The 54941-nt window shown below is 70.2% G+C and carries 54 protein-coding genes and 4 pseudogenes; 29 read left to right on the plus strand and 29 right to left on the minus strand.

The genetic code is table 11. The features are described from left to right. From ASD25_RS31195 to ASD25_RS30200, 3 genes are all read left to right on the plus strand, one after another. On the plus strand, nucleotides 1-98 hold a 98-nt coding region (locus ASD25_RS31195), incomplete at its 5' end, for a hypothetical protein (RefSeq protein WP_369816553.1). Nucleotides 99-277: 179 nt separating this feature from the next. After that, nucleotides 278-919 (plus strand): peptide-methionine (S)-S-oxide reductase MsrA, encoded by a 642-nt coding sequence (gene msrA / locus ASD25_RS06020; protein ID WP_055829839.1) that lies wholly within the window; start codon nucleotides 278-280, stop codon nucleotides 917-919. A gap of 74 nt (nucleotides 920-993) precedes the next feature. Further along, nucleotides 994-1293 (plus strand): hypothetical protein, encoded by a 300-nt coding sequence (locus ASD25_RS30200; protein WP_055829842.1) that lies wholly within the window; start codon nucleotides 994-996, stop codon nucleotides 1291-1293. A gap of 23 nt (nucleotides 1294-1316) precedes the next feature. Here the strand turns inward: ASD25_RS30200 and ASD25_RS06030 are convergent, their stop codons facing one another. Further along, a complete protein-coding gene (locus ASD25_RS06030) occupies nucleotides 1317-1949 on the minus strand; it encodes a TlpA disulfide reductase family protein (protein WP_055829844.1) in 633 nt (210 codons plus the stop codon). Nucleotides 1950-2007: 58 nt separating this feature from the next. Between ASD25_RS06030 and argH the strand changes: the two genes are divergently transcribed. Genes argH through lysA form a run of 3 tightly spaced genes read left to right on the plus strand, consistent with a single transcriptional unit; the run spans nucleotide 2008 to nucleotide 4899 of the window. After that, entirely contained in the window at nucleotides 2008-3375 is a 1368-nt protein-coding gene (argH, locus tag ASD25_RS06035; RefSeq protein ID WP_055829846.1) for an argininosuccinate lyase, read from the plus strand. Between the two features lie 9 nt (nucleotides 3376-3384). Next, the gene (locus ASD25_RS06040) at nucleotides 3385-3621 is read left to right on the plus strand and encodes a hypothetical protein (protein ID WP_055829847.1); all 237 of its coding nucleotides are present in this window, start codon (nucleotides 3385-3387) and stop codon (nucleotides 3619-3621) included. A 3-nt stretch (nucleotides 3622-3624) separates the two neighbouring features. Further along, nucleotides 3625-4899 (plus strand): diaminopimelate decarboxylase, encoded by a 1275-nt coding sequence (lysA, locus tag ASD25_RS06045; RefSeq protein ID WP_055829849.1) that lies wholly within the window; start codon nucleotides 3625-3627, stop codon nucleotides 4897-4899. On the opposite strand, the gene ASD25_RS06050 is transcribed toward lysA, so the two are convergent. Both ASD25_RS06050 and ASD25_RS06055 read right to left on the minus strand, forming a co-directional pair. Continuing rightward, nucleotides 4896-5426 carry a phosphoribosyltransferase gene (locus tag ASD25_RS06050; RefSeq protein WP_055829851.1) on the minus strand — a complete coding sequence of 177 codons (531 nt, stop codon included), beginning with the start codon at nucleotides 5424-5426 and terminating at the stop codon, nucleotides 4896-4898. The genes lysA and ASD25_RS06050 overlap by 4 nt on opposite strands. Next, a complete protein-coding gene (locus ASD25_RS06055) occupies nucleotides 5419-6354 on the minus strand; it encodes an MJ0042-type zinc finger domain-containing protein (protein WP_055829853.1) in 936 nt (311 codons plus the stop codon). The genes ASD25_RS06050 and ASD25_RS06055 overlap by 8 nt, the downstream gene beginning before the upstream one ends. A gap of 68 nt (nucleotides 6355-6422) precedes the next feature. Here ASD25_RS06055 and ASD25_RS06060 point away from each other — a divergent pair, with 68 nt between their 5' ends. From ASD25_RS06060 to ASD25_RS06075, 4 genes are read left to right on the plus strand one after another with little or no spacing between them, the layout of a single operon-like run. After that, nucleotides 6423-7133 (plus strand): cell division ATP-binding protein FtsE, encoded by a 711-nt coding sequence (locus ASD25_RS06060; protein ID WP_055829855.1) that lies wholly within the window; start codon nucleotides 6423-6425, stop codon nucleotides 7131-7133. Then, the gene (locus ASD25_RS06065) at nucleotides 7130-8011 is read left to right on the plus strand and encodes an ABC transporter permease (RefSeq protein WP_055829856.1); all 882 of its coding nucleotides are present in this window, start codon (nucleotides 7130-7132) and stop codon (nucleotides 8009-8011) included. The genes ASD25_RS06060 and ASD25_RS06065 overlap by 4 nt, the downstream gene beginning before the upstream one ends. 9 nt (nucleotides 8012-8020) lie before the next feature. Further along, nucleotides 8021-8638, plus strand: a complete 618-nt coding sequence (locus ASD25_RS06070; protein ID WP_055829858.1) for a YdcF family protein — start codon at nucleotides 8021-8023, stop codon at nucleotides 8636-8638. A gap of 1 nt (nucleotide 8639) precedes the next feature. Beyond that, nucleotides 8640-9410: a 1-acyl-sn-glycerol-3-phosphate acyltransferase gene (locus ASD25_RS06075; RefSeq protein WP_055829860.1), complete on the plus strand. Its 771-nt coding sequence runs from the start codon at nucleotides 8640-8642 to the stop codon at nucleotides 9408-9410. On the opposite strand, the gene pdeM is transcribed toward ASD25_RS06075, so the two are convergent. The 3 genes and pseudogenes from pdeM to ASD25_RS06085 form a co-directional block, all read right to left on the minus strand. Continuing rightward, a complete protein-coding gene (gene pdeM / locus ASD25_RS06080) occupies nucleotides 9349-10080 on the minus strand; it encodes a ligase-associated DNA damage response endonuclease PdeM (RefSeq protein WP_055829862.1) in 732 nt (243 codons plus the stop codon). The genes ASD25_RS06075 and pdeM overlap by 62 nt on opposite strands. Further along, nucleotides 10077-10487 (minus strand): annotated as a pseudogene (locus tag ASD25_RS31685) (DNA ligase-associated DEXH box helicase); the annotation flags it as partial. The pseudogene ASD25_RS31685 and the gene pdeM, both read right to left, overlap by 4 nt. Nucleotide 10488: 1 nt before the next feature. Beyond that, nucleotides 10489-12836 (minus strand): annotated as a pseudogene (locus ASD25_RS06085) (DEAD/DEAH box helicase); the annotation flags it as partial. A gap of 91 nt (nucleotides 12837-12927) precedes the next feature. Here ASD25_RS06085 and ASD25_RS06090 point away from each other — a divergent pair. Genes ASD25_RS06090 through hisC form a run of 4 tightly spaced genes read left to right on the plus strand, consistent with a single transcriptional unit; the run spans nucleotide 12928 to nucleotide 18603 of the window. Further along, nucleotides 12928-15759: an ATP-dependent DNA helicase gene (locus ASD25_RS06090; protein WP_200943559.1), complete on the plus strand. Its 2832-nt coding sequence runs from the start codon at nucleotides 12928-12930 to the stop codon at nucleotides 15757-15759. Between the two features lie 11 nt (nucleotides 15760-15770). Then, on the plus strand, nucleotides 15771-16820 hold the full coding sequence (locus ASD25_RS06095; RefSeq protein WP_055829869.1) for a DUF2125 domain-containing protein: 1050 nt from the start codon (nucleotides 15771-15773) through the stop codon (nucleotides 16818-16820). After that, entirely contained in the window at nucleotides 16820-17503 is a 684-nt protein-coding gene (locus tag ASD25_RS06100) for a hypothetical protein (RefSeq protein WP_055829870.1), read from the plus strand. Before ASD25_RS06095 ends, ASD25_RS06100 begins: the two co-directional genes overlap by 1 nt. Before the next feature lie 8 nt (nucleotides 17504-17511). Further along, entirely contained in the window at nucleotides 17512-18603 is a 1092-nt protein-coding gene (gene hisC / locus ASD25_RS06105; RefSeq protein WP_055829872.1) for a histidinol-phosphate transaminase, read from the plus strand. Here the strand turns inward: hisC and ASD25_RS06110 are convergent, their stop codons facing one another. From ASD25_RS06110 to ASD25_RS06120, 3 genes are all read right to left on the minus strand, one after another. Then, a complete protein-coding gene (locus ASD25_RS06110) occupies nucleotides 18604-19413 on the minus strand; it encodes a TIGR02186 family protein (protein WP_055829874.1) in 810 nt (269 codons plus the stop codon). Next, entirely contained in the window at nucleotides 19410-20333 is a 924-nt protein-coding gene (locus tag ASD25_RS06115; protein WP_055829876.1) for a sulfite exporter TauE/SafE family protein, read from the minus strand. Before ASD25_RS06115 ends, ASD25_RS06110 begins: the two co-directional genes overlap by 4 nt. A gap of 124 nt (nucleotides 20334-20457) precedes the next feature. Then, nucleotides 20458-23220 (minus strand): SEL1-like repeat protein, encoded by a 2763-nt coding sequence (locus tag ASD25_RS06120; protein WP_055829878.1) that lies wholly within the window; start codon nucleotides 23218-23220, stop codon nucleotides 20458-20460. 217 nt (nucleotides 23221-23437) lie between these two features. On the opposite strand from ASD25_RS06120, the gene ASD25_RS06125 reads away from it, so the two are divergent. Both ASD25_RS06125 and ASD25_RS06130 read left to right on the plus strand, forming a co-directional pair. Further along, nucleotides 23438-23644 (plus strand): hypothetical protein, encoded by a 207-nt coding sequence (locus tag ASD25_RS06125; protein WP_055829880.1) that lies wholly within the window; start codon nucleotides 23438-23440, stop codon nucleotides 23642-23644. 61 nt (nucleotides 23645-23705) lie between these two features. After that, on the plus strand, nucleotides 23706-24212 hold the full coding sequence (locus tag ASD25_RS06130) for a pyridoxamine 5'-phosphate oxidase family protein (RefSeq protein WP_055829882.1): 507 nt from the start codon (nucleotides 23706-23708) through the stop codon (nucleotides 24210-24212). Nucleotides 24213-24215: 3 nt separating this feature from the next. Here the strand turns inward: ASD25_RS06130 and argF are convergent. From argF to ASD25_RS06150, 4 genes and pseudogenes are all read right to left on the minus strand, one after another. Beyond that, a partial coding sequence (gene argF / locus ASD25_RS06135; RefSeq protein ID WP_235562634.1) for an ornithine carbamoyltransferase occupies nucleotides 24216-24950 on the minus strand: 735 nt, incomplete at its 5' end. A 1-nt stretch (nucleotide 24951) separates the two neighbouring features. Further along, nucleotides 24952-25225 (minus strand): annotated as a pseudogene (locus ASD25_RS31690) (ornithine carbamoyltransferase); the annotation flags it as partial. Nucleotides 25226-25227: 2 nt separating this feature from the next. Continuing rightward, on the minus strand, nucleotides 25228-26421 hold the full coding sequence (locus ASD25_RS06140; RefSeq protein WP_255356144.1) for an aspartate aminotransferase family protein: 1194 nt from the start codon (nucleotides 26419-26421) through the stop codon (nucleotides 25228-25230). 907 nt (nucleotides 26422-27328) lie between these two features. After that, the gene (locus tag ASD25_RS06150; RefSeq protein ID WP_055831768.1) at nucleotides 27329-28141 is read right to left on the minus strand and encodes an ABC transporter permease; all 813 of its coding nucleotides are present in this window, start codon (nucleotides 28139-28141) and stop codon (nucleotides 27329-27331) included. Nucleotides 28142-28487: 346 nt separating this feature from the next. On the opposite strand from ASD25_RS06150, the pseudogene ASD25_RS06155 reads away from it, so the two are divergent. Next, nucleotides 28488-28960, plus strand: a pseudogene (locus ASD25_RS06155) (GcrA family cell cycle regulator); the annotation flags it as partial. Between the two features lie 306 nt (nucleotides 28961-29266). Here the strand turns inward: ASD25_RS06155 and apaG are convergent. Beyond that, nucleotides 29267-29674: a Co2+/Mg2+ efflux protein ApaG gene (apaG, locus tag ASD25_RS06160; protein ID WP_055831766.1), complete on the minus strand. Its 408-nt coding sequence runs from the start codon at nucleotides 29672-29674 to the stop codon at nucleotides 29267-29269. A 93-nt stretch (nucleotides 29675-29767) separates the two neighbouring features. On the opposite strand from apaG, the gene ASD25_RS06165 reads away from it, so the two are divergent. Next, the gene (locus ASD25_RS06165) at nucleotides 29768-30796 is read left to right on the plus strand and encodes a 2'-deoxycytidine 5'-triphosphate deaminase (RefSeq protein WP_055831765.1); all 1029 of its coding nucleotides are present in this window, start codon (nucleotides 29768-29770) and stop codon (nucleotides 30794-30796) included. An 85-nt stretch (nucleotides 30797-30881) separates the two neighbouring features. Here ASD25_RS06165 and ASD25_RS06170 read toward each other — a convergent pair whose 3' ends face one another. Both ASD25_RS06170 and ASD25_RS06175 read right to left on the minus strand, forming a co-directional pair. After that, nucleotides 30882-32165, minus strand: a complete 1284-nt coding sequence (locus ASD25_RS06170; RefSeq protein ID WP_082560172.1) for an MFS transporter — start codon at nucleotides 32163-32165, stop codon at nucleotides 30882-30884. Then, on the minus strand, nucleotides 32162-32632 hold the full coding sequence (locus ASD25_RS06175; protein WP_055831764.1) for a cupin domain-containing protein: 471 nt from the start codon (nucleotides 32630-32632) through the stop codon (nucleotides 32162-32164). Before ASD25_RS06175 ends, ASD25_RS06170 begins: the two co-directional genes overlap by 4 nt. Before the next feature lie 48 nt (nucleotides 32633-32680). On the opposite strand from ASD25_RS06175, the gene dapE reads away from it, so the two are divergent. Beyond that, nucleotides 32681-33841: a succinyl-diaminopimelate desuccinylase gene (gene dapE / locus ASD25_RS06180; protein ID WP_055831763.1), complete on the plus strand. Its 1161-nt coding sequence runs from the start codon at nucleotides 32681-32683 to the stop codon at nucleotides 33839-33841. 39 nt (nucleotides 33842-33880) lie between these two features. Here dapE and ASD25_RS06185 read toward each other — a convergent pair whose 3' ends face one another. Beyond that, nucleotides 33881-35197 (minus strand): amidohydrolase, encoded by a 1317-nt coding sequence (locus ASD25_RS06185; protein ID WP_055831762.1) that lies wholly within the window; start codon nucleotides 35195-35197, stop codon nucleotides 33881-33883. Between the two features lie 47 nt (nucleotides 35198-35244). On the opposite strand from ASD25_RS06185, the gene ASD25_RS06190 reads away from it, so the two are divergent. From ASD25_RS06190 to ASD25_RS06200, 3 genes are read left to right on the plus strand one after another with little or no spacing between them, the layout of a single operon-like run. Then, the gene (locus ASD25_RS06190) at nucleotides 35245-35631 is read left to right on the plus strand and encodes a hypothetical protein (RefSeq protein ID WP_235561809.1); all 387 of its coding nucleotides are present in this window, start codon (nucleotides 35245-35247) and stop codon (nucleotides 35629-35631) included. A 31-nt stretch (nucleotides 35632-35662) separates the two neighbouring features. Then, nucleotides 35663-36964: an MFS transporter gene (locus ASD25_RS06195; RefSeq protein WP_162246634.1), complete on the plus strand. Its 1302-nt coding sequence runs from the start codon at nucleotides 35663-35665 to the stop codon at nucleotides 36962-36964. A 51-nt stretch (nucleotides 36965-37015) separates the two neighbouring features. Further along, nucleotides 37016-37450, plus strand: coding sequence for a polyketide cyclase (locus tag ASD25_RS06200; protein WP_055831761.1), 435 nt, complete (start codon nucleotides 37016-37018; stop codon nucleotides 37448-37450). A 7-nt stretch (nucleotides 37451-37457) separates the two neighbouring features. Here ASD25_RS06200 and ASD25_RS06205 read toward each other — a convergent pair whose 3' ends face one another. From ASD25_RS06205 to ASD25_RS06220, 4 genes are read right to left on the minus strand one after another with little or no spacing between them, the layout of a single operon-like run. Then, nucleotides 37458-38912, minus strand: coding sequence for an NAD-dependent succinate-semialdehyde dehydrogenase (locus tag ASD25_RS06205; protein WP_055831760.1), 1455 nt, complete (start codon nucleotides 38910-38912; stop codon nucleotides 37458-37460). A gap of 10 nt (nucleotides 38913-38922) precedes the next feature. Next, on the minus strand, nucleotides 38923-40083 hold the full coding sequence (locus ASD25_RS06210) for a glutathionylspermidine synthase family protein (protein ID WP_055831759.1): 1161 nt from the start codon (nucleotides 40081-40083) through the stop codon (nucleotides 38923-38925). Between the two features lie 28 nt (nucleotides 40084-40111). Continuing rightward, nucleotides 40112-40855 (minus strand): PspA/IM30 family protein, encoded by a 744-nt coding sequence (locus tag ASD25_RS06215; protein ID WP_055831758.1) that lies wholly within the window; start codon nucleotides 40853-40855, stop codon nucleotides 40112-40114. A gap of 21 nt (nucleotides 40856-40876) precedes the next feature. Continuing rightward, nucleotides 40877-41560, minus strand: coding sequence for a DUF2170 family protein (locus ASD25_RS06220; protein ID WP_055831757.1), 684 nt, complete (start codon nucleotides 41558-41560; stop codon nucleotides 40877-40879). Between the two features lie 140 nt (nucleotides 41561-41700). Between ASD25_RS06220 and ASD25_RS06225 the strand changes: the two genes are divergently transcribed. Genes ASD25_RS06225 through ASD25_RS06235 form a run of 3 tightly spaced genes read left to right on the plus strand, consistent with a single transcriptional unit; the run spans nucleotide 41701 to nucleotide 43407 of the window. After that, nucleotides 41701-42348 carry a YjfK family protein gene (locus tag ASD25_RS06225; protein WP_055831756.1) on the plus strand — a complete coding sequence of 216 codons (648 nt, stop codon included), beginning with the start codon at nucleotides 41701-41703 and terminating at the stop codon, nucleotides 42346-42348. 19 nt (nucleotides 42349-42367) lie between these two features. Beyond that, nucleotides 42368-42781, plus strand: coding sequence for a DUF350 domain-containing protein (locus tag ASD25_RS06230; protein ID WP_055831755.1), 414 nt, complete (start codon nucleotides 42368-42370; stop codon nucleotides 42779-42781). Between the two features lie 8 nt (nucleotides 42782-42789). Then, a complete protein-coding gene (locus ASD25_RS06235; RefSeq protein ID WP_055831754.1) occupies nucleotides 42790-43407 on the plus strand; it encodes a DUF1190 domain-containing protein in 618 nt (205 codons plus the stop codon). 7 nt (nucleotides 43408-43414) lie between these two features. On the opposite strand, the gene ASD25_RS06240 is transcribed toward ASD25_RS06235, so the two are convergent. From ASD25_RS06240 to ASD25_RS06260, 5 genes are all read right to left on the minus strand, one after another. Then, nucleotides 43415-45073, minus strand: a complete 1659-nt coding sequence (locus ASD25_RS06240) for an MFS transporter (RefSeq protein ID WP_055831753.1) — start codon at nucleotides 45071-45073, stop codon at nucleotides 43415-43417. A 221-nt stretch (nucleotides 45074-45294) separates the two neighbouring features. Next, nucleotides 45295-45432 (minus strand): hypothetical protein, encoded by a 138-nt coding sequence (locus ASD25_RS06245; RefSeq protein ID WP_055831752.1) that lies wholly within the window; start codon nucleotides 45430-45432, stop codon nucleotides 45295-45297. Between the two features lie 38 nt (nucleotides 45433-45470). Further along, the gene (locus ASD25_RS06250) at nucleotides 45471-47210 is read right to left on the minus strand and encodes a sensor histidine kinase (RefSeq protein ID WP_055831751.1); all 1740 of its coding nucleotides are present in this window, start codon (nucleotides 47208-47210) and stop codon (nucleotides 45471-45473) included. Nucleotides 47211-47259: 49 nt separating this feature from the next. Continuing rightward, nucleotides 47260-47871 (minus strand): sigma-70 family RNA polymerase sigma factor, encoded by a 612-nt coding sequence (locus ASD25_RS06255; RefSeq protein ID WP_055831750.1) that lies wholly within the window; start codon nucleotides 47869-47871, stop codon nucleotides 47260-47262. Continuing rightward, nucleotides 47868-48068: a NepR family anti-sigma factor gene (locus ASD25_RS06260; RefSeq protein ID WP_055831790.1), complete on the minus strand. Its 201-nt coding sequence runs from the start codon at nucleotides 48066-48068 to the stop codon at nucleotides 47868-47870. Before ASD25_RS06260 ends, ASD25_RS06255 begins: the two co-directional genes overlap by 4 nt. 194 nt (nucleotides 48069-48262) lie before the next feature. Between ASD25_RS06260 and ASD25_RS06265 the strand changes: the two genes are divergently transcribed. After that, nucleotides 48263-49060: a response regulator gene (locus ASD25_RS06265; RefSeq protein WP_055831749.1), complete on the plus strand. Its 798-nt coding sequence runs from the start codon at nucleotides 48263-48265 to the stop codon at nucleotides 49058-49060. A gap of 66 nt (nucleotides 49061-49126) precedes the next feature. Here ASD25_RS06265 and ASD25_RS06270 read toward each other — a convergent pair whose 3' ends face one another. Further along, entirely contained in the window at nucleotides 49127-49486 is a 360-nt protein-coding gene (locus tag ASD25_RS06270; protein ID WP_055831748.1) for a hypothetical protein, read from the minus strand. Nucleotides 49487-49804: 318 nt separating this feature from the next. Here ASD25_RS06270 and ASD25_RS06275 point away from each other — a divergent pair, with 318 nt between their 5' ends. Next, nucleotides 49805-50827, plus strand: a complete 1023-nt coding sequence (locus tag ASD25_RS06275; protein WP_055831747.1) for an NADP-dependent oxidoreductase — start codon at nucleotides 49805-49807, stop codon at nucleotides 50825-50827. Nucleotides 50828-50839: 12 nt separating this feature from the next. Continuing rightward, entirely contained in the window at nucleotides 50840-51247 is a 408-nt protein-coding gene (locus ASD25_RS06280) for a hypothetical protein (RefSeq protein WP_055831746.1), read from the plus strand. A 137-nt stretch (nucleotides 51248-51384) separates the two neighbouring features. Here ASD25_RS06280 and ASD25_RS06285 read toward each other — a convergent pair whose 3' ends face one another. Beyond that, complete coding sequence (locus tag ASD25_RS06285) at nucleotides 51385-52176, minus strand: SapC family protein (protein WP_055831745.1); 792 nt, start codon at nucleotides 52174-52176, stop codon at nucleotides 51385-51387. A 106-nt stretch (nucleotides 52177-52282) separates the two neighbouring features. Further along, nucleotides 52283-54316, minus strand: coding sequence for a TonB-dependent receptor (locus tag ASD25_RS06290; protein WP_055831744.1), 2034 nt, complete (start codon nucleotides 54314-54316; stop codon nucleotides 52283-52285). A 104-nt stretch (nucleotides 54317-54420) separates the two neighbouring features. Between ASD25_RS06290 and ASD25_RS06295 the strand changes: the two genes are divergently transcribed. Next, on the plus strand, nucleotides 54421-54903 hold the full coding sequence (locus ASD25_RS06295; protein ID WP_055831743.1) for a Fur family transcriptional regulator: 483 nt from the start codon (nucleotides 54421-54423) through the stop codon (nucleotides 54901-54903). Nucleotides 54904-54941 lie beyond the last annotated feature (38 nt).

The following is a 54941-nucleotide window of genomic DNA, read 5'->3' on the forward strand; positions in this document are numbered from 1 at the left end:
TGGACGGCAAGGGTGAAACCGCCCTGGCCCGCCCGACCGCCGACGGCGTGCGCGAGCCTCTCAACCGTCGCGCCACCATCGGCATCAACTTCCGCTAAACACGGAAGGCGATGTCAGCCTTCGGCCTCAACCAGGCCGAAGGCCGGTAGGCCCAACAACAAGACCGCCGGTCCCGAAAGGGGCCGGCGGTTTTTGCTTTGCGGGGCCTTGAAACCCTGGGTCGCGAGGGATCGTATATTCGGCGGATGCCCGACGCGTCCGCCGGAGACGCCCCCCTATGTCGCGCCGCGCCATCGCCAGCCTGATCCTGTTCGCCATCGCCGCCTGTTCGCCGGGGGACAGCGCCGAGAGCGCACCGGCCGGATCACCCTCCGCCGCCCAGGCCCGTGACAGCGGCCGGCGCGAGGTCGCTGTCTTCGCCGGCGGCTGTTTCTGGTCGACCGAGGCGAATTTCGAGCACATGCCCGGCGTCGTCTCGGCCGTATCGGGTTTCGCCGGCGGCCGCGTCGCGGCCCCCACCTATGAGCAGGTGGTGCGCGGCGGAACCGGACATCTCGAGGCGGTGCAGGTCACCTTTGATCCGGCGCGCGTCACCTATCGGCAATTGGTCGACCGCTTCTGGGTGACCATCGATCCCACGGATCCCGACGGCCAGTTCTGCGATCAGGGACCGTCCTACGCCACCGCCGTCTTCGCCACAGCCGCCCAGAAACCGACCGCCGAGGCGTCCCGCCGCCTGGCGGCGGCGCGGATCGGCGCCGCACGGTTCGTGACTCCGGTCCGGGACGCGGCGCGCTTCTGGCCGGCCGAGGCCTCGCATCAGGATTTCGCCCGGCTGAACCCGGTCCGCTATGCGGGCTACAGCCGGTTCTGCGGGCGCGCGGCGCGCCTGCGGGCGGTCTGGGGCGACGCCGCCTAGACGGACGGCGAAGGCGCAACCCCCTCCGGCTCCCCGCGTTTACCGCCAAGGTTCACCGCTGAAGGGGATTTTCCGTGCGCATCCAGACCGTCACCCTCGCCGCCGCCGTCGCCGCCCTGTCGCTGGGGGGCGCCGCCTGCAATCAGACCGAACAGGACAGGGCCCAGGCCGACGCCAACGAAGCGGCGGCCGAGACAGGCGAGGCCGCCGAGGAAGCCGGTTCCGCCCTGAAGGAGGAGGCGGCCCAGGTCGGCTCGGCCATCGCGGCCGGCGCCAGCGAGGCGGCGCAGGAGATCGACGAGGCGACCGACACCCTGGCGGAAAAGGCCGACGACCAGAAGGCCGAGACCGCCACCGACACCCGGGGCAACTGACGGCGCGGCGTCGCGCGCCGGCATCATGCGGCGGCGGGCCGGCCCTCCGCCAGCAAGGCGTCGATCAGGGCGCGCGCTTCCGGGCTCGCCCAGTCCGCCTCGCCCGAGAAATGGGCGCGTATCCGCCCCTGCCGGTCCAGCAGGACCGTCTGGGGCATCTTGCCCTTGCCGGGCAGTTCGAACGGCAGCTGGAATTTCGGGTCGCTGTACAGCGGCAGGGGCTCGTGGACGTCGATGAAGCTCTTCGCATCGGCGATCCTGTCGACGTCATTGTCGACATTGACGGGCAGGACGACCAGATCCTGGTCCGCATAGGCCTCGGCCAGACGGGCCAGGGTCGGCATCTCGGTGCGGCAGGGCAGACACCACATGGCCCAGACGTTCACCACCACCACCTTGCCGCGGAAGTCCGACAGCCGGGCGTCGGCGCCGTCGCGGGTCCTGAAGACGTAGCCGGGGGCCGGCTCCAGCGCCGCAGGCGTTTCCAGGGCGGCGATCGAGCCGCGAGCGAACCGGGCCAGTTCGCTTTTCGCCGCCGCGGGCGGAGGCGCTTTGTCGATCCCGTCCGGTTTGGCGTATAGCAGCGCGGCGCCGCCGATCACGCCGATCAGCAGCACGCCCGCCACCGCGCCCAAAACCGCTTTCGAGACCTTCATGTCCGATCCAACGCCGCCCGCCCCGACCAAAGCCGATCCGAAGGCGGGAGGTCAAGACATGTGGGGCGGCCGCTTCTCGGCGCGGCCGGCCGACATCATGCAGGCGATCAACGTCTCCATCGGCGTCGACCGACGCCTGTGGGCCCAGGATCTCGCCGGGTCGCGCGCCCACTGCCGCATGCTGGCGGCGCGCGGCATCGTCGCCCGCGCCGACGCCGACGCCATCCTCGGCGGCCTGGACGCCATCGAGGGCGAGATCCGGGACGGCTCCTTCCCGTTCCGCGACCAGTTCGAGGACATCCACATGAACGTCGAGGCGCGGCTGGCCGAGCTGATCGGCGAGCCGTCGGGCCGGCTGCACACGGCCCGAAGCCGCAACGACCAGGTGGCGACCGACTTTCGCCTGTGGGTCCGCGACGCCTGCGACCGGGCCATCGAACAGCTGAAGGGGCTGCAAGCCGTCCTGCTGGCCCGCGCCGAACAGCACGCCGGCGATCTGATGCCCGGCTTCACCCATCTGCAGCCGGCCCAGCCGGTGACGTTCGGCCACCATCTGATGGCCTATGTCGAGATGTTCGGCCGTGATGCGGGCCGGTTCGCCGACGCCCGCAAACGGATGAACGAGAATCCGCTGGGGGCCGCGGCCCTGGCCGGATCGCCCTTCCCCATCGACCGGCACATGACGGCGTCGGAGCTGGGTTTCGACCGGCCCATGGGCAATTCCCTGGACGCCGTGTCCGACCGCGACTTCGCCCTCGAGAGCCTGGCCGCCGCCTCGATCGCCGCCGGCCATCTGTCGCGGCTGGCGGAAGAGATCGTCGTCTGGATGACGCCCCAGTTCGGCTTTGCGACCCTTCCCGACGATCTCACCACCGGCTCCTCGATCATGCCGCAGAAGAGGAACCCCGACGCCGCCGAGCTGGTGCGGGCCAAGACCGGCCGGATCATCGGCTCGCTGGTCGCCCTGTCGACGGTGATGAAGGGCCTGCCGCTGGCCTATTCCAAGGACATGCAGGAGGACAAACCTCCGGTGTTCGAGGCCTTCGACGCCCTGACCCTCGCCCTGGGCGCCATGACGGCCATGGTCTCGGCCCTGCGACCGGACACGGAGCGGATGCGGGCGGCGGCCGGTTCAGGCTTCTCGACCGCCACCGATCTGGCCGACTGGCTGGTGCGCGAGCTCAACCTGCCGTTCCGCAAGGCGCACCATGTCACCGGCGCGGCGGTGAAGCGGGCGGAAGCCCTCGGCGTGGATTTGTCGCAACTGCCCCTGGCCGAACTGCAATCGCTTGAAGCGGGCGTGACGGAAGCGGTTTACAAGGTGCTCACCCCTGAGGCCTCCTGCGCCAGCCGCCAGAGTTTCGGGGGCACGGCGCCGGAACAGGTCCGCGCGCGCATCGCCGAATGGAAGACGCGTCTCGCGTAGGGGATTGGGATGAAATCGATCGTCAGCCTGGGCGTTCTCGCCCTGTTCGCCCTCTCCGCCACCGGCTGCGGCCGCATGGCCGATCTCGAGGCCCCGCCCGCCAGGAAGACCGAGCGCAGCCAGCGCGACGGCCGCGCGCCAGGCCTGCCCGAGCCCGCCACCGTCTATCGTACGCCCAGCACCCAGCCGATCGACGGGGGCCCGACCAGCCCCTACAACGGCCCGGGCGCCCAGCCGAACTCCTAGGCCTTGCACCATTTCGACCGGATCGAGGGCGCGCTTCATGCCGAAGGCGTGCCACTGGAGGCTTTGGCCGAGGCGGTCGGCACGCCCGTCTATGTCTATTCGACCGCGACCCTGACGCGGCACTATGGCCTGCTGCGCGAGGCGGCGGATGCGCACTGCGGCGCTCTGGGAGACGCCCTGATCGCCTTCGCGGTCAAGGCCAACTCCAACCTGTCGGTGCTGGCGACCCTGGCCCGGCTGGGCTGCGGCGCGGACACCGTGTCGGAGGGCGAGATCCGCAGGGCGCTCAAGGCGGGCATACCGGGAGAGCGGATCGTTTTCTCGGGCGTCGGGAAGACGGATGCGGAACTGGCCTTCGCCATCGACAACGGGGTGCGCCAGATCAACATCGAGAGCGCGGTCGAACTGGACCGGCTGATCGCCGTGGCGGCCGCCAGGAGCGCGTCTCCGGAGATCGCTATCCGCGTCAATCCGGATGTGGGGGCCGGCGGCCATGCGAAGATCACCACCGGGGGCGCGGCGGACAAGTTCGGCGTGCCCTTCGCCGACGCGCCCGCCCTCTACGCCCGCGCGACGGCCTCGCCCCATGTGACTCCGGTCGGTCTGGCCTGTCACATCGGCAGCCAGATCACGACGCTGGCGCCGCTGGAGGCCGCGTTCCGCGCCTTGCGTCGGATGACGCTGGACCTGCGCGCGCAGGGGATGACGGTGTCGCGGCTGGACCTTGGGGGCGGCCTCGGGGTGCCCTATCACGGCCAGTCCGACCTGCCGTCGATCGCCGACTATGTCGCCATGGCCGCCGGGGTGCTGGAAGGGCTGGACGTCGAGGCGGCGTTCGAGCCCGGCAGGCTGCTGGCCGCCAATGCGGGCGTCCTGCTGAGCCGCGTCATCCAGATCAACGAGCGTGGCGACGGCCGCCGCTTCGCCGTGCTGGACGCGGGCATGAACGACCTGATGCGCCCGGCCCTGTACGACGCCTTCCACGATCTGGTCCCGGTCCGGCCGCGGGAGGGCGAACCGGTCGCCTATGACCTCGTCGGGCCGATCTGCGAGTCCACCGACGTCTTCGCCCGCGACCGCCAGTCGCCGCCGCTTCAGGCCGGCGATCTGGTCGCCTTCATGGGCGCCGGCGCCTATGGGGCGGTGCTGGCCAGCGAGTACAACTCACGGCCTCTGGTTCCGGAAGTGCTGGTCGACGCAAGCCGTTGGGCCATTGTGCGCGAGCGGCCGGGCTATGACGGGATGTTCGAGCGGGAACCCCGGGCGGGCTGGCTCTAGTCCAGCGCGCAGACGTCCGGCAGGCCGCGCAGGGCGCCGGCGTGGTCCAGCCCGTAGCCCACCAGAAACCGGTTCGGAGCGTCCCAGCCGACGAAGTCCGGCTCGGGCGCGCGCGGCAGGGGCCAGGGCTTTTTGGCGAAGACCACGGTGAGGACTTCCGACGCACCTGCCTCGGTGGCGATCCGCACGGCCTCGGCCAGCGACAGGCCGGTGTCGAACACGTCGTCGATGATCAGCACGCGGCGGCCCGTGATCGGGCGCTGGAACGGCGCATAGACGTCGATCCGGCCCCGGCTGGACTGTTCGTCGCCGTACGAGGCCAGCCACAGGGCGTCGAAGCGGACGTTGCGGCCCAGACGCGACAGGGCGCGGGTCAGGTCGGCGGCGAACCACAGGCCGCCCGTCAGCAGGACGGCGGCGACGGTTTCATCATCGATGACCGGGGCGATCTGCGCCGCCAGTCCGGCGACGATGCGCTGAACCTCGACTTCGGGGAGAAGGACGGTGGGCTTGGGGGTTTCAGCCATTCGAGGCGGATACCGCCTCGACCCCATGCGTGTCCACCACCGGGACGGCGTCGATCGGCTGCATGTCCATCGGCGCCTGCGATCCCGTTGACAGAGCCGGGCGCAGACCCCCGGCGGCCGCCTCGTGCAGCGGGGCCGCGGTCGGTTCGCGGACGGCGGGCGGCGGCGCGCGGCCGCGATCCGCACGCACGGGCCGGGCGGGTTGCGGCTCGGGACGGGCGGAGGGCGCATCCAGAACGAAGTCGACGCCGATGCCCTGACCCCGCGCGCCCGGGTCGGCGATCACGGCGGCGAAACCCTGGACCCTGCCCGGCAGCACCGGAGCGGCGTCGATACGCACCACGGCATGGCCGATCTCGGCGCCCTGGGCGTCCAGCAGGGCGACCCGCACCGGAGGGGCGGTGCGCTCGTCATCGCGCACGTTCCGAAGGGCGCCCGAGACCAGCACCTTGCCCGGATCGCTCGGCAGGGGCCGGGCGGTGATGGCCTCGAAATCCAGACCGGTGGGGTTCACCGTCAGGCCCACGGCGGCATAGGCCTGGGCCGCCCGCGGGGCCATCTCGACCACCTCGACGCGGAACAGCCAGGCGCTGGCGAGAAGGGCGGCGAAGCCCGAGGCGATCCCGGCCCAGACGACGCCATGAGTCGCGGCGCGGCGCAGGCGTCGCTGCTGCTCGGCGCGGGCGCGGAAGGCGCGGGGGAGTTCGGGGGCCGGCGTCTCGGCCAGCGATTCGGGTTCGGGCTCGTCGCGGGGGGTGAAGCTGGCGGCCTCGGCCGGGTTCGAAGAGACGGAGAGCTCAAGCGGCTCGTCCAGCGTGGCCCGCCAGGTATGTTTGCAGTCCTTGCAGCGCACGGTGCGGCCGCCGGGCCCGATCGCCTCATCGGGGGTGAAATAGCTGGTGGCGCAGGACGGGCAGGTCAGTATCATGTCGGCTGACTGCGAGGCTCTTCGCCCCCTCCCGTCGCGGTTCGAAACCGCGTCCTGACCCAAAATCGATGTCCGTCCAGCCCCGCCGCGCCACACGATCCGCCGCCTCGACCGAAACCGTCCGCCTGTCTGGCGTGGGGTTCGGCTATGCGGCGACGCACCGCGCGCTGCGGGACGTTAACCTCATCTTGCCCGCGGGCTCTTTCCACTTCCTTACCGGGCCGTCCGGCGCCGGAAAGTCGACCCTGCTGAAGTTGCTGACGTTGCAGCGGCGCCCCGACGCCGGGACGCTGCATCTGTTCGGCGAGGACGCCACCCGCGCCACCCGCCGCGACCTGCCCGGCTTCCGCCGCCGCATCGGCGTGGTGTTCCAGGATTTCCGCCTGCTGGACCACCTGTCGGCGTTCGACAACGTGGCCCTGCCGCTGCGGCTCGCCGGGGGGCGCCAGATCGACTACGCCGCCGACGTCGAGGAGATGCTGGACTGGGTCGGCCTGGGCGACCGGATGAACGATCTGCCGCCGGCGCTGTCGGGCGGCGAGAAGCAGCGGCTCGCCATCGCCCGCGCCGTGGTCGCCGGGCCGGACCTGATCCTGGCCGACGAACCGACCGGCAGCGTCGACGCGAAGATGGGCGAACGGCTGCTGAAGCTGTTCCAGTCGCTGAACCGGCTGGGGGCCACCGTCCTCATCGCCAGTCATGACGAGGCGCTGGCCGAACGCTCCGGCGCCACGGTCCTGCGCCTCGAGGGCGGCCGCCTGAGCGGGGGCGAGGCGTGATCCGCCGCCTGTTCTCCCGCCGCGCGTCCCTGCTGCCGCGCGATGCGGGCGGCGAGCGCTGGCTGGCGTCGCTGATCGCCGCCCTGTGCTTTCTCGCCTGTCTTTCGGCCGTGGGCGCGGTCGCCGCCGACCGGGCTGCTCACGGCTGGGCCCGCCAGCTGCGCTCGGAAGCCACGGTCCAGGTTCGTCCGCGCGTCGGTGAGACCGGCGCCGAGGCCGCCGCCCGCGCCGCCGAGACCCTGGCGGGCGTCGCCGGCGTGGCCGAGGCCGAGGCCATGGACCGCAAGACCGCAGAGGCCCTGCTGCGGCCCTGGCTGGGCGACGCTGTCCTGCCCGACCTGCCGATCCCCCATCTGGTCACCGTGCGGCTGGACCGGACCGGCCCGGCCAGCGCCGTCAGCCTCAGCCGCGCCCTGGCCTCGGCCGGGCTCGACGCCACCGTCGACGACCACAGCCTGTGGCGCGGCGAGGTGGAGCGGTCGGCCGCCCTGATCACCGTCCTCGCCCTGGCGGCCTTCCTGCTGACCGCCGGCGCGGCGGGCGCCGCGGTGGCCTATGCGACCCGCGCGGGCATGGCCGCCCAGACCGGAGTGATCGAGACCCTCAGCCTCAACGGCGCCTCGGACAGCGCCATCGCCGGCCTCTATCAGGTGCGGTACGGCCTGGTGGCGGCGGTCGCGGGCGGGATCGGCGCGGCGGCCGCCATGGTCCTGGTGGCCGGCCTGCGTTTTCTCGGCGGGGCCGAGGGCGTCACGCCCGCCCTGCCGCTGATGTGGAGCGACGTTCTGATCCTCTCGCCATGCCCCCTGCTGGCCGCTACGGTGGCGCTTGCGGCGGCGCGCTTCACGGCGCTGGCGCGATTGAAGGGGCGGCACTAGGTTAAGCGCATGAAGTTTCTGACTTTCATCGCGATTCTGGCGCTGATCTGGGTGATCGGCCTGTTCGCCTTCGCCGATCGGGTGCGTGATTTCACGCCCGCGCCCGAGCCCGAGCGCGCCGACGCCATCGTCGCCCTGACCGGCCCGTCGGCCGAGCGGGTCAACGCCGCCATCCGCCTGCTGGAACAGGACAAGGGCGAACGCGTCCTGATTTCGGGCGTCAACCGCGAGGTTCGCCGCCAGGAGCTGCGCGCCCTGACACCCGGCTCGAACAAGCTGTTCAACTGCTGCGTCGACCTGGGTTTCGAGGCCGAGGACACCTTGGGCAACGCCCAGGAAATCGCCGCGTGGGCCGAGGCCAAGGACTATGACAGCCTGATCGTGGTCACGTCCGACTATCACATGCCCCGCGCCCTGACCGAGATCCGCGCCGCCGCTCCCGGGGTCCGCCTGACCCCCTATGCCGTCGAAACCCCGTCGCTGGACAATTCGCGCTGGTGGAAGGCCGCGGTCACCGCCCGGCGCATGACGCTGGAATACATGAAATACCTCGCCGCCCTGGGCCGGGCCACGGTCGGCGGCGGCCGCCCCTCGACCGAGGCCGCGCCCGCCGAAAAGGCCGCCTGAGGTGGTCACCATCCGATCGCTGCTGTTCGTCGCCTGGCTCTATCTGTCGATGGCCCTGTTCGCCGTCGGCCTGTCGCCCGCCCTGCTGATGCCCTACCGCCAGTCGATGTGGGTGATCCGCCACTGGGCGAAATTCTGCCTGTTCGGCCTGCGCTGGATCGCCGGGGTCAAGGTCGAGTTCCGCGGACTGGAGCACCGCCCGACCGGCGCGGCCCTGATCGCCGGCAAGCATCAGTCGATGCTGGACGTGATCGCCCCCTTCGCGGTCCTGCCCGACAATTGTTTCATCATGAAGCAGGAACTGGCTCCCCTGCCCTTCTTCGGCTGGTTCGCGACCAAGACGAAGATGATCGCCGTCGACCGCTCGGCCCATTCGAAGGCGCTGAAGGACATGGTCCGCCAGGCCCGCGCGCGCCACGCCGAGGGCCGCCAGATCCTGATCTTTCCGGAGGGCACCCGCGCGCCCGTCGGCGCCGCGCCCGACTACAAACCCGGCATCGCCGCCCTGTACCGCGACCTCGAGGCCGACTGCACCCCGATGGCCACCAACTCGGGCGTCCACTGGCCGGCGCACGGCTTCCGGCGGTACCCGGGGACGATCGTCTACGAGTTCCTGCCCGCCATCCCGGCGGGGTTGAAGCGCGGTGAGTTCATGGCGCTGCTGGAAGAACGGCTCGAGGGGGCGTCGAACGCGCTGCTGGCGCGGGACCCTATCGCAGGGATTCCCATGCCAGTGCATGCACCCGCTCGCGTCCCAGAGCCGCAGCCATAGGCGGCTCGGCGAACAGCCCCGCGATGGCCGGGTCACGCACATCCAGCCCGCCCGTGAAGGCTCCGAACGCCGGCAGCACCGCCCGCCGTCCGTCCGTCACGAAACACGGCCGCCGCACGCCGCGCCCATAGGCCGCGACCCGCGCCGCCGGGTGCAGGTGGCCGGCGATCTCGCCCGGCCGCACGCCCGCCTGCGGTTCGTGGATCAGGCGCAGGGAGCCGAGCTCCATCGTCTCGACCACCTCGCCCACCAGATCGTCCATCGACCCGGCCAGGGCGGCGATGTCGTGATTGCCCTCCAGCCAGATCCAGTCGCGGCCCGCCGCCAGCCGGTCCAGCCGCGCCCTGTCGTCCGCCGCCATGCGGCCTACCGACTTCGCGTCGTGGAAGCTGTCGCCCAGCAGCACCACCGCCGCCGGCTGCAGCGCCTCGATCTCGGCCTCCAGCCGGTCCAGCGTCGCGCGGCTGTCATAGGGCGGCAGCATCTGGCCGCGCGCGGCGAAGGCCGAACCCTTCTCAAGATGCAGGTCCGCCGCGATCAGGGCGCGATGGTTGAGCACCCACAGCGCCCCCGAACAGCGCAGCACGCAGGGCTCGCCCTCGATATGGACCCGCAGGCCGCCGCACGGATGTCGCGCCGGCGACAGGGCCTGTCTGAGCGCCGCGTTCATTGCGCGCCCGCCAGATCGGGCGGCGCATCGGCCATGACTTCCGCGATCAGATCGGCCTCGTCGAAGCCATAGGCCGAGGCGTCCAGGATCATCTCCGCCGCCTGCCCGCCGCCCACCCGCTCGCGCCCGATCTGCACCAGCACCGGCACGCAGAACGGCGAGGGCCGGTCCAGCTTCACRTGCCGGATCTGGCCCTGGATCCKCGCCAGCATCTGCCCCAGCCGCGCSACRTCCAGCAGCCCCGCCGCCGCATCGGCGCGGGCGGTCTTGAGCAGCAGRTGRTCSGGTTGGTGGCGGCGCAGCACGTCGTAGATCAGGTCCGTCGAGAAGGTCACCTGCCGCCCSGTCTTCTCGKTCCCCGGCTGGCGYCGCTCGATCAAGCCCGAGATCAGGGCGCAATTGCGGAANCGCCCSGTCTTCTCGKTCCCCGGCTGGCGYCGCTCGATCAAGCCCGAGATCAGGGCGCAATTGCGGAAGGTGCGCTTCATCATAAAGCTCTCCTCCAGCCAGCTYTCCAGATCGTCGCCCAGCATGTCCGGTTCGAACAGGGCGTCGAGGTCCAGCCCGTCCATCGGCTTGATCGACCAGATGGCCAGCGAATAGTCGGTGCAGACGAAGCCCAGCGGCCCGATCCCGAGCCGGTCCAGCCGCCGGGTCAGCAGCATGCACAGCGTCCCGTGCGCCAGCCCGCCCTCGAAGGGATAGGCGACGAGAAAGTGCCGGCTGCCACGCGGAAACGTCTCGACCAGCATGGTCTGCGCATCCGGAATGAGCGACCGATCCTCCTGAAGCTCCAGCCATTCCTGTACGTCGGGCGGCAGGACGCGCCAGTGGTCGCGGTCCTGGATCATGGCCCGCACCCGGTCGGCCAGGGATGTCGACATGGGGAATTTGGAGCCGCCCCACGACGGGATTTTCGGATCCTTGTCATGGGCGTGCGTGACCAGGGCGTCCATGCCGTTGATGCCCTGGAAGGCCCAGACCTGGCCGGCGAAGACGAAGGTGTCGCCGGGCGTCATCTGCTCGAAATAGCTCTCCTCGGCCTCGCCCACCTTGCGCCCGCCGATCAGCTGTTTGGCCGCCCCGCCGCGCCGCGAGGCGATGCGCACGTTCAGCGTCGCGGCCGCCACGATGGCCCCGACGTTCATCCGGTGGCGCTGCGCCGTCACCGCATTGCGCACCTTCCACCGGCCGTCCCGCGTCCGCACGATCCGCGCGAACCGTTCATAGGTGCGCAGGGCGTAGCCGCCGGTGGCGACCAGATCGACCACCTCCTCGAACTGTTCCCAGGTCAGGCCGCGATAGGGACCGCACGCCGTCACCTCGTCATAGAGATCGGTCATGGCGAAGGGCTCGGAACAGGCGCAGCCCATGACGTGCTGGGCCAGCGTATCCAGCGTGCCCGTATGCACCGGCTCCCAGTCGAACGCGTTCTCGGCCACCGCCTCGCGCGCGGCCTGGCACTCCAGCATCTCGAACCGGCTGGCCGGGACCATCAGGGCGCGCGACGGCTCGTCCAGCCGGTGGTTGGCCCGGCCGATCCGCTGCACCAGCCGCGAGGCTCCCTTGGGCGCCGCCAGCTGGATGACCAGATCGACGTCGCCCCAGTCGATGCCGAGGTCGAGGGTGGAGGTGCAGACCACGGCCCGCAGATCGCCCCGCGCCATCGCCGCCTCGACCTTGCGCCTCTGCTCCGCCGCCAGCGAGCCGTGGTGCAGTCCGATGGGCAGGTCGTCGTCATTGATGGCCCACAACGACTGGAACACGAACTCCGCCTGCCAGCGGGTGTTGACGAAGATCAGGCTCATGCCCGAGCGCTTGATGGCCTCATAGACCTCGGGGATGGCGTGTTGGCCCGTGTGCCCCGCCCACGGGACCTTGCCCTCGCTGACCAGCACATCCACGACCGGAGGCGCGCCGGGGTCGCCGCGGACGATCACGACCCCTTCTCCCCTCGGGGGAGAAGGTGGGCTGCGAAGCAGCTCGGATGAGGGGGCTGGTTCAGGCGGCAGACTGTCCAGCGATGAGTCCAGGGCTGACAGCCCCCTCATGCGGCCCTCCGGGTCACCGTCTCCCCCGGGGGGAGAAGGAGACACCGCCGCACCCGGCCTCAGCCAGTCCGCGATCATCTCCGGATCATCCACCGTCGCTGACAGCGCCACCCGCCGCATCCCCGGTGCGAACTGTTGCAGCCGCCCCAGTCCCAGCGCCAGCAGGTCCCCCCGTTTGCCGCTCCAGATCGCGTGCACCTCGTCCAGCACGACGCATTTCAGGTCGGCGAAATAGGCCCGCGCCCCGTCCCAGGCGCAGAACAGGGCCAGTTGCTCGGGCGTAGTCAGCAGGATGTCGGGCGGAAACTCCCGCTGCCGCGCCTTCTTCGACTGTTTGGTGTCGCCGGTCCGGCTCTCGACATGGATGTTCAGCCCGATCTCCCGGATCGGCGTCATCAGGTTGCGCTCGACGTCGGTGGTCAGGGCCTTCAGCGGCGACAGATACAGGGTGTGGATTCCGCTGCCCGGTCCGAACGCCGGCCGCGGCCCGCGCTCGGCCAGTTCCACCAGCGACGGCAGGAAGCCCGCCAGCGTCTTGCCCCCGCCCGTCGGCGCGACCAGCAGGGCGTGCGACCCGGCGGCGGCGGCGGCGATCATCTCCAGCTGGTGCCGTCGCGGCGACCAGCCGCGCGACGCGAACCAGTCGGCGAAGAGGGGCGCCAGTTCTGGGGGCGAAAGCGTTGCAGGAGCGGGCGGCGGCGTCACATCGCGCCTATAGCATGTTCCCGTTCCGTTTCACCTCACGAACGGCTATCTATCGGACGTGTCCATCGACTCCCTCACATCCTCCGCGGCCCTGACCGGCGCCGAGCCCTGGCTGGTCCTGCCGCCGGCGCTGGCCATTCCGCCGGGCACGGGGGCGATCTGCGACGCCGACGGCCCACGCCGGATCGGGCGCGGCGCGGCCGAGGGCGCCTTCACCACCGCCCCGGTCATGGTCGCCCACGCCAGCCTGACCGCGCGCCGCCTGGGCATCGCCCCGCCGCCGCGCTCGGCCGATCTGCTCGACGTGCTGGAGCTGTTCGCCTTCGTCCGCCCCGCCCGCTTCTGCGCCCCCTCCCCCAGCGGTCTGGCCCTCGCCATGGGCATGAGCGAGCCGAAGGGGGCCGAGGCCCAAGCCCAGGCTCTGATGGACGCCGCCGCCGGCCTGCTGAAGGAACTGGCCGACCCCGCCTATCCCGGACGCGAGGAGGCCTTCACCCTGGCCGAAACCCTGGGCCGCGCGAGCTGGTCGTGGGCATGGCGCGTCTCGGGCGCCCTGCAGCACCATCCGGTGCGCGAGCGCCAGCATCGCGGCAGCGGTCTCGACGCCTGGTCGCGCCTGCCCGAGTGGGAGGATGAGGCGCCGCGCGGCGAGGCGGGCTCGGCCCCGGTCGACTCCGAGTCCGCCCGCATCCGTCTGGAGAAGCTGCTCCAGGCCTCGGGCCTCGACGAGACCCGCCCGACCCAGTCCGACTACGCGGCCGAGGCCGCCTTCGCCTTCTCGCCCCGCAACGAGGAGGGCCGTCCCCGCTTCCTGCTGGCCGAGGCCGGCACGGGCACGGGCAAGACCCTCGGCTATCTCGCCCCCGCCAGCCTGTGGGCCGAGCGCAACCAGGGGGCCGCCTGGGTCTCGACCTACACCCGCGCCCTGCAGCGCCAGATCGACCGCGAAAGCGCCGCCCTGTGGCCCGATCCCGTCGAGCGCAAGAAGAAGACCGTCGTCCGCAAGGGACGCGAGAACTACCTCTGCCTGCTGAACCTGCAGGAGATGGTTCAGGCGGCGCAGCTGGGCAACGGCGACCTGATCGGCATGGCCCTGGCCAGCCGCTGGGCCATGCACAGCCGCGACGGCGACATGACCGGCGGCGACTATCCCGGCTGGTTGCCCGGCCTGTTCGCGACGGGGCCCGGCCATCAGGCCAGCGCCGCCAACCTGGTCGACCGGCGCGGCGAGTGTGTCCACGCCGCCTGTCCCCATTACCGCACCTGTTTCGTCGAGAAGACCATCCGCGCCAGCCGCCGGGCCGACCTCGTCGTCGCCAACCACGCCCTCGTCATGACCCAGGCAGCCTTCGACGGGGCCCGTTCGGCGCGCGGCCTGAAGCAGGACGGCGAGACGGCCGCCCTGAAGCGCATCGTCTTCGACGAGGGCCATCACCTGTTCGACGCCGCCGACAGCGCCTTTTCGGCCTGCCTGTCAGGGCAGGAGGCCGCCGAGCTGCGCCGCTGGCTGCGCGGGCCCGAGGGGCGCGGCCGGCGCGGGCGCGGTCTGGAGCAGCGGCTGGGCGACCTGTGCGCCGACAACGAGGCGGCGACCAAGGCGCTGCAGGACGCCGTGCGCGCCGCGGCCCAGCTGCCCGGCGAGGGCGTGTCGGGCCGCATCGCCCCGGCCTCGGGGGAGGTCAATCCGGTCGGACCGATCGAACGCTTCCTGCTGGCCGCGCTGGAACAGCTCCGGGCGCGGACCAGCGAGAACGCATCCGGCAGCGGCGTCGAATTCGGCATGGAATGCTCGCTGCGCCCGGTCACCGAACCGGTGCTGGAAGCCGCGCGCGAAGCCGCCCAGGCGTTGGCCGCCGTCGAGGCGCCGCTGCTGGCCCTGTCGCGCCATCTGGAGGACATTCTCGACGACGAGGCGTCCGATCTGGACGGCGCCTCCCGCGCCCGCATCGAAGGAGCCCTGCGCGGCCTCGACCGCCGCGCCCGCATGACCCTGCCCGGCTGGCGCTCGATGCTGGCCGCGCTGGAGGTCTCGTCCGACGAACCCGACCCCGACTTCCTCGACTGGCTGTCGGCCGAGGCCGCCTTCGGCCGCATCATGGACGTGGCCCTGCGGCGCCACTGGATCGACCCGACCGTGCCGCTGGAGGCCGCCGTCATCATGCCGGCCCATGGCGTGCTGGTGACCTCGGCGACGCTGTCCGACCCGAACTCCGACGATCCCTTCGACATGGCCCGCCTGCGCACCGGCTCTGCCCGGCTGATCGAGCCGGCCCGGACGCTGAAGGTCGAGAGCCCGTTCGACTATGCCGCCAACGCCCGGGTCATCGTCGTCAACGACCTGATCAAGGACGACACGCGCCAGACAGCGGCGGCCATGCGCGAGCTCTTTCTCGCGGCGGGCGGCGGCGGCCTCGGCCTGTTCACCGCCATCCGCCGGCTGAAGGCGGTCTATGAGCGACTGGGTCCCGACCTGGCCAAGGCGGGCATCCCGCTCTACGCCCAGCACGTCGATCCGCTGGAGGTCGGGGCGCTGGTCGACGTCTTCCGTGCAGAACAGGATTCCTGCCTGCTGGGCACGGACGCCGTGCGCGACGGCGTCGACGTGCCGGGCCGGTCGCTGCGGATCCTCGCCTTCGACCGCGTGCCCTGGCCGCGACCCGACCTGCTGCACAAGGCGCGCCGGCTGCGCTTCGGCGGCGAGGGCGCGGGGGGCCGCAATTTCGACGACGCCCTGGCCCGCGCCAAAATGGCCCAGGCCTTCGGCCGGCTGATCCGCCGCGCCGACGACAAGGGCGTCTTCGTCATGCTCGACGCCGCGGCTCCCACCCGCCTGTTCGCCAGCCTGCCGCCGGGGACCGAGGTTCAACGCATGGGTCTGGCCGAGGCGGTGGAACAGGTTGGCGCGTTCCTCAAGGCAGACTAGACGGAGCCTTGATGACCCAGATTCACCCCACGCCCACCCGTCACTCCCGCCGGGGCCTGCTGATCCCCTTCCTGATCGCGGGCGCGCTGCTGGCGGCCTGGACCGGCTGGTGGTTCTATCTGACCCACCAGATCGAGACCCGGCTGGACGCCCAGGTGTCCGCCATGCGGCGGGACGGCTGGCGCATCGACTACGCCTCCCGAACCACCACCGGCTGGCCCTTCCGGGCGCGGATTTCGATTCCCCACGCTGACATCGTCGCCCCCTCGGGTCACGGGATCGCGGCGCCGGAACTGGTCGCGGAGGCCAACGCCTACAATCCCGACCGCTGGGTGGTGATCGCCCCGGACGGCCTGACGCTGACCCGCGCCGACAAGGGCAAGGTCGGCATCGCCGGCGACGGTCTGCGCCTGAGCGTCAGCCATCTGCGCGAGCGATTCCCCGACCTGCGGGTCGAGCTGATCCGCCCGACCTTCACCGCCCATGAGAATGCGGAACCCTTCCCCATCGCCGCAGCTGAACGCATCCTGCTCAATGTCCGCCCGCACCTGACGGAAGGCCGCGCCGCCACGGATGAGATGGATGTGGCCTTCGAGCTGGTCGACGCCCGCGGCCGTCCCGGCGGCCCGGTCGAGGGCGCGACGCGGCAGGGCCGGCTGACCGCCCGGATCGAGGGCACCATCCTCAACGCCAGCCGCCTCAGCGGCATGGATAGCGCCGGCGTGTTCGCGGCCTGGACCGCCTCGGGCGGGCGCTTCACGGCCATCAAGGGCGAACTGGAAGCGGGCGACAGCCGCGCTCACGTCGAAAGCGCCGGCCTTTCGGCCGACGCCGAAGGACGGCTGGAGGGCGAGGTCTCCCTGACGGCGGAACGGCCCGGCGCCGCCATCGCCGGCCTGGCCCGTTCGCAGTCCGGCGCCGTCAACCGCCTCGGCGCGGCGGGGGCCGCCGCGGCCACCGCAGTCTCCGGCGACCGGGGCGTCGACCTCGTCATCCGCTTCCGCGACGGCCGCACATGGCTGGGGCCCTTCGCCCTCGCCCCCGCGCCGAAGCTGTTCTGATGCTGATCGAGCCGGCCGAGGACGCCGATCGGCTGGCCCTCGACCGGGCCGTGGCGAACGCCGTCCGCGCCCGTCTGGCCGCCGGGGCGCGCCCCACGCCCGACGCCGAGGCCATCGCCCTGCGGCAGACGCTGGCGGGCGAGCCCCCTGCCGGAGCCGCCGTCCTGCGCGCGGTGCTGGGCCGGATCGACGCAAGCGTCGGCGCGCCTCTGGTGGTCTGGGGATCGGCCAGCCAGACCCTGGCCGCCGACCGCTACGGACTGACCGCCCGTACCGCCGCCGATCCGGATCAGGCCCTGGCCGTCGTCCGCGACGGCGCCCGCGCCCTGATGGACCTGACGCCGTCCTCGGCATGGTGGGGTCGCCTGTTGGCCGAGCCCGGCCTGCGCGTGGTCGGGGCCCTGCCCGACGACCGCCTGGGCGTACCGCGCGCCCTGATGATCCAGCAGGCGCAGCCCGGGCCCACGGGCGACGACCGCACCTTCTGGACCACCGACAGCGCCGCCCCGGCCGCCACGATCGTCGAGGCCCTGGGCGCCGCCGGCCTGGCCGCCAGTCCGCTGATCGCGGCAGGCGGCTTGAAGCTGTTCATCCTAGCGGGCTATGTGCAGGCCGAGGACGAACGGCTCGTATCCGCGCCCGGCGGCCTCAGCGGCGTCATCGGCGCCGCCCCCCTGTTCTGAAAGCACCCATGACCGACGCCCCCACCCCCAAGCCCGGCATCCTCGACATCGCCCCCTATGTCGGCGGCAAGTCGCGCATCGAGGGCGTGGCGACGCCGATGAAGCTGTCGTCGAACGAGAACGCCCTGGGCGCCGGCGAGAAGGCCCGCGCCGCCTATGAGGCCTCGGTCGCCAACATTCACATGTACCCCGACGGCCGGGCGACCAAGCTGCGCGACGCCGTCGCCGAACACCACGGACTGGAGCCCGAGCGGCTGATCTTCGGCAACGGCTCGGACGAGGTCTTCGCCCTGCTGAACCAGACCTATCTGACGCCCGGCGACAATATCGTCAGCGGCAAATACGGCTTCCTCGCCTATCGCATCAGCGCCCTGGCCAACCAGGCCTCGGTCAAGCTGGCGCCCGAGCCCGACTTCCGCCTGACGCCCGAAGCCATTCTGGGCGAGGTCGATGACCGGACCCGCATCGTCTACGTCTCCAGCCCGTCCAACCCGACCGGCAGCTACAATACGGCCGAGGAAATCCGCCGCCTGCACCAGGCCCTGCCGCCGCACATCCTGCTGGTCATCGACGAGGCCTATGCCGAATTCGTCGCCGAGCCGGACTGGGAGACCAGCTTCCCCCTCGCCCGCGACAGCCAGAACATCGTCGTCACCCGCACCTTCTCCAAGATCCACGGCCTCGGCGGCCTGCGCATCGGTTTCGGCTATGCGCCCCTGAAGGTGGCCGAGGCGGTCGACCGCATCCGCCTGCCGTTCAACGTCTCGGTGCCGGGCATCGAGGCCGCCGTCGCCGCCCTGGGCGACGAGGCGCACCAGCAAGCATCCCGCCAGCTGGTCGAGGCCTGGCGCCCGCGCCTGACCCAGGCCATCAAGGGCTTCGGCTTCGACGTCTTCCCGTCGGCCGGCAATTTCGTGCTGGTCCGCTTTCCCGACGAGATCCGCAACGCCGCGGCCGCAAACGACTATCTGAACTCCAGGGGCATCATCGTCCGCCCCGTCGGCGGCTACGGTCTGCCCGACTGTCTGCGCATCACCGTCGGCACGGAAGACCAGAACCGGGCGGTCATCGACGCGCTCAGCGAGTTCGCGGCGAGCTGACTACTGCCGCCGGAACACCCGGCTCGCCGCCCAGCCCGTGAACGCCGCCAGCAGGACGCACAGGAGGCCGTAGGTCCATGGACGGCGGTGGGCGAATTCGAAGACGTCGCGCTCGATGCCGACCTTTTCGACGGTCAGGGTCAGGTTGCTGACCGACACCGGCTCGCCGTCCTGGAACAGCCAGACCTCGGCGAAATAGCGGCCCGTCGGGGCGACGGCGGGCAGCTCGACCTCCGCCCGGAACAGGCCGCGGTCGACGAACTCAACGCCATCGGGATCGGTGTTGTACAGGGCCGCCGCCTCGCGCAGCCGGATCACGGCGCGGCGGAAGTCGAGATAGTCCTCGCCCAGTCGGCTGACGACCACGTCGCGCACGCCGTAGCGGGTGACGGTCCGGCTCTCCTCCGGGGCGTTGATCCTCAGGTGATCGACGCCGACGCCCAGCCGGCGCAGCTGGCCGAAGTCGGCGATGTCCGACAGGGGCCGCGTCGAGGCGGTCATGTAGAAGCCGGGCGCGCCCTCGAACAGCACGGGCCGGCTGTTCAGCCAGACGCCCATGTTGCGCGTTTTCTTGACTAGGCGAACCGGGCCGTCCGGTCCGCGCACCACCACCACCACGTCGGCGGGCTGGTCGCCGGGGTTGAAGACCGCGCCATACAGGACGATCGAGGCGCCCTGGAACCCGGAATCCACCCTCACCCGGGCGTCGGTCAGGGCTGCGGCGATGCGCACCTGGTCGATGGTTCCGATCGAGCGTTCCGGCGCCGGCGCGGCTATGGCGGGAGGCGGCGGCGGCAGGGCGGCGATCATTGGGCCACCCCCGGAGCGAAGGCGAACAGGTCGGACGGCCGCACGAACAGCTCCAGCCCCATCTGGATGCCGACCATCAGAACGATGAGACCCAGAACCGCTCGCAGTTCCTCGGCCCGGAACCGGCCCGACCATCTGGCCCCGTACTGGGCCCCGACGACGCCGCCCAGCAGCAGCAACATCGACAGGACGATGTCGACGGTCTGGTTTCGTCCCGCCTGGAGGATGGTGGTCATGGCGGTGACGATGATGATCTGGAACAGGCTGGTGCCCACCACCACCCCGGCCTTCATCCGCAGCACATAGAGCATGGCGGGCACGAGGATGAAGCCGCCGCCCACCCCCATGATGGCCGACATCACGCCGACGAACATGCCAAGCCCGAAGGGCGGGACGGCGCTGATGTAGAGGCCCGAACGCGGGAAGCGCATCTTCAGCGGCAGGCCGTACAGCCACAGCGGCCGGCGGCGCTCCTTGTGCGGCGCTACCTCGCCGCGCGCCCGGCGAAGAATCTGGCCCAGGCTCTCGTAGAGCATCAGGGTGCCTATGGCGCCGAGAAACAGCAGATAGGACAGGGCCACCGCCAGATCGGCCTGCCCCAGCAGGCGCAGGTAGCGGAACAGCTCGACCCCCAGCAGGGCGCCCAGGACGCCCCCGCCGGCCATGACCAGACCGATCTTGTAATCGACGGCCTTCTGACTGGTGTAGCTGATGACGCCGGAGGTGGAGGAGGCGACGACGTGGCTGGCCTGGCTGGCGACGGCCACGGCCGGCGGAATGCCCATGAAGATCAGGATCGGCGCCATCAGGAAGCCGCCGCCGATACCGAACAGTCCGGACACGAATCCGACCACCGCGCCCAGCAGAACCAGGAGCGGCCAGTTCACCGAAACCTCGGCGATTGGCAGATAGATATCCAAAGGACGCGCCTTCGGCTGGAACTGAAGTCAGGCGCCGGGTAGGCGACGATGGAAGTCTGGTTGTCCTAGACCCACCCGGCGGCCCCCGCCACCCGATGCGCCTGAAAAGCTTGGCGGTCCCGTCTCAGGCGAGCGGTTCGACCTGGAATTGCTCGACCTCGGCGCGAACCTGGGTCCGGATCGGTGCCGGGATCGTCTTGTCCAGACGCTCCGCCGCCGCCTGGGCGTCGCCGTCGCCGGCGCGCGCCGCGATCAGGTACCATTTGTAGGCCTGGGCGGGATCGGGCTCGATCGCTTCATCCCCGGTCTCGTACAGTTTGGCGACATTGAACTGACTGTCGACCAGACCGCGTTCGGCCGCCCTCCTGAGCCACGCCAGCGCTTCTCCCTGGTCCCGGGCGCCGCCGACGCCCTCGAACAGATACATGCCGTAGGCATGCATGCCCTTGGCGTCGCCGCCGTCCGCCGCGCGGCGGGCCCAGACCCGGGCCTCGCGCAGGTTCACGGGGACGCCCTCGGCGCCGTCCTGGTAAAGGCTGGCGAGATGCAACTGGGCCGGGGTGTAGCCCGTAGCGGCGGCGCGCTTGAGCGTGTCGACGCCGCTGTCGACGCCCGCGTCCAGAAGCTCGATCGCCTGCTGATACAATTCGGATCCGCGCTCCAGATCGGCGGGGGTCGGAGCGGTCGGCAACATGGCAAGGGCGGCGACGGGCTGGGCCTCGGGCGGAGCCGTCAGGCCGGGAATGTTCAGGCCCGACCCCGTCAGCTGGCCGGTCGCATAGGCGCCGCCTCCGGTGAGCAGGACCGCGATGGCCGAGGCGCCCAGGGCCTTGCGCACGGTGCCGCCGCCACGCGCAGCCTGTTTGTCCAGACGCTCCTGCAGCTTCGACTTGCCGCCCTTCTTCAGGCCGAAGCCGGACCGGGCGGGAGCCTCGGCGGCTTCCGGCGAAGCCATGGCCGCGCGGGCCGCGTCTATCGCCTGGCGCGTCGAGGAGGCGCGTCCCTGGGCCGCCGCGGCGCGCAGGGCGCGGGGGTCGACGAATTCGGTTTCGCCGGCGAAGTCGTCGGGGCCGGCGTCGAATTCCGCCGGGGCCGTGGCCTGCAGCGCGTCCGAAACGTCGGCGCCGCCGAAGCCCTGGCCAAAGGCGAAGGGGGCCGGTTGCGGCGCGGGCTCCGCAGTCTGCGCCAGCGGCGCCTCGGCGGAGACCTCGGCGGCCGCGGTTTCGGAGGGACGGCTGCCGAACGGAGTCGATACCGCCGGGGCTCCGTCGGTCCGGGGACCGCGCAGGACGGCGTCGAAGAGGGCGTCGGCGCTCAGCCCATCCTCGCCGGGCGCCGTGGGGCCGGATTGGGGCTCGGGCGGGGCCAGGTCGGCGGACCAGGCCTGCTGCTCGGCAAAGACGGGATCGTCGAAGGCTGGAGTTGCGAAGTCGGCGTCCGGGAAGGCCGCGTCCGGGAAGGCGGCCGCCCGCCACTCGGGTTCGACCGCAGCCGGACGCCCCGGCTCGGCCCGGCGCTCGATATTGCCCCGCGCCTCGGCGATCAGGGCCGCGGTGCGCTCTTCCGACAGCCGCATGCGTTCGGCCAGCTCGCCGGACGCGCGGTCGTAGCCCTGCTCGATCTTCGTGGAGCTGTCGGCGAGGCGCCGCCCGATGTCTTCCAGCGCCTGCTGGGAGCGTCGCTCGGACTGGGCGATGCGCTCGCTGAGCCGGTCGGAAATGCGGGTGATCTCGCCGCCCAGTTTTTCCAGGGCCAGGGCGTGCCGGTCGTCGGCGACGGTCAGCCGCTGCTCCAGCCCCTGGGCCAGACGGCCCATGTCGCTCTCGACCTTGCGGCTGATCACATCCAGCTGCATCGGAGCCGCGCTCTCGATGGTCTGGACCCGACCGTTCAGGTTCTGGGCGATGCGCAGGACCTCGCGGCCCATGTCCTCGACCGCCTTGGCCGAACGCTCCTCGGACGACTTGACCTGTTCGCCGATGGCGAGGACGGCGCGCTCGATGCGGTCCATCCGGCCTTCGGTCTCGGCGGTGTCGAGCCGCCGCATCATCTCGGCGCGATTGCCCTCGACCTGGCGGCTCAGGGTCTCGGCCAGTTTTTCGAAGCGCGCCGCCTCGCGGGCGCTCTCGGGTTCGATCCGGCCTTCGGTCGCCCGCAGGCGCTGGTCCAGTCCGGCGAACGAGCGCTCCAGGCCGCGCAGGGCCTCGGTGGTGCGGGTCTGGGCCTGATCCAGCCGCTGACCGACCTGGGCCAGCAGGTCGGCGCCGACGCCCGGCCCCGCGGCCTTTTCGACCGCGTCCATGCGCTGGCGGAGTTCGTTGACGCCCGAGCGCTGCCGCTCCTCGATGTCATACAGACGCCCGGCCAGGGCCCCCATGGTCGTCTCGACCTTGCCGAAGGTTTCGGCGGTCTGCGGGCCGACCTCCTGCTCGAAGCGACGCAGGCGACGATGGCCCTCGCGCAGTTCCTCGGCGATGTCGTCGATGCGGCGGGCGTGCGTCTTGCCGTCCTGATCCTGACCGTCCAGCCGGCGCACCAGCCCGGACACGGCCTGGTCGACGCCCTGGATGGCGATGGTCGAGCGCCGCTCGGCGGCTTCCAGACGCGCGGCGATGGCGTCGATCGAGGCGCCCAGACGGCCCAGCTGGTCGTCATGGCCGCCGTAGGCGTCGTCCATCCGGCGGCTGCGGCCGCGGCGTTCATAGCTTTCAGCGGCGTGCGGGCGGCGGGCCAGCGGAACGACGCCCTCGTCGTCGTCCCCGTCCTCCATGATGATGGTGTTCAGCCATTCGCCCAGCGTCATGCCGGACCGCCGGGCGAGGTCCTTGGCGATCTCGCGCGCCTTGGGCTCGATGCCCTTCACGCTCCACGGCGCGGCTGCGCTCACTGATTCGCCTCCCGACCTACTTGCCGAACGCTAGACGCCAAGATGATGCGTGTAAACGCGTGGTTAACCCCAAGATATGGTGGGACTCCAACTTCCTGTGGAAAGCCCCGACACCGGAGGGATTCTCGCGCCGAGGAGGTTAACGGCGGGTGAAGATTAACCTGTTGGAAAGGTCTCCGGGCTTGCGCAAACGCCCTGTCCGCGCCACCTCGCGCCGATGGACATGACCCTGACCCTGGCCCTGACGGCCGCCGCCATCGCCCTGGCGGTCTTCGCCGGCTGGCGCGGCTCACGACCCTGGGATCCGAGGCGCGGGGTGCGCATGACGCCGTGGCGACTGATCATGCTGCTGGCCGGCGCCGGCGTCTTCATCCTGGTGATCCATATCGGAACCCTGCTGGGCGTGCCGCAAAGGCCGTACTGAGGGGGAACCCGCACCCCTGCCCGGCCATTCCTGATCGACCCGACGATCAAGGAGACCCGCCATGGGCGACAAGACCCTCACCGCCGCCGAGGCCGAGAAGGAATTCTGGGACCACCTCAAGAAGTCCAACACCGGCATGCTCGGGCTGGACCAGCCCGGCTATCACGCCCAGCCGATGACCGCCTTCCGCGAGGAGGAAACCGGGACCATCTGGTTCTTCACCCGCGACGACACCGATCTGGCGAGGGACGTTTCGGTCGGCGGAGGCCAGAGCGCCATGTTCCACTACGGCTCGAAGGACCAGAACGTCTGGGCCTGCATCCACGGCCAGCTGTCGGTCGCCCACGACCGCGAGAAGATCGAGCGCTACTGGAACCCGATCCTCGCCGCCTGGTATCCCGGGGGCAAGGACGACCCGCACCTGACCCTGCTTCGCTTCGACGCCGACGACGGCCGCATCTGGGTCAATGAGGGCGGCTTCTTCAAATTCTTCTACGAGGTCGCCAAGGCCAATGTGACGAAGACGCTGCCGGACTCGGGCGGGGTCGTGGACGTCAACCTGAACTGACGCCTAGCCTGCGAAGCACCACGCCAGCACGGCCTTCTGGGCGTGGATGCGGTTTTCGGCCTCGTCCCAGACCAGGGATTTCGGTCCGTCGATGACGGCGTCGGTCACCTCCTCGCCCCGGTGGGCGGGGAGGCAGTGGAGGAAGACGGCGTCGCTCGACGCCGCGGCCATCAGCCGGTCGTCGACGCCATAGCCCTCGAAGGCTTCCAGACGCGCCTCGTAGTCGCCGTCGCCCATCGACACCCAAGTGTCGGTGACGACCACATCGGCGCCGGCCACGGCCTCGCGCGGGTCGCTGGTCAGGGCGACATGGTCGCCGCCGCGCGCCAGATCGTGGAGGTCGGGGTGGTAGTCGGCCGGGCAGGCGACGTTGAAACGGAAGCCCAGTTTCGGCGCGGCGTGCATGAAGCTGTGGCAGACGTTGTTGCCGTCGCCGACCCAGGCGATCGTCTTGCCGGCGATCGGGCCGCGATGCTCCTCGATSGTCATCAGRTCGGCGAGGATCTGGCACGGGTGCGAGCGGTCGGTCAGGCCGTTGATGACAGGCACGGTGGCGACGCGGGCGAAGCGTTCGACGTCCTCRTGGCTRTTGGCKCGGATCATSACSGCGTCRACCATSCGCGACAGRACSCGGGCGGTGTCCTCGACCGGCTCGCCGCGGCCCAGCTGCATGTCGCCGGCGTTGGCGATGATCGAGGCCCCGCCCAGCTGGCGGATGGCGGCGTCGAAGCTGAAGCGNCGACCGGCTCGCCGCGGCCCAGCTGCATGTCGCCGGCGTTGGCGATGATCGAGGCCCCGCCCAGCTGGCGGATGGCGGCGTCGAAGCTGAAGCGGGTGCGGGTCGAGTTCTTCTCGAACACCATGGCCAGGACACGGTCCCTGGCCGGAGCGTCGGCGTCGACCCTGCCTTTCGGCCAGCCCTGGCGCGCTGCCTTGCGGGCGTGGGCGTCGTCGAGGATGGCGCGAAGCTCGTCGGCTTCGAGTCTGTGGATGTCGAGGAAATGCCGGACCATGATCAGGCCGCCATCTTGGTGCGGGCGAATTCGCAGGTCCGCTCGAAGCGTTCGATCGCCTCGCGGGCCTCTTCCAGCGTCAGGTTCAGCGGCGGCAGGATGCGGCAGCAGTTGTCGCCGCCGCCGGCCACCAGAAGGTGGTTCTCGTCGCGGGCCCAGCCCATGAAGTCGCGGTTGTTGGGGACCAGCTTCACGCCCAGCAGCAGGCCCTTGCCGCGCACGTCGACGATGACGTCGGGATAGCGTTGCGCCAGACCGTGCAGCTGCTGTTTCAGATAGCCCGAGATCTCGTTGACGTGGGCCAGGGTCTCCGGCCTGGAAATCTCCCCGAACGCGGCCCGGCCGACGGCCATGGCCAGCGGGTTGCCGCCGAAGGTCGAGCCGTGCGCGCCGACCGTCATGCCGCTGGCGGCCTGGGCCGTGGCGAGGCAGGCGCCGATGGGGAAGCCGCCGCCGAGAGCCTTGGCGATGGCCATGATGTCGGGCGTCATGCCGGCCCATTCGTGGGCCCACAGCCGGCCCGTCCGGCCCATGCCGCACTGGACCTCGTCGAAGATGATCAGGACGCCGTTCTCATCGGCCATCTGGCGCATCCAGCGCAGGTCCTCGTCGGGCGTGGCGCGGCAGCCGCCCTCGCCCTGCACCGGCTCGAGAATGACGGCGGCCGTCGTCGGGCTGCGGAACGCCGCCTCCAGCGCCTCCCTGTCGCCCCAGATCAGCTGGTGGAAGCCCTCCATCGGCGGGCCGAAGCCGTTGGTGTAGCTGGGGTTGGCCGCGGCGTTGATGGCGCCGTAGGTGCGGCCGTGGAACGAGCCGTCGAAGCCGTAGATGTCGATCCGCTCTGGCTGGCCGTTGGCCGAGTGATATTTCCGCGCCGTCTTCAGCGCGCATTCGACCGCCTCGGTCCCCGAGTTGGTGAAGAAGACGACGTCGGCGAACGACTTCTCGCACAGGGCGTCGGCGAGGGCCTCCTGGCCCGGAATCTTGAAGATGTTGGAGACGTGCCAGAGCTTTTCGGCCTGGTCCCTGACCGCCTGCACGAGGATCGGGTTGGCGTGGCCGAGGGCGTTGGTCGAAATGCCCATGACGCAGTCGAGATATTCGGTCCCGTCCTTGCCCCACAGACGCGCGCCCTGACCGCGATCCACCTCCAGCGGCGCACGGTTGTAGACACCCATCAGATGGTCAGTGGACACGGGGCAGGCCTCCAAAAGCGAGACGGCCCCGGCGCCGGAGAGCGTCGGGACCGCCTGAAAAAGGGTCAGGTCTTGTCGGACGGGGGACGGGGTTAGTCAACAGGTTGGGGGGCGCCTGGCGTGCGTCATCGCCGCKTCCGGAGAAGCGGTTGGGGAGGTCGCGGAGCGCGGGCGGCTTGGCCCGGAACCGGAATGTGGYCCCCTGCTTTCGCGTTACGGGGACCGGATGTGTTTTCGGCGTCGCCGCCTTCGCTCCGCGCGACCGGTTCACGCAAGCCGACGGGGGCGGGCTTCATCATGGCGGCCTGCGGGGCTTGTGGTGTTTTCCCACCCCGRCCTTTTCGCCGCTTTCATCCCTGTCCGTCATACGCTCGCGACGGGCGGAAGGCGTCCAGGCCTCCCGGGCCCCGGGGTTTCGACCCCCCGGGCAGTCCGCCGACCCCACGCCCCCGAYTATTCCACAAGCCGCAGGGTTCAAGCCGCGCAAGGGTCCGGGCGACGATTCCGGGACGACGTTTCCCGCTCGTTCGCACCCCGCCGCACGTTGATGGCCCTGGCGCCAGACGCCCTCCCCCGCGACGGGATGCAGATAGTATGCGGCCGCCGGGAGGGGGTGCTGACAATNCGATTCCGGGACGACGTTTCCCGCTCGTTCGCACCCCGCCGCACGTTGATGGCCCTGGCGCCAGACGCCCTCCCCCGCGACGGGATGCAGATATTATGCGGCCGCCGCGAGGGGGTGCTGACAATACAGTTTGGGAAAAGCGGAAGCGGTTGATCGGGCGGGATATTTTCCCGCCAACCCGACTATATGTCGACCAGCAGCGTCACGCCTTCCCGCTCCCCATCACCGTGCATCCCCGCCTCCGCGGGGATGCACGGACGGGGACGGGAGGGAGGAGGACCGTCAGCTCTTCAGCCGCCAGCCGGACTTGAACACGGCCCAGCAGGCCCAGGCCATGACCAGGGTCAGGAGCCCGCTCATGACCGCGCCGATCAGCAGATTCCCCTCGGCGTTCCCGACCCCGATGAAGCCGGCCCGGAAGCCGTCGATCAGGTAGAAGAAGGGGTTGAAATGGCTGATGGTCGCGAACGGCTCGGGCAGGTTCTCGACCAGGTAGAAGGTGCCGCTGAGGAAGGTCATCGGCATGATGACGAAATTCTGCACCGCGGCGAGTTGGTCGAATTTCTGCGCCCAGAGGCCGGCGAAGACGCCCAGCATGCCCATGATCAGGCAGGCCAGCAGGCCGAACCACAGGATCAGGCCGAGGTTCGCGACTTCCAGCCGGGCGAAGGGCATGACGCAGATCGCCGTCACGATCCCGACCACCAGGCCGCGCGTCGCGGCGCCGAGCGAAAAGCCGATGGTCAGCTCCAGCGGGCTGAGCGGCGGGGTCAGGAAGTCGGTCGCGGTGTTCATCACCTTGGCCTGGATCAGGCTGGAGGAGGCGTTGGCGAAGGCGTTGTTGAGCATGGCCATCATGATCAGGCCCGGAGCGACGAACTCGGCGAAGGGCGTGCCGTGCAGCGGCGGCCGCGTGCCCTGCAGGGCGACCACGAAGACCAGCATGTAGAGCAGGGTGGTGACCACCGGCCCGGCCACGGTCTGGGCCCCGACCTTCCAGAAGCGGCGCACCTCCCTCAGGTACAGGGTCTGGACGCCGATCCAGTTGACGCCGGGATAGCTGCGCGGCCGGGGGGTCGTGGTCAGGTCGGTCATGGGAGCCAGATGCGGGGTGGCGGAGAGGGATGCAAGAGAGGCAGTAGGGATTAGGCAGTAGGCAGCAGGCAGTCGGACGGGCGCATCACGAGCCCCCGAGCCCTCGGCGCCTCTTCGGCTAATGCCTACTGCCTAGTCCCTACCGCCCCCTCTCGTTAACCATCCCTACATCTGGTTCCTGTGGACGGACTGATTCGCACATCTTGCGTCCGGTAAGGGCTCGTTTACGATTAGTGGTAGGTCGAGGCCCCGGGAGGGACGTCTGGACCCCATATATTGAATCCGAGACCCGGAGGGTTGGCTATGACCGCAGGCTGGACAGAAGACCGCGTCGGCGCGCTGAAGNTGAAGAAGCTCTGGCTGGAAGGCCAGTCGGCCAGCCAGATCGCCAAACAGCTGGGCGGCGGCGTCACCCGCAACGCCGTCATCGGCAAGGTGCACCGCCTCGGCCTGTCGGGCCGGGCCGCCCCGTCGCAGCCGGCGCGCGCCACCTTCCGCCCGTCGCGTCCGCGCCCTGCCCAGCCGACCCAGGCCCCGTCGGCCCCGCGCCGCATCGAGGCGGTCCAGCCGCGCGCCGTGGTCACCGCCCAGTCGGTTCCAGCCCCCATGCCCGACCTGCCCGGCACCGCCACGGTCATGACCCTGGGCGCCCATATGTGCAAATGGCCGATCGGCGACCCGTCCTCGGACGAGTTCAGCTTCTGCGGCCGCCGCTCTTCGGAAGGCGTCTATTGCGTCGAGCACGCCCGCGTCGCCTACCAGCCGCAGGTCAAGCGCGGCGCGACGGATCTGGCCCGCAGCCTGCGGCGCTACATCTGACCCCATTCAGCCACACGGCTGTCATCATAGGCTCCTAGAGAGCCGCCCTCCGCCTCAAGGCCGCACCCGCATGCGGCCTTGAGTGCAGGGGCGGGGCTGCGCTTTTCCGGGTTGACGCAGCCCCTCACCCCCTCACCGCCCGCCCCTCACCGTCATCCTCGGGCTTGACCCGAGGATCAGAGGTTGCCGCACGCGCGGTTCGGGAAGGGACGCCACGGTCCCGGAGCCGGCCTTCAACCACCGAGCGGTCCAACAGCTGATCCTCGGGTCAAGCCCGAGGATGACGACCATAACGGCGAGTCTGGCTCAGTTCAGCACCCGGCGGTCGCCCGGCACGTCGAGGCTGAAGGCCGGAATGGCGACCTCGAACGAGCGCCCGGACGGGTCGGTCATATAGTAGCCGCCGGCCATCGAGCCCGAGGCCGTGCCCAGCGGGCAGCCCGAGGCGTAGGTATAGCTGTCGCCCGGCAGAATCGTCGGCTGTTCGCCGACCACGCCGGCGCCGCGCACCTCCTCGACATGGCCGAGGGCGTCGGTGATCTCCCAGCGCCGCGCCATCAGCTGCACCGGCACGCCGCTCAGGTTCACGATCTCGACCTGATAGGCCCAGACCCAGCGCCCGCCCTCGGGATCGGACTGGCCGGCCAGATAGCTGGGCCGCACGCGGACCACGATCCCCTCGGTTTCGGCTTCGTAGGCGCGGGCGTCATGCATCCGGCAATGGTCGTACAACCCGGCCGCACGTCAAGCGCGGCCGTGTGGCGCCCGGGAGGGGAGACACGGCGAAAAATCGTGTAAGCCGGAGAAATGCAGACCTTCGAATCCACCCTCCCCGGCATCCTGCCGTGCCAGTCCATCGAGGCCCTGATCGCCGGCGGGGCGATCGCTTCGGACACCCCCTTCGACGCCGATCAGGTGCAGCCGGCCAGTCTCGACCTGCGGCTGTCGGACGAGGCGTGGCGCGTGCGGGCCTCCTTCCTGCCCGGAAAGCGCACGGTCGAGGACCGCATCGCCGACGTCTCCATGCACCGGATCGACCTGTCGGGCGGCGTCGTGCTGGAGCGCGGCTGCGTCTACATCGCCCGGCTGCAGGAGCGGCTGAGCCTGCCCAAGGGTCTGATCGCGCGGGCCAACCCCAAGAGCTCGACCGGGCGGGTCGACGTGTTCGTGCGGCTGCTGACCGACCGCGGCGCCAGTTTCGACGACGTGGCCGAGGGTTATGAGGGGGCGCTGTATCTGGAGATCTCGCCCCAGACCTTCCCCATCCTGGTGCGGCCGGGGACGCGGCTGAACCAGCTGCGGCTCAAGGCCGGCGAGCCGCCGAAGCTGGAGACCCGCAGCGTCGGCGTCGAGCTTCAGGGCGGCGACGGGGCGGTGGTCGGCTTCCGCGGGCGGCGCCACGCGGGGGTGATCGACCTCGACAACATCGACGGCCACGATCCGCGCGACTTCTGGGAGCCGCTGACCCTGCGCCGCGGCGAGCTGCTGCTGGACCCCGGCGAATTCTACATTCTGGCGTCGAGCGACGACGTCGAGATTCCGGTCGACCAGGCCGCCGAGATGACGCCGATCGATCCGTCGGTCGGCGAGTTCCGGGTGCATTACGCCGGCTTCTTCGACCCAGGCTTCGGCACGGACGAGGCGCACGGGGCGGGGTCGAAGGGGGTGCTGGAGGTGCGGACGCACGACACGCCCTTCCTGCTGGAACACGGCCAGATCGTCGCCCGGCTGGTCTATGAGCCGCTGACCGAACGCCCGACGCGCCTGTATGGCGAGGGCGGCAGCCACTACCAGCGGCAGGGGCTGAAGCTGTCGAAGCATTTCCGGCCGTGGTGAGGCAGGTTCCAGGTTCCAGGGATTAGGGAAGACGAGGGGCGGTCGCGCGCTGTTTCCCTGGAACCTGGCCCCTAGCCCTTGGCCCCTACTCCAGCCGGTCGGCCTTGCGCAGGTCCGGGAACCAGCGCGCCCAAAGGCCGGTCGCCGTCAGGGCGCCGATCCCGCCGAACACCGCCGCCTGGATCGGCCCGAGGACGCGGACGGCCACGCCGGACCAGGCCTCGCCCAGTTCGTTGGAGGCGCCGATGAACAGCATGGACACCGACGACACCCGTCCGCGCATGTGATCGGGCGTGGCCAGCTGGATCAGGGTCTGGCGGATGTTGACGCTGATCATGTCCGCCGCCCCGCCGAGGAACAGGGCCGCGCCGGACAGCCAGACGCTCTTCGACAGGCCGAAGGTCAGGGTGCACAGGCCGAAGACGGCGACGGCGGCGAACATCCATTTGCCGCCGTGCTTCACGATCGGGAAGCGGCTGAGATACAGGGCCACCAGCAGGGCCCCGGCGCCGAAGGCGGCGCGCAGCAGGCCGAAGCCCTCGGGCCCGACGTGCAGGATGTCGCGCGCGAAGATGGGGGTCAGCAGGGCCACGCCCGCCAGCAGCACCACGATCAGGTCGAGGGAGATGGCGCCGAGGACGATCTTCGTGTTCCAGACATAGGCCAGGCCTTCCCGGACCTGTTCCCCCATCGGAATCCGCGTCGGGGACGGGGCGGGACGGCCGCTGGTGCGGATCAGCAGCAGGCTGCCGACGCCGACGGCGAACATGGCCAGGGCCGAGGCGTAGGCCAGGGGCACGGACAGGCCGACGATGACCCCGCCCAGGGCCGGTCCGGCGATGGCGCCGGTCTGGAAGGCGATCGACTGGGCGGCGATGGCCGGCGGCAGGGCGCGCCGGCCGACCACCATGGGCAGGAAGGCCTGGCTGGCCGGGGCGAGGAAGGCGCGGGCCGCCCCGAAGACGGCGGCGACGGCCAGCAGGCCCCACAGCGGCGGGCGGCCATGGATGGCCATGAGCAGGAAGCCGACCGCGCAGCCGGCCTCGACCATCACGGACAGGATGACGGTGGTCTTGCGGTCGCGCCGGTCGGCCATGGCTCCGGCGGGCAGGGTCAGGGCCAGCAGCGGCAGGAACTGGCACAGGCCGACCAGCCCCAGATACAGGCTCGCCTCGGCGATGGGATGGTCGCGGCGCGCGATCTCATAGACCTGCCACAGCAGGGCCGAGGACTGGATCTGGATGCCCAGCACCGCCGCCACCCGCCCGATCCACAGCAGGCGGAAGTCGCGGATGGCCCAGGGACTGGCGGGGCCTTCCGGCGGGGGCGGGGACTGGACCGGTTCGGTCGTCTCGAGGGTTTCGGTCACGTGCGGCGGTCGACTTTCGGATACGGGGCGCCGTCGCGGTGGAAATAGCCGCCCTGCCGAAAGACCATGTCAATATCCGGATAGTCGCCCGCGTCGCCGTCCGGCCTGCGGGTCCCGACCTCCAGCAGAACGGCCTCGGCGGCGGAGCGGTTCTCGATCTTGTGGCCGTTGGGCACGCCGGCCTTGAAGCCGGCGCAGTCGCCGGCGCGCAGCACGGTCTCGCCCTCGTCCTCGACCAGCGCCACCTCGCCGGACACGATCCAGACGAACTCGTCCTCGCCCTCGTGCCAGTGGCGCTGGCTGGACCAGGCGCCGGCGGGCAGGCGCAGCAGGTTGACGCCGAACTGGTCCAGGCCGACGGCGTCGCCCAGCCGCCAGCGGCGGCGCGGCTTGCAGGGGCCGGCGAATTCCTCGGGGTAGCCCGTGCCGTGTCCGGTGGGCGCGGCGTCGATGTCGATCTTCGGCATGGGGAGAAGCCTTCTCGCAATCGTTGGAACCCCGTAAAGCACAGCCTTATGAGCGTCGCATCAACTCCCGTTATCGATCCTGTCGCCCTGACCCGCGACCTGATCCGCAGGCCGTCGGTCACGCCCGCGGACGCCGGCGCGATGGACGTGCTGGAACGCGCCCTGACCGGTCTCGGCTTCCACTGCCGGCGCATGCCGTTCGAGGGGATCGAGAACCTCTATGCCCGGCGCGGGACGGCCAGCCCCAATCTCTGCTTCGCGGGGCACACCGATGTGGTGCCGACCGGTTCGGAACAGGCGTGGTCGTCCGGCCCGTTCGAGGCCGAGGTCAGGGACGGCGTCCTCTACGGCCGGGGCGCGGTCGACATGAAGGGCGGCATCGCGGCCTGGGTGGCGGCGGTCTCTCAGGTTCTGGCCGGGGGCGAGGTTCCGGGCAGCCTGTCCTTCCTGATCACCGGCGACGAGGAAGGCCCCGCCCTGCACGGCACCAGACGGGTGGTCGAAACCCTGATGGCCGAGGGCGAGGTCATCGACGCCTGCGTGGTCGGGGAGCCGTCGTCGTCGCAGGTTCTGGGCGACATGATCAAGGTCGGGCGGCGCGGCTCGCTGAACACCTGGATCACCGTCCACGGCAAGCAGGGGCACGTCGCCTATCCGGACCGCGCCGCCAATCCCGCGCCGGTGCTGGCGAAGCTGCTGGCCCGGCTGGACGACCACAGGCTGGATCACGGCTATCCGGAATTCCCCCCGTCGAACCTCGAGATCACCACGATCGACATCGGCAATCCGGCGACCAACATCATTCCGGCCGAGGCGAAGGCGCGGCTCAACATCCGCTTCAACCCCAGCCACACCGGCGACGACCTGATCGCCTGGCTGAACGCCATGGCGGGCGAGGCCCAGGCCGCATCCGGCCTGCGCATCGAGCTGGAGCATCTGTGCTCGGGCGACGCCTTCCTGACCGGCCCCGGCCCCTTCATCGAGGGCGTGCGGGACGCCGTCGAGGCCGCGACCGGCCGGCGGCCCGAGGCGTCGACCACCGGCGGCACCTCCGACGCCCGCTTCATCCGCGCCATGTGTCCGGTGCTGGAACTGGGGCTGGTCGGCCAGACCATGCACCAGATCGACGAGCGCGCGCCGGTGGCCGAGATCGAGGCCCTGGCCGAGGTCTATCGCCGGGTGATAGGGACGTTTTTCGACCGGGCCTGACCGGGGTTCAGCGGGTGACAGCCTCGCGCCCGGATAAGGTCACGGCCGCTCCAGGAACCGCAGGGCGCTGAGGACATGGGTCTTCACGCCCAGGGGCAGGATCGATTCATTGACGTCGAAGCCGGGCGAATGGTTCGGCGGCGATGTGTTGGGATCGGCCCCGTCCTTCGAGGCGCCGAGGTGATAGAAGACGCCCGGCACGACCTGCGACAGGTAGCTGAAGTCCTCGGCCACCGTCGTCGGCGGGCTGGCGGCGTTGACGGCGCCGGCGCCGGCCGCCTCGGTCAGGACCGGGGCCAGCCAGGCCGACAGCGCCTCGTTGTTGTAAACCAGGGCTGCGTTCTGGCGGACCGAGAACTCGGCCGTCGCGCCGAAGGTTTCGGCGACATTGTCGATGGCCACGCCCGCGCGCCGCACCAGATCGTCGCGCTGGGCGATGTCGAAGGTGCGCAGGGTGCCCGACAGCGTCGCCTCGTCCGGGATGATGTTGTAGCGGACGCCCGCGTCCACGGTGGCGATGGTGAAGACCGTCGGCGTCGTGGTCGGGTCGACGGTGCGGGCGGTCAGGGTGTTGACCGTCTGGATGATCTGGGCCGCCACGGCGATGACGTCGACGCCCTTCCACGGCCAGGCGCCGTGGGTCTGGCGGCCATGGAGGACGATGTCGATCCGGTCCGAGGCCGCCATGAATCCCTGCGGCCGGTAGAAGACCGTGCCGGGCCGCCCCGGCACGACGTGCAGGCCGAAGATGGCGTCGGGCCTCGGATTCTCCAGCGCGCCCTCCTCGATCATCAGGGCCGCGCCGCCCTTGGGCTCGCCCGGAGGCGCCCCCTCCTCGGCCGGCTGGAAGATGAAGACGACGGTCCCGGCGATGTCGGCCCTCATGCCGGCCAGGACCTCGGCGGCGCCCATCAGCATGGCGATGTGGGCGTCGTGGCCGCAGGCGTGGGCCACGGGCACCGTATTGCCCTGATAGGTCCCGGTCGCGGTCGAGGCGAAGGGCAGGCCGGTCGCCTCCAGCACCGGCAGGGCGTCCATGTCGGCGCGCAGGGCCACGGTCCGGCCCGGCCGGCCGCCGCGCAGCACGCCGACGACGCCGGTCTTGCCGACGCCGGTGCGGACCTCCATCCCGAGGGCGCGCAGATGCTCCGCCACCAGGGCGGCGGTGCGGGTTTCGGCGAAGCCGAGCTCGGGATGGGCGTGGATGTCGCGCCGCCAGGCGACGACGCGGGGCGTTTCGGCCGCGACCGCCGCCTCGACCCGCTCCAGCGCGACAGGCGCCGGCTGCGCATGGGCCAGGCCGGCGGACAGGACCAACGCGAGGCTGGAGGCGGCGAGCAGGCGGCGGATGGTCATGGCGTCCCCGATGTCTTGAGGCCGCAAGGTGCGCAAAGCCGCCGCCCTTGCGCAAGGGCGTCCGGCGGGCGATCTGGATCGTCATGGCCATCAAGACCGCAAAGACCCAGTGGCGCGACGTGGTGCTGGTCTGCCGCAAATGCTCGAGGAAGCTGGACGGCAAGGGCTTCGGCCCCGACGGCGACAGGACGCTGAAGAAGGCGCTGCGCAAATATCTGAAGGCGGGCAAGGGCAAGAAGGCCGAGCTGGTGGTCAAGGAGACCAACTGTTTCGACATCTGCCCGAAGAATGCGGTCATCGCCGTCAACGCGGCCAACCCCAAGGCCCTGCTGATCGTGCCCGCCGGGGCCGACCTGTTCGAGGTCAAGGCCCGCCTCGGCCTGGACGACGGTCGCCGGCTCAAGCCGTCGCTGAAGCTGGTCGGCGAAGAGTGACCGGGCGGAAATGCCGGTCCAGGATGGCCCGATGAACCTGCGCTCGCCCGCCTTCGCCATGCTTTTCTCCGTCAGCCTGATCGCGGCGGCGGGAAACATGGCGCTGCAGTCGGTCCTGCCGGCGATCGGGCGCGAGTTCCGCCTGTCAGACACACTCGTCGCCGGCGCCTTCGCCATCTCGGCCCTGATGTGGACCATCGCCTCGCCGTTCTGGGCGCGGCTGTCCGACACCCTCGGGCGCAAGCGGGTCATACTGATCGGCCTGTCCGGTTTCGTCGTCTCCATGAGCGGTTTCGGCCTGGCCGCGACCTCGGGGCTGGAGCAGTGGCTGGGCGCGGGCCTCGCCTTCACCCTGATGGCGGTGGCGCGCACCATCTATGGCGTGTTCGGCTCGGCCGCGCCGATCGCATCCCAGGCCTATGTCGCCGACCGGACCTCGCCGGAGCAGCGGACCCAGGCCATGTCGCTGCTGGCCTCGGCCCAGGGGCTGGGCACGGTGGTAGGGCCGGCGCTGGCGCCCTTCTTCGTCCTGCCGCTCGTGGGGCTGGCGGGGCCGATGTACGCCTTCGCCCTGTTCGGCGCGGTCGTTCTCGTCATCGTCTGGCGCAAGCTGCCCAGCGGCGAGGTGGTGCGCACGCCCTCGCCCGGCGGCCATCGCGGCGAGGCCGGCAAGGGGTTGTGGAAGGACCCGCGCGTGCGGGACTATCTGCTGTACGGCCTGCTGGTCACCGGCGCCCAGGCGGTGAACATCTCGGTGCTGGGCTTCCACATCATCGACGAACTGGGCGCGACCGGCATGGCGGCGCGCGACGCCCAGCCCTTCATCGGCATCGCCATGCTGGCCGGCGCCGCGGCGACCCTGATGGCGCAGTGGGGCCTGATCCCGCTGCTGAAGCTGCAGCCGCGCGACCTGATGCGCTGGGGCGCGGGGCTGGCGCTGGTCGGCAATCTGATGAGCATCGCCTCGCCCGGCTACTATGGCGTGGTGGTCGGCTACGCCGTGGTGTCGATGGGCGTCGGCTTCGCCCGGCCGGGCTTCACCGCCGGCTCGTCCCTGTCGGTCGGGCCGCACGAACAGGGGGCGGTCGCCGGGCTGATGATGTCGCTGGCGGGTCTCAGCTTCCTCGGCCCGCCGGTGATCGGCGTGGCCCTGTATGAACTGGCCGAGCCGGGCCCGTTCATCGGTAACGCCATCCTGCTGGCCGCCGCCACGGCCCTGTGTTTCGCCAGCACGCGGCTGCGCACGGGCCCGCCCGACCTGCCGGACCGTGACGAGACCCCTTCGTCCGACACGCCGCCCGCCTCCCAGCCCGGTCCCGAGGGCAACCGCTGACCGGGGATCGGGGGCCTTTTCTCCGTCGGAAAGCCGTGTCAGATCGGAGCCATGGAAACCGCCCGTATCGAACGCCGCATCGGCGTCCGCGCCACGCCCGAACAGCTCTGGGCCCTGATCGCCGACCTGCCCGGCTGGGACCGCTGGAACCCTGTCGAGTCGGGACTTGAGGGGGCCATCGCCTTCGGGGCCGGCATCGCCCTGACCGAGGGGATCGAGGGCCTGCCGGAGCGTCGCGCCGCGGTCCGCGTCGGCGACTGGCAGCCCGAGGCCCAGTTGGTCTGGACCGAGAACCGGGGCCTGTGGTCGCGCTCGGTGCGCTATTTCGAAATCCAGGCGCTGGACGAGCCCAACGCCTGCATCGCCGCCAACGGCTTCATCTTCTCGGGGCTGCGCGGCGAGATGTTCTTCGACAAACACCGCGCCCGCCTGCGCCATGCCGTCGACGCCGTCGCCGAGAGCTGGAAGGCCGCGGCCGAGGGGTGACCGCGGTTCATCGCAAGGCCAGGGTCACCTGTTTGATGTCGACGTATTCGTCGATTCCGTGGACCGAGCCCTCGCGGCCATAGCCCGAGGCCTTCACCCCGCCGAACGGGGCGGCCGCCGTCGAGATGATGCCGGTGTTGACGCCGCACATCCCCGCCTCGATGCCCCGGCCCATGCGGAAGGCCCGGTCGAGGTCGCGGGTGAAGACATAGGAGGCCAGGCCGAACTCGGAATCATTGGCCTTGCCCAGCACCTCGGCCTCGCTGTCGAACGGGAAGACCGGGATCAGGGGGCCGAAGGTCTCCTCATCGCGGAACAGCTTGTCGTCGCCGCCGAGGGTCACGGTCGGCTGGAAGAAGCGCCCGCCCAGCGCATGCCGCGCGCCGCCCGTCAGGACCCTGCCGCCGGACGCCTTCACCTTTTCGAGGTGGGCCTCGACCTTGGCGATCGCCTTGTCCTCGATCAGGGGCCCGACCTTCACCCCCTCCTCGAACGCCGGTCCGACCGGAATTTTCGCGACCTCGGCGGCCAGCTTCTTCGCATAGGCCTCGGCGACCGAAGCCTCGACATAGACGCGGTTGGGACAGACGCAGGTCTGGCCCGAGTTGCGGAACTTGCCCCGGATGGTTTCGGCCACGGCGAGGTCCAGATCGGCGTCGGCGAAGACGATCAGCGGCGCGGCGCCGCCCAGCTCCATCGACACCCGCTTCAGGGTCGGGGCGCATTGTTCCGCCAGCTTCCTGCCGACGGGCGTCGAGCCGGTGAAGCTGAGCTTTCTGATCGCCGGCGAGGCCGTCAGGACTCCGCCGATGGTCGCGGCGTCGCCGGTGACGATGCTCAGCGCGCCCTTGGGCAGACCCGCCCTGTACGCCAGCTCGGCCAGGGCGATGGCCGAGAACGGCGTCTGGCTGGCCGGCTTGACCACCGCGGTGCAGCCGGCGGCGAAGGCGGGGCCGAGCTTCCTCGTCAGCATGGCGGTCGGGAAATTCCACGGCGTGATCAGGGCGCAGGGGCCGATCGCCTCGCGGAAGGTGAGGATGACGTGACCCAGCGGGCTGTCCTGGGTTTCGCCGATCAGCCGCTCCGCCTCGCCGGCGAACCATTTGAGGAAGCTGCTGGCGTAGGCGACCTCTCCCCGGGCCTCCTCGAGCGGCTTGCCGTTCTCCAGCGCCATCAGGGCTCCCAGCCCCTCGTTGTTCTCGTCGACCAGCCGGGCCCATTCGCGCAGGAAGGCCGCGCGCCTGTGCGGGTCCGACCGCGACCAGTCGGGGAAGGCCTCCACGGCGGCGGCGATCGCGCGTTCGGTCTCGGCCGCGCCGAGGTCCGGGATCCAGCCGATGACCTCGCCGGTCGCTGGGTCGTCGACGGCGATGCCCTGGCCGTTCGCGGCGACCGGCTCACCGGCGATCAGGGCGTGCTGACGCATAAGGGCGAGGCCGGCGTCGCGGTTCGGGGTGTTCATCGATCTCTCCTCAGCGGATGAAATGCGGCACGAAGCGGGAGGTGTTGCGGGTGATCCTCCCTTCGTCCTCCCTCAAGGCCAGGCCGGCGGGTTCGTCCCCGACCAGCCACGATCCGACGATCACATGGCGGCCGTCGAACCGGGGCGGAGCATGCAGGGCCTGGCGGATATGGGAGCCCTGGCCGTAGCCGGCGTCCAGGCCCTCCTCGCGGACGCCCGCCTCGACGATGGCGATATTGGCGCCCTCTCGCGAGAACAGCGGCTTGCGCACATATGCGGCGCCGAGGGCCTCATGGCCGGGATCGCTCTCGAACCAGCTTTCCAGCAGATTGGGATGGCCGGGGTGCCGCTCCCACAGCAGCGGCAGTATGCCCTTGTTCGACAGCAGCGCCTTCCAGGCCGGCTCCAGCACCGTGATGTCGGCGTCGGGCAAGGGCTCGGCATAGTCGTCCCGCAGCATATGTTCCCACGGATACAGTTTGAACATGGCCTGGATCAGCCAGTTCTCGTCATCGACGAAGCGGCCGTCGGCGTTCAGCCCGATCCGGTCGATGGCGATGAATTTCGGGTCCAGGCCGGCCTGTTTCGCCAGGTCCTCAAGGAACCGCACGGTCTGCCGGTCCTCGACGAAATCGGCGTCGGACGAGAAATGCACGAAGCCGCCGTCGGGAAAGATCGTCCGGAACCGCGCGACCAGCTTTTCGTGCAGGCTGTTGAACTGGTCGGCCTCGGCGGGCAGCGTTCCGTCCGCGATGCGGTCCTCCAGCCAGAGCCACTGGAACACGGCGGTCTCGAACACGCTGGTCGGGGTGTCGGCGTTGTATTCGTACAGCTTGGCCGGGCCCCGGCCGTCATAGGCGAAGTCGAACCGGCCATACAGCGACGGCTCGCCCCGCTTCCAGCTGTCGGCGACATAGTCCCGCAAGCCCTCCGGTATCTCGAGCAGGCCCATCAGCCGTTCCGACGTCACCGCCTCGGCGACGAGGTCCAGACACATCTGATGCAGTTCGGCGGTCGGCGCCTCTATCCCCTCCTCGATCTGCTCGAGCGAGAAGGCGTAGGCCGCGGTTTCGTCCCAGTAGCGTTCGCCGCTGTCGTGATGCCAGGTGAAGCCGACGGCTTCCGCGCGGGCCTGCCAGTCGGGACGCGGCTCGAGGCTTATGCGTTCCATGAGGGGCTCCATTCCTCCCCCGATGGGACTAGGCGGGGTCCTTGTGCACCGGCGCGCCCTGTTCAATCAACGGCGTCACCACCTTGATCTCGCGCGCGGTCAGCCGGGCGAGGACGTCGTTGGCCGAGCTCTGCCCCGGCAGGATGCCCGCGGCCTTCAGCTTGGCGTCGAGGTCGGCGCCGGTGCGCCTGTCCTCCAGCTCCTGGCCCGCGATCAGCTTCTCCTCGTTGACCGCCTGGCGCTGCTTGATGCGCTGCAGGCTGTCCGCCGCCGAGCCGATGCGCGACTGGGCGCCGGCCGACTGCAGGGCGACCGAGGTCTGGGCCTTCTGGACGGAATCGTTGACCTTCACGATGTCGATCTCGCGGCGCAGGGTCTCGATCTTCTGGTCGGTCGTGGCGATGGCCGTGCGCAGGCGAACCTCGGCCGCCTTCATGTTCTCGATCAGCGGCCCGCGGTTGCCGATCTCGGTTTCCAGCTCGGCGATCCGGCCGGCGACTTCCAGCGCCAGATCGTTCTGACCGCGGTCCAGGGCGGTGCGGGCCGAGTTCTCATATTTGGAGATCTGGTCCTGGAAGCTCTTCAGCTCGGTTTCGGCCATCCGCCGGCGCGCCACCAGGCCCGCCAGGTCGTCCCGGGCCTTGCCCTGGTTGTTGTCGGCGTCGCGGATCTCCTGATCGAGGATCTTCAGGGCGTTGGCGTCGACCACCGACTGGGCGGTGTCGTGGGCCGTGCCGCGGAACAGGGCGGACAGTTTGGCGAGCATGGACATGGCAGGTCTCCGTTCCGGGGATCAGGCCGCCGCTTCGGCGCCGAAGGTTTCACGCAGCTGGGTCGCGTCGATGGCGTTCTCGCCGAGGGTCCGCAACTCGATCAGTATGGTCTGAAGCGTCGTCTTGCACGACAGTTCGCCCATCAGTTCGTAGACATCCTCCTCGTTCACCCTGGTGATGGCGAAGTTGGACAGGGGCACGATCCGCTGGGCCTTCAGCAGGAATTCGTTGAAGGCGTGCCGGTCCTCCTGCTCGGCCACCGGCCACAACAGGACGGAGCAGACGATCTGAGCCCCGCCGACGCTCAGATAGATCGGCAGGTCGCCATACTCATGCATGGTGACCAGCAGCACGGGCTCGGCGCCTTCCAGCACGCGGCTGGTCATCTCACCCTCGCGGACAAGCTCGGAGGCGTCCAGCGCGGCCTTGATGGCGGGGACGGTCCAGGCGGTTTCGATCACGGCGTCCATGGTGTGGGTTGCTCCAGAAGGATCGGGAAAGAGGTTTCGACGCGGCCGCCGGACAAGATCAGGTCCGCGCGTGGACTCGGTGACGATGGCGTGGACCGCCGCCCTCACATCGTCCCTGGCGGTGTCCGGCACCCAGAACTCCAGCTTGACCATGCCCGCCTCGCGCCGGGCCTTGCGCCAAGCACGTATACGTTCGTTGGCCGAGGGCAAGGGGCGAGGGGCTGGATTACGCATGTTTCATGTAACGCGTAACAGGAACGCTTGACTTTGGCCAGCGCTCTGCGAAGAGCTTGGCCTATCCGGGCGGCGGCCAGCCGCCCTTCGTCGCCGCGGGCCGGCTCGCTGCCGCGGTGCTGGCGGGCTAGACTGTCGCGATGTTCAAACGCCTCTTCGGTTCAAGAGACAGTCTCCCGCCGGCGGCGGCTCTGGCCGAGGTGCGCAACATCACCGTGGGCCGGACGGTGGCGCTGGACCCCCTGGCCTGGCGGCGCCTGGGCGATGAGACGCATTTCACCCTGGACCGCGACGCGCTGGAGATCACCGCCCAGGGGGTGGTGGCGCTCGACGGCGGGACCTTCGTGCACCGCTTCTACACCGACGACCACGTCATGCTTCAGGCCATGAGCGATGATGCGGCCGGCGCATCGTCCTACGATTTCAGCCTGTTCACGCCCTGGTCCTCGGCCTATCCGCCGGGCGAACGCGAGCGCCGGCTGTGGCGCGACCGGCTCTCGGAACCGCGCTTCAGGGGCGCGCCCGAGGGTCTGCCCGAGTATCCGCGCTTCTGGTTCGCCGACAGCGAGGATCGCCAGCCTCCGGTCACCCTGTGGGAGACGATCTACGACGACCGGGCCGGGACGGCCCCCTATGCGAAAATCTTCCAGACCTGCATGCTGTACGCGCGGGACCTGGGGGCCGGGCGCGAACTGATGCTCGCGCTCGAGCAGGAGCCCGAGGGCGGCGACGTCAGCCACGAAATCATGATCGGCATTCCGCTGGAAATGGCCGAGTTCCGCGCCTGAGGCGCATGGGAGATAGACGATGTTTGACTGGTTCGGGTTTCAGCAAGGGGCGATCTCGTTCGTCATCGCCTTCGCCGCGGCGGTGCTCTTCTTCGGCGCCTTCAAATTCCTCTACCAGCTGGTGACGCCCTATCATGAGCGGGATCTGATCCGTCAGGGCAACGCGGCCGCCGCCATCGCGCTGGGCGGGGCGTTGATCGGCTATGTCCTGCCGCTGGCGTCGGCCCTGTCGCAGACGGTCAGCCTGCCGGAGTTCGCGGCCTGGGCCCTGCTGGCGGGCGTGATCCAGATCATCGCCTTCATCGTCGTCAGCCGGGTCCTCTACAAGGCGCTGGCGGCTCGCATCGAGGCGGGTGAAATCGCGGCGGGCATCTACCTGGCTTCCATCTCCATCGGCGTCGGCCTGCTTAACGCCGCCTGCATGACGGCCTGAGGCGCATCATGACCGACGACACCCTGCCCCAGACCACCACCATGCGCCGGCTCAAGCGGTCGCGGTCGCTCCAGGTGACCAGCCTGATGGCCACCGTCAGCTTCTCCATGGCGGCCTGCGGCTCGCCCGGATCGAGCCTGCCGGCAGAGCCGGCCGTTCCCGCCCTGGCCTATACGTCGCTCGACGAATGCCGCGCGGCCGACGATATTCCCGACGAGGAATGCGTCGTGGCCTCAAACGTGGCGGGCCAGCAGGCGGCCGAGACCGCCCCCCGATACGCCACCCGCGAGGAATGCGAGGGACAGTGGGGGCCGGAGCAGTGCCGGCCGCTGAACACGGGCGGAGGCTCCTTCTTCGGCCCGCTGGCGACCGGCTTCATCATCGGCCAGCTGATGAGCGGCGGCGGCTATCGCGGCGGCGGTCCGCTGTATCGGGACCGCGAGGGCCAATACTCCAACGGCTATGGCGGCGGCTATCTGTCCCGCGACTATCGCACCGGGCGGATGGTCACCAACGCCCGGGAGCATACGCCCGCGGCGCGGCAGGCCCCGGCGCGGGTGCAGAGCCGCACCACCGTCGTCTCGCGCGGCGGCTTCGGCGGCGGCGGCCGGGGCTACGGCGGCTGACCCGGGTCTAGATCCTGTCGAGGTCGCGTCCCCGGGTCTCGGGCAGCCACAGCAGGCTGACGATCACCGCCACGACGGTGAAGCCGACCGAGTACCACAGGCCGAAATAGATGTTACCCGACCAGGCCACCAGGGCGAAGCTGGCGGCCGGCAGCAGGCCGCCCACCCAGCCCGTGCCGATGTTGTAGGGCAGGCTCATCGCCGTGTAGCGCACCCGGGTCGGGAACAGCTCCACCAGCGCCGCCGCCTGCGGTCCGTAAAGGGCCGTGGCCGCGACCATGAAGATCATCAGGATGCCGAACACCAGCGGCATGTTGATGCGCGCCGGATCCGCCTTCGCCGGATAGCCAGCCTCGGCCAGGGCCGCCTTGATCCGGGTCTCGACCCCGGCGCGCGCCGCTTTCAGGTCCGCGGGATTCAGGCCCCCGCCCTCGACCGAAGCCACCTCGGTTGCGCCGATGCGGACGCTGGCGACCGAACCGGCGATCGCCGCGGCGTTGCCGTAGGAGACGCCGGCGTTGGACAGGACGCTCTTGGCGATGTCGCAGGAACTGGCGAACGCCGCCTTGCCGATCGGATCGAACTGCAGGGCGCAGGTCGCCGGATCGGCGATCACCGTCACCGGCGCCGAGGCCTGGGCCTCGGCCAGGGCCGGATTGGCGGCGCGGGTCAGGGCGTGGAAGCCGGGGAAGAAGGCGACCAGGGCCAGTATCATGCCGAACAGCATCACCGGCTTGCGCCCGAGCCTGTCCGACAGCCAGCCGAAGAAGACATACAGGCCGGCCGAGGCCACCGTCACGGCCAGCACCAGCTGGTCGACGGTGTTGGTGTCGACCTTCAGCACCCGCTCCATGAAGAAGCGGGTGTAGAAATAGCCGCAGTACCAGACCGCCCCCTGGGCGATCATGATGCCGAACAGGGCGATCAGCACGAACCGGCCGTTGCCCCACTGGAAGAAGGCCTCCTTGTAAGGCGCGCGGTGATCGCTGTCCGACGCCTCGGCCTCCATGCGCCGGTAGGCGGGGCTTTCGTTGAGCCTCAGCCGGATCCACAGGGAGACGGCCAGCAGCAGGGCCGACAGCAGGAAGGGGATGCGCCAGCCCCATTCGTCGAAGGCCTCGACGCCCACGATCCTGCGGGTGATCAGGATGACCGACAGCGCTCCGATCAGGCCGAAGGCGGCCGTCGTCTGGATCCAGCCGGTCAGCAGGCCGCGCTTCTTCTGCGGCGAGTGCTCGGCCACATAAATGGCCGCTCCGCCGTACTCCCCGCCCAGGGCGAAGCCCTGCAGCATCCGCATGATCAGCAGCAGGATCGGGGCCGCCAGGCCGATCTGGCCGTAGTCCGGCAACAGACCGATGGCCACCGTCGCCAGACCCATCAGGGTGATGGTGACGAGGAAGGTGGTCTTGCGCCCCGTGCGGTCGCCGAACCAGCCGAACACCAGAGCGCCCAGGGGTCGCACCACGAAGCCGAGACCGAAGGTCAGCAGGGCCATGATGTAGGCGACGGTCTCGCCGGCGTCGGCGAAGAAATGCCGGGCGATGATGGTGGTCAGCGAACCGAAGACGAAGAAGTCATACCATTCGAACGCGGTCCCCGCCGCCGAAGCGACCACCACCGTCTTCAGGCCCGGTTCCGCCCGGGCCTCCGTCGCATCCGTCATCGATCGCTCCCCGCATTTCGATCCGGCGTCTCTGCGGACGCCTGTGCGGGGATGCTAGACGCCCGCGGCCGGCGCGCAAATAGCCCACGCTCCGCGCGGGGCCCGGACAAGCGAAAGCCCGCCAGCGGGGGGATGCTGACGGGCTCTCTTCAACCGATCCGCGGGTCGGGGGGGAAGCGCGGTCGGGAACTGAAACGTCGGCGATTGACCGCCGGTCTAAATCAGCAGGTCTTGCCGTCCGCACAGTTGGCGACGGCGGTGCCGGCGGCCGAGGCGTCACGGCCCACGCCCGAAACGGTGTTGCAGGCCGCGGTGGTCAGGGCGGCGGCGGCGGCGAACAGGACGAACAGCTTGCGCATGGGAAAAACTCCGTGAGGCCGGGGAGGCGTCTGCCGTATCAACGTGGCGGCCCCGCTACGGTTCCAAGATCGGCCGGATCCGTCGGCACGACGGCTTCCGGCGTGGCGAAGACCAGACGCGCGATCGTGCCGCCGCCGGGCGCGGGAACCATCTCCACCTCGCCCCTCAGCTGTTTGGCGAAGGCGCCCATCAGGGTGCGGCCGACGCCGGCGCGGAAGGTCTCGCTGACGCCCGGACCGTCGTCCTGGACCTCCAGAATGCTCTTGTCGCCGCGGACGTGGAAGCGGACCTTGAGGTCGCCGCCCCGGCCGGCGAAAGCGTGTTTCTGGGCGTTGGTCACCGCCTCGACCAGCCACAGGGCCAGCGGCGCCAGCTTGTCCGGATCGACCACCAGGGAATCGGCCTCGACCGACGAGGTCACCAGGATCCCTCGCCCGGACTCGCTGGCCACCAGCTGGCCGACCAGTTCGGTCAGGAAGATGCGGGCGTCGGCGTAACGCAGGTCATCGCTCTGGTAGAGGGTGCGGTAGATCAGGGCCAGGGCCGAGATACGCTGGCGCGTGTCGCCCACCGCGGCCTTGGACGCCGGATCGGTCAGGGCCCTCTGCTGCATCGACAGCAGCGACGAGATGATCTGCAGATTGTTCTTCACCCGGTGATGGATCTCGCGCATCAGCGCGTCCTTCTCGGCCAGCGAGGCGGTCAGGGCGCTGTCGCGGGCGACGATGGACTCGGCCAGTTCGTCGAGCGTCCGGGCCAGCACGCGGATCTCCGCCGGCGCGTTCATGGCCTGCAGCGGCCGCACATTGAACCGCCCGCGGGCGTAGATGGCGGCGATCCGCTCGAGATAATCCAGCCAGCGGATGACGATCCGCTCGCTGACCAGCATCACCGCCCCGAAGGCGATGAACCAGGCCAGCAACGGCACGATCAGGGCGCCGACCGGGTTCAGCCGGGCCCAGGACAGCAGGCCGGGGGCGGGTGCGGACAGCAGCGCATAGACGTCGCGCCCGGCCAGGGCGGCGCCGGCGTAGACGCGATGGCGGCCCTGGGCGTCGTCGGCCTCGAAGATGGCGGAGGCGCCGGAGCGCGCGCGGCCGACCCAGCCGGTCAGGGTGTCGCCGCCCGACAGGATGAAAGCGTCGGCCTCGCTGGCCGTCAGCAGCCGCCCGTCGCCGTCGGTCAGGGCCGCCTGCGACCCTTCGGGAAGGGCCGGGTCGTCAACGTCGGGCTGCAGGCTGGTCAGGGGAATCAGAGCCACCATGGCGCCGTCGAAGGCGCCCAGGGGTCGCTCCAGCCGGATGGCCACGATCAGGCCCGGAGATCGGCCGGCGACGGCGGGCGCCCGCGCCAGCACCATACCCTCCCCGCCCTTCAGCCTCAGAAACCAGGGACTGTCGCGGGCCTGCGCCAGCCAGGCCGGCGCGGTCTGGCTGAGGCCGCGCGAGGCGCAGGCGGTGACGCCGGTCGCGCTCAGCCGCGCCAGTCCGTCGAGATTCTCGAGCCGCGCCACCAGATCGGTCAGGCGGGGTTCGCAGAACACCTCCAGCGCCTCTGGCCGCAGGGCCTGAAGCAGCACGCCGGTGCTGTCGAGATGGGATTTGGCGTTGGCCGCGGTGCGTTCGGCGGCCAGTTGCAGATCCGAGCGCCGCTCGACATCCTGCGCCCGGAAGGCGGACTGGGCCTGGAAGGCTCCCAGCATCAGGATCGGCAGCAGGGCGACGGCCATGGCCGATCCGAGGCGGAAGCGGATGCCTCGGAATCGGGGCGGGGCCATGTTTCGGCCCCCCCGCCTGCCCAGCAGTCGTCCTATCCGGACCACCCGGTCAGTCCTGCCGGACGCTGCTCAGGCGATCAGCGGCGGCGAGGATGGAGCGCATGGCGTCGCCCGCGGCGCGCCCGTCCCGGGCGTAGCCGCCCTTTTCGAGCGTGGCCTGCAGGGCCTTGCGGGCGCGGGACACGCGGCTTTTCACCGTGCCGACCGCGCACTGGCAGATCTCGGCGGCCTCTTCATAGGCGAAGCCGCCGGCGCCGACGAGGATCAGCGCCTCGCGCTGCTCTTCCGGCAGGGTGGCCAGGGCCAGCCGCAGTTCGTCCAGCGCCACCGGCGATTCCGGATCGTCGACGGCCACCAGGGTGCGCTCGGCCGCCTCCTGATCGAGCTGCGACTGCCGCCAGGAACGGCGCTTCTCGGAATAGAACTGGTTGCGCAGGATCATGAAGGTCCAGGCCTTCATGTTGGTGCCCATCTGATAGCTGGCGCGGGCGTCCCACGCCTTCATCATGGCGTCCTGCGCCAGATCGTCGGCGGCCGTCGGGTCGCCCGTCAGGGTGCGGGCGAACGCGCGAAGATGCGGGATCAGCGCGACGAGCTCCCGTTTGAAGGCGTCGTCGTCGGCTGAGGGAGGCTTGGGCGGCGGATTCGTCGCACCGCTCATGCGCCGCCCCCGCCCGACGACCGCTCGTCGGCGCGACGCAGGATGTCCAGGAACTCGTCCGGAACCTGTTCGTTGACGACCTCGTCGAACATATGGCGCAGCTTGACGCCGATCGCCTGCTGGCGAAGTCGCGCTTCCTCCAGGCTTGCGCCGCCCTTGGGCGGACCCTTGCCCGGTGGATTGGAATTGTCTGTCATTGAAAAAACGGCCGCCACCCTGACGAAAGACTTGTTGCGACTGGCCAAACGCCACTCAGCAGGGGCGGTTCCTAGGTTACCGCGGATTAATGCTGAAGCTTTGCGTCCGGATGGGAACCGTGGCCGATTTGATACGTTGTCGGAAGCTGCTGAGGTTCCAATGGACGGAACCAGTCTGTCGGGGATTTTATTATATGAGCCTGCTGGCCCGCCTTGCGCCGCACCTGCCCTATGTCCGCCGCTATGCGCGCGCGCTGACCGGCGACCAGACCACCGGGGACAATTACGTCCGCGTCGCGCTTGAGGCGCTGGCCGCCGGCGAACGGCAACTGCCCGCCGAGATGACGCCGCGGGTCGCCCTCTATCATGTCTTCCACGCCATCTGGGCCACCACCGGCGCGCAGCTGGAGGACAAGAGCGGTCTCGAAGGGCGTGGCGACGACGCCTCGCGCCGCCTGATGCGCATAGCCCCGCGCTCGCGCCAGGCCTTCCTGCTGACGGCGCTTGAAGGGTTCACCCCCTCCGAAGCGGCCCAGATCCTCGACGCCGACGCCATCGACGTCGAACGCCTGATCTCGGAAGCCCAGTCGGACATCGACGCCGAACTGGCCACCGACGTCCTGATCATCGAGGACGAGGCCATCATCTCGGCCGATATCGAAAGCCTGGTGAAGGAGCTCGGTCACCGCGTGACCGGCACCGCCACGACCCACGACGAGGCCGTCGACGCCGTCGCCCGTCACCGCCCGGGCCTGGTCCTGGCCGACATCCAGCTGGCCGACGGCTCGTCGGGCATCGACGCGGTCAAGGACATCCTCAAGCGGATCGACGTGCCGGTCATCTTCATCACCGCCTTCCCGGAGCGGCTGCTGACCGGCGAGCGGCCCGAACCGACCTTCCTGATCACCAAGCCGTTCCAGCCCGAAACGGTGAAGGCGGCGATCAGCCAGGCGCTGTTCTTCCATCCGTCGCGCCAGAAGGCGGCGGCGTAAGCCTTCTTCCCCGAACAAGGAAAAGCCCCGGTCGCAGGACCGGGGCTTTTTTGTTGTCCGCGATCGCTAGTTGGCCGCCGTCGAAGGGACCGTCGGCGCATTGACGTTGGCCGTATCGCCGGCCGGCGGGGTGGCGGGCCGGCCGCCCTGAGCCGTCGGGGCGTCGGCCGTCGGCGAGGGGGCCGCCTCGCCCTGGAAGGCCTGCACGTCGACCGCCTGCTGGCCGCTGTTGGCGTTGGTGTTGGCGAAGCCGCCCTGGCTGACGAACCACATGCCCAGCAGCAGGACGGCCACAGCCGCCAGGGAGATGACCAGCAGGGTCAGGATGCGCACGCCGCCGCGGCCGCCGCGAACATATTGGGCCTCGACGGGCCTGCCCTCGTGCACGGCGTCGGCGGCCTTGTCGTGCGGGGATTCATGGGTCATGGCTCGGCTCCGTCGAGGCGTTGGATCAGCCTGATGAACGCGCCGTCCAGCGTTGCCGTTCCGGCCTCGCCTCCGGGGCGAAAAAATGCCTCCGACGGTTGGAACCCATGGCGAGGCGCCCCGTTATCGAGAGGCGGAGGCGGCGACGCCCCCCCGACTTGAGACTGACGAAAGTCAGTCTGTCGCCTCCGCGACTCATTCTCGATGATGCGACCTGATGGCGGACCGGAAACGGTCCGCCTTTTTCCTTGTCCGGCTGGACAGGCGGCCCTGCTTGCTGACTATGGGCGGGTCCAGAAAGAAAACCCGGAGATCGCCATGGCTCGCGTCAATCGTCAGTGGGTGCTGCGCCAGCGGCCCAAGGGCCTGGTCAAGCCGGGCGACCTGGAGCTGGTCGAGGCGCCGGTTCCGGCGCTGAAGGAATCCCAGGTTCTGGTCCGCACCGTCTATCTGTCGCTGGACCCGACCAACCGCACCTGGATGAACGACTCCGAGGGCTATCTGCCGCCGGTGCCGATCGGCGGCGTCATGCGCGGCCTGACCCTGGGCGTGGTCGAGGAAAGCCGCTCAACCCGCTTCCGCGCCGGCGACGTGGTCACCCCCCTGTCGGGCGGCTGGTCCGACTATGCCGTGGTCAACGAGATGGAGCTGCGTCCGGTGCATCGCGCCACCGGCATGCCCCTGACCGCCAATCTCAGCGTCCTCGGCATGACCGGCATGACCGCCTATTTCGGCGTCACCGACGTGCTGAAGGCCAAGGCCGGCGAGACCATCGTCATCTCCGCGGCCGCCGGCGCGGTCGGCTCCATCGCGGGCCAGGTCGCGAAAGCGCGCGGCTGCCGCGTCATCGGCATCGCCGGCGGTCCCGACAAATGCCGCTGGCTGACCGAGGAGCTCGGGTTCGACGCCGCCATCGACTACAAGAACGAGGACGTGGGCGAGGCGCTGGACCGCCTGGCCCCGGACGGCGTCGACCTGAATTTCGAGAACGTCGGCGGCGACATCATGATCGCCGTCTACAACCGGCTGAAGACCCACGGCCGCATGGCCGTCTGCGGCCTGATCTCGGCCTACAACGCGACGAAAATGCCGCCGTCGCCGAATTTCGCGCGCATCATCACCCACCGCCTGAACATCCAGGGCTTCCTCGTGCTGGACTACGCCCACCGCGGCCGCGAAATGGTCGCCGAAATGGGCCCTTGGCTAGCGGACGGCACGGTGAAGTGGAAGGTGCACGTCGACGACGGGCTGGAGGGCGCCGTGGGTTCGTTGAACCGCTTGTTCACCGGCGACCATGACGGCAAGCTGCTGGTCCGCGTATCCGAAGAACCGGCGGGCTGACGGGACCTCGACATGACTGAACCCCTGCACGTCCATTTCGAAGACCTGGGCGTCGGCGAAGTCATCTCCCTGGGCGCCTGCATGGTCGATGCGGCGGCCCTGGAGGTTTTCATCGAGCGGTTCTCGCCCGGCTGGGACGCCTCCTACGGCGCGCCCGACGCCATGGTCTACGCCCTGTGGAGCCGCATCTTCGCCGACAAGGCCTCGGGCTGGGCCCAGTCCAAGGTGCTGGCGGTGGACGGCCTGCGCTTCATGCGCAACCCCCCGGCCGGCGAGCTGATGCGCGGCCGCATGACGGTGATGGGCAAGGATCCGGTCGGCGACGAAAAGGGCATCGTCATCGCCCAGCACGACCTGCTCGACGAGGCGGGGCGGCTGGTCTTCTCGTGCCTGACGCGGGCCCTGCTGGCGCGGAGGTAGGGGCTGGCGGCCAGTGGCTGGTGTCGGGCCCCGGCGTCGTACGCAAGGAAAAGCCCCGCCTGGACGAACCGGGCGGGGCTTGTTCCTGTTCGATCTGGAAGCGGGCGGCGCAGGCCTTACCAGCCACCAGCCGCTCTTTACGCGTTGCCGGCCACCGGCTGCGAGGCGGCGGCCTTCTGGAAGGCCATGGCGATCAGACGATCCCAGCCCAGCAGCGACACCAGATGGGCGTAGATCTGGCCCAGGGCGCCGTTGTCGCGCAGTTCGGCCAGCTTCTCGGCCGGCAGGGCCTTCAGCCTGTCTTCCGAGACGGCGAAATATTCGGCGATCTTCTGCGGCTCGGCGGCCGTGCCGTCCGGATTGCGCGGCGTGAAGATGGCTTCGCGCGTGTCCAGCAGGTCGAGGTCCTTCAGCAGTTTCAGGAAGGCCTCGGTGCGCAGGCGCTCCTGTTCGAAATTGTTGCAGAACTCCATCGCCTGCTGGGTGTAGGGCGAGGGCTGGCCGTCGACGAACAACGGCGTGGCGCCGCCTTCCTTGATGAACGGCGCAGCGCGGTCGACGCACAGGATCAGGCGGTTCTGCGTGTCGTCGTTGGCGAAGACGAACGGATAGCGCCGGACATAGGCCGGGATATAGGCCTCGGCGCGGAATTCGCCGTCGTCGCTGACGAACAGGTTCTCACCGGCGCGCAGCGCCATCACCGCGACCGGCTGCTTGTTCTCGCCGACGAAGATCACGGGATACGACAGGGCCGCCGGGGCGAACTCCGTCACCATCACCGGCACCAGATTGGTCTGGGCGACGAAGGCGTAGGGCTTGTCGACCGCGTCGACCCCCAGCGCGCCGTGGGTCTCGACGGACAGCGGCTCGGGCTGGGCGTAGAACAGGACGTTGCCCGACAGGGGCGAGGCGGCGGTGGTGTCGGTCATGAACGCGATCGGGCTCTGAAATAGGGGAAGCGCGCTTCTAGCGTAGTCGCCACACCGCCGCAAACGCGCTCGCTCGCGGGGCGTCCGACGCGGTTAACGGCCCGCCTCAGAACCGGTAGCTGACGCCGACCCGGAGATTTCGGCCCGGCAGGGGAGCGACATCCTTGAGGAAGCTGACGTGTTCCCGCGCCTCGGCGTCGGTCAGGTTGTGGCCCTCGGCGAACACGGTGACGGCCTTGTCGGCGAACGGCCGCCACGAGGCCGACAGGTTCACCATGGTGTAGCCGTCCGTGCCCAGTTCATAGGCCGCCAGTTCGTCCTGCTCGCCGACGCGCCGGACCTCGAGCGAGGCGTCGAACGGCGCCGAGGTCCAGGCCAGCCGGCCGGTCAGGCTCCACGGCGGAATGCGCGCGGCCGGGCCCTGGTCGGTTTGCGCATCGACGAAGTCGGCGGCGCCCTCGAGGCTCAGCGAGCGGTCTCCGCTGGTCCACAGATCGTATTCGCCCTCGACCTCGAAGCCGCGGAAGTCCGCCCCCGTCTGGACGAACTGGAAGATCGGGAAGCTCTCGCCGCCGTCCACGAACACCGCGCCCGTGTCGCGCTCGTCGATGAAGCCGTCGTATTTCGAGGCATAGACGTGCAGGTCGCCCTGGAACCGGCCGACGGCGTAGTGGACCGTGCCCTCCAGCGTCGTCACCTTCTCATTGTCCAGCGTCGTGTCGCCGCGCTCATAGACGCCGGTCGCGACGTGCAGGCCGTCGGAGAACAGTTCGACCTCGGACGGCGCGCGTTCGTTGTGGGCCAGGCTCAGGCCCAGGAACAGGTTGGCCGTGGGCTTGATGAAGGCCGCCGCCGAACCCGACCAGTTGCCGAAGTCGCGCTCGATCTCCGGTCCGCCCGACAGCGGCGCAGCCGTCACCGTGCGCCGGTCGTAGCGCAGGCCGCCCTCCAGTCCCCAGGCGGCGCGGTCCAGGCGCTGGACGGTGTAGATTCCCGCCTCCTCGATCTCGCTGCTCGGTACGAAGGCCTCGGCGCCGATGGCCTCGAAGGTCCGCGACAGCGCCTGCACGCCGACGGCCCCGTTCCAGCCGTCCCGCGTCCGCTGCACCAGATCGGCCCGGGCCTCCTGGCCGTTCGACTGGAAGACGGTGCCGGGATTGCCGGGGCCCTCGAACTCGGTGTGGGTGTAGTCGGCGTGTCCGTACGAGCCGGTCAGCTTCTGGAACGGCCCGCCGTCGAAGCGCAGCTCGCCGCGCAGGTCCTCGCGGGTCTGTTCCAGCTGGATGAAGACGTCCGGCTCGGCCACCGTGCCATAGGTGCTGGACAGGTCCTTGTAGGACGCGCCGATGAAGCCGCGCGATCCGATCCACGCGGCGCCGACCCCCCGGCTTTCCAGTTCCGAGAAACTGTTGGGCTGGCTCCCGCCCGGCCCGCGCGCGATCCCTTCGGCATCGGCCAGCCGCTGCGAAACGGCGGGCGAGGGAATGTCGTAGTCGTCGGCCTCCTTCTTCACCGCGTCGATGCTGATGGCGATCGGGCCGAGGCCGAAGGTGGCGCGGGCGGAGGTCGACCAGCCCTGGTCGACGCTGGAAGTCTGGGCCGAAACCATGCCGTCGACGCCGTCGGGCATCTCCGTCGGGATACGATTGTCGAGAACATTGACCACGCCGCCGATGGCGGTGCCGCCATAGGCCAGGGTCGCCGGGCCGCGCACGATCTCGATGCGGCTGGCCTCGGCGGGATCGGTCGCGACCTGGTGGTCGGGCGACACCGAACTGGCGTCGATCAGGCCGATGCCGTTGGTCAGCACCTGCACGCGCGGACCCGACAGGCCGCGGATCACCGGGCGGCTGGCGCCGGGTGCGAAGTCGGTCGATCGCATGCCCGGCAGGCCGGCGACCAGATCGCCCAGCGAGGCGGCCGGCGCCGTGGCCAGGGCCTCCGCGTCGATCACCGTGGTGGCGATGGTCGTGGCGCGGGCGCTGATGCCATAGGGCGCGCCGGTGACGATGACGTCGTCCAGCACCGCCTCCGGCTCCCGGGCGCCCGGGACGGTCGACTGGGCCGCCGCCGGGGCGGCCAGGGCGCCCCATCCGAGGGCGGCGGTCAGGACGGCGCGGGACACGAGGGACAGTGACATGAAGGCATCCGGTACAGGGGTGTGCCTTTGGTGTTACGAGATAACATCACAGAACGTCAAGCCATCCTGTTGCGGGGGCGGCGGCGAGCGCCTAGCTCTGGCGCATGAGCGAGCACTGCCACCACCATCACGATGACGGTCCGCCCGCCGCCGCCGATGTCGCCCGCGCCATGGGCGAGGCCGACCGCCGCCTGACCGCCGAGGGCGAGCGGATGACCGCGGCCCGCCTGCGCGTGCTGGAACTGCTGCTGGCCGCGGGCGAGCCGGTGAAGGCCTATGACCTGATCGCCCGGTTCGGCGACGACGGCCAGCCGGCCAAGCCGCCGACCGTCTACCGCGCGCTGGAGTTCCTCGAGCGCAAGGGCCTGGCCCATCGCATCGCCTCCATCAGCGCCTATGTCGCCTGCACCTCGGGCGGCATCGACCACGCCGCCGCCTTCCTGATCTGCGACTGCTGCGGCGCCACCCAGGAGGTTTCGGCCCCCGTCGCCGGCGATCTGGGCCGCGCCGCCGAGGCCGCCGGCTACGCCATCGTCCGCACCACGATCGAGGCCCACGGCCGCTGTTCCGCCTGCGTCGCGGGCTGAGCCTTCCCTCGGGTGATCTGGCGCGACCCCCGCCAACC

The sequence above is a fragment of the Brevundimonas sp. Root1423 genome, from assembly GCF_001426805.1.

What these genes read in the sequence shown, in the direction of transcription:
- msrA (WP_055829839.1), top strand. Translation starts at nt 278, where the DNA reads ATGTCGCGCCGCGCCATCGCCAGCCTGATCCTGTTCGCCATCGCCGCC.
- ASD25_RS06030 (WP_055829844.1), bottom strand. Translation starts at nt 1,949, where the DNA reads ATGAAGGTCTCGAAAGCGGTTTTGGGCGCGGTGGCGGGCGTGCTGCTG.
- argH (WP_055829846.1), top strand. Translation starts at nt 2,008, where the DNA reads ATGTGGGGCGGCCGCTTCTCGGCGCGGCCGGCCGACATCATGCAGGCG.
- ASD25_RS06040 (WP_055829847.1), top strand. Translation starts at nt 3,385, where the DNA reads ATGAAATCGATCGTCAGCCTGGGCGTTCTCGCCCTGTTCGCCCTCTCC.
- ASD25_RS06050 (WP_055829851.1), bottom strand. Translation starts at nt 5,426, where the DNA reads ATGGCTGAAACCCCCAAGCCCACCGTCCTTCTCCCCGAAGTCGAGGTT.
- ASD25_RS06055 (WP_055829853.1), bottom strand. Translation starts at nt 6,354, where the DNA reads ATGATACTGACCTGCCCGTCCTGCGCCACCAGCTATTTCACCCCCGAT.
- ASD25_RS06060 (WP_055829855.1), top strand. Translation starts at nt 6,423, where the DNA reads ATGTCCGTCCAGCCCCGCCGCGCCACACGATCCGCCGCCTCGACCGAA.
- ASD25_RS06070 (WP_055829858.1), top strand. Translation starts at nt 8,021, where the DNA reads ATGAAGTTTCTGACTTTCATCGCGATTCTGGCGCTGATCTGGGTGATC.
- pdeM (WP_055829862.1), bottom strand. Translation starts at nt 10,080, where the DNA reads ATGAACGCGGCGCTCAGACAGGCCCTGTCGCCGGCGCGACATCCGTGC.
- ASD25_RS06095 (WP_055829869.1), top strand. Translation starts at nt 15,771, where the DNA reads ATGACCCAGATTCACCCCACGCCCACCCGTCACTCCCGCCGGGGCCTG.
- ASD25_RS06100 (WP_055829870.1), top strand. Translation starts at nt 16,820, where the DNA reads ATGCTGATCGAGCCGGCCGAGGACGCCGATCGGCTGGCCCTCGACCGG.
- hisC (WP_055829872.1), top strand. Translation starts at nt 17,512, where the DNA reads ATGACCGACGCCCCCACCCCCAAGCCCGGCATCCTCGACATCGCCCCC.
- ASD25_RS06110 (WP_055829874.1), bottom strand. Translation starts at nt 19,413, where the DNA reads ATGATCGCCGCCCTGCCGCCGCCGCCTCCCGCCATAGCCGCGCCGGCG.
- ASD25_RS06125 (WP_055829880.1), top strand. Translation starts at nt 23,438, where the DNA reads ATGGACATGACCCTGACCCTGGCCCTGACGGCCGCCGCCATCGCCCTG.
- ASD25_RS06130 (WP_055829882.1), top strand. Translation starts at nt 23,706, where the DNA reads ATGGGCGACAAGACCCTCACCGCCGCCGAGGCCGAGAAGGAATTCTGG.
- ASD25_RS06150 (WP_055831768.1), bottom strand. Translation starts at nt 28,141, where the DNA reads ATGACCGACCTGACCACGACCCCCCGGCCGCGCAGCTATCCCGGCGTC.
- apaG (WP_055831766.1), bottom strand. Translation starts at nt 29,674, where the DNA reads ATGCATGACGCCCGCGCCTACGAAGCCGAAACCGAGGGGATCGTGGTC.
- ASD25_RS06165 (WP_055831765.1), top strand. Translation starts at nt 29,768, where the DNA reads ATGCAGACCTTCGAATCCACCCTCCCCGGCATCCTGCCGTGCCAGTCC.
- ASD25_RS06175 (WP_055831764.1), bottom strand. Translation starts at nt 32,632, where the DNA reads ATGCCGAAGATCGACATCGACGCCGCGCCCACCGGACACGGCACGGGC.
- dapE (WP_055831763.1), top strand. Translation starts at nt 32,681, where the DNA reads ATGAGCGTCGCATCAACTCCCGTTATCGATCCTGTCGCCCTGACCCGC.
- ASD25_RS06185 (WP_055831762.1), bottom strand. Translation starts at nt 35,197, where the DNA reads ATGACCATCCGCCGCCTGCTCGCCGCCTCCAGCCTCGCGTTGGTCCTG.
- ASD25_RS06195 (WP_162246634.1), top strand. Translation starts at nt 35,663, where the DNA reads ATGAACCTGCGCTCGCCCGCCTTCGCCATGCTTTTCTCCGTCAGCCTG.
- ASD25_RS06200 (WP_055831761.1), top strand. Translation starts at nt 37,016, where the DNA reads ATGGAAACCGCCCGTATCGAACGCCGCATCGGCGTCCGCGCCACGCCC.
- ASD25_RS06205 (WP_055831760.1), bottom strand. Translation starts at nt 38,912, where the DNA reads ATGAACACCCCGAACCGCGACGCCGGCCTCGCCCTTATGCGTCAGCAC.
- ASD25_RS06210 (WP_055831759.1), bottom strand. Translation starts at nt 40,083, where the DNA reads ATGGAACGCATAAGCCTCGAGCCGCGTCCCGACTGGCAGGCCCGCGCG.
- ASD25_RS06215 (WP_055831758.1), bottom strand. Translation starts at nt 40,855, where the DNA reads ATGTCCATGCTCGCCAAACTGTCCGCCCTGTTCCGCGGCACGGCCCAC.
- ASD25_RS06220 (WP_055831757.1), bottom strand. Translation starts at nt 41,560, where the DNA reads ATGCGTAATCCAGCCCCTCGCCCCTTGCCCTCGGCCAACGAACGTATA.
- ASD25_RS06225 (WP_055831756.1), top strand. Translation starts at nt 41,701, where the DNA reads ATGTTCAAACGCCTCTTCGGTTCAAGAGACAGTCTCCCGCCGGCGGCG.
- ASD25_RS06230 (WP_055831755.1), top strand. Translation starts at nt 42,368, where the DNA reads ATGTTTGACTGGTTCGGGTTTCAGCAAGGGGCGATCTCGTTCGTCATC.
- ASD25_RS06235 (WP_055831754.1), top strand. Translation starts at nt 42,790, where the DNA reads ATGACCGACGACACCCTGCCCCAGACCACCACCATGCGCCGGCTCAAG.
- ASD25_RS06240 (WP_055831753.1), bottom strand. Translation starts at nt 45,073, where the DNA reads ATGACGGATGCGACGGAGGCCCGGGCGGAACCGGGCCTGAAGACGGTG.
- ASD25_RS06245 (WP_055831752.1), bottom strand. Translation starts at nt 45,432, where the DNA reads ATGCGCAAGCTGTTCGTCCTGTTCGCCGCCGCCGCCGCCCTGACCACC.
- ASD25_RS06250 (WP_055831751.1), bottom strand. Translation starts at nt 47,210, where the DNA reads ATGGCCCCGCCCCGATTCCGAGGCATCCGCTTCCGCCTCGGATCGGCC.
- ASD25_RS06255 (WP_055831750.1), bottom strand. Translation starts at nt 47,871, where the DNA reads ATGAGCGGTGCGACGAATCCGCCGCCCAAGCCTCCCTCAGCCGACGAC.
- ASD25_RS06260 (WP_055831790.1), bottom strand. Translation starts at nt 48,068, where the DNA reads ATGACAGACAATTCCAATCCACCGGGCAAGGGTCCGCCCAAGGGCGGC.
- ASD25_RS06265 (WP_055831749.1), top strand. Translation starts at nt 48,263, where the DNA reads ATGAGCCTGCTGGCCCGCCTTGCGCCGCACCTGCCCTATGTCCGCCGC.
- ASD25_RS06270 (WP_055831748.1), bottom strand. Translation starts at nt 49,486, where the DNA reads ATGACCCATGAATCCCCGCACGACAAGGCCGCCGACGCCGTGCACGAG.
- ASD25_RS06275 (WP_055831747.1), top strand. Translation starts at nt 49,805, where the DNA reads ATGGCTCGCGTCAATCGTCAGTGGGTGCTGCGCCAGCGGCCCAAGGGC.
- ASD25_RS06280 (WP_055831746.1), top strand. Translation starts at nt 50,840, where the DNA reads ATGACTGAACCCCTGCACGTCCATTTCGAAGACCTGGGCGTCGGCGAA.
- ASD25_RS06285 (WP_055831745.1), bottom strand. Translation starts at nt 52,176, where the DNA reads ATGACCGACACCACCGCCGCCTCGCCCCTGTCGGGCAACGTCCTGTTC.
- ASD25_RS06290 (WP_055831744.1), bottom strand. Translation starts at nt 54,316, where the DNA reads ATGTCACTGTCCCTCGTGTCCCGCGCCGTCCTGACCGCCGCCCTCGGA.
- ASD25_RS06295 (WP_055831743.1), top strand. Translation starts at nt 54,421, where the DNA reads ATGAGCGAGCACTGCCACCACCATCACGATGACGGTCCGCCCGCCGCC.